Below are 55643 nucleotides of genomic sequence, written 5' to 3' on the forward strand. Positions count from 1 at the left end.
CTGCGGCGCGATCCGTCTTCCATGCTCATAGCGTCCACTCCTGCAAATCCAATAACCGCCGCGGCGCCAAAATCAGGCTGCGCGCAGGCGCTTCTCACGTTGAATGATTTCCGAGGCGAGCCGGAGATAGGCCTGGCTGCCGGTGCTCTTGAAATCGTAGAGCAGCACGGGCTTGCCATGCGACGGTGCTTCCGAGATGCGCACATTGCGCGGGATTACCGTGTCATAGACGGCATCGCCCATATGCGCGCGCACATCGGCCACCACCTGGCTGGCCAGATTGTTGCGGCTGTCGAACATGGTCAGCACGATGCCATGAATCGACAGTTCCGGGTTCAGCGCGTGCTTGACCTGGTCTACCGTCTGCAGCAGCTGGCTTAGACCCTCCAGCGCGAAGAACTCGCACTGCAGCGGCACCAGAATCGAATGTGCCGCTGACAGTGCATTGATGGTCAGCAGATTGAGCGAGGGCGGACAGTCGACCAGGACATAGGTGTAGTTTCGGACTCGAATCGATTCCGGCCGCTGCATGTGGCTAGCGATTGCCCGGCGCAACTTGAACGCCCGATCGGACCGGCCTGCGATTTCGAGCTCGACGCCGAGCAGATCCATCGTCGAGGGCGCCACTGACAAACGCGGCACCGCCGTCTCCATGACGATCTCGGCCAGCGAGGATTCGCCGACCAGCACGTCATAGGTCGAGCGCAACCGGCTCTTGCGGTCGATGCCCAGACCGGTTGAGGCGTTACCCTGCGGATCCAGGTCGACAATCAGCACTTCCTCCCCGATCGCGGCCAGCGCCGTGCCGAGGTTGATCGCCGTCGTCGTCTTGCCGACGCCACCCTTCTGGTTGGCCAGCGCAATGACGCGCGGCAAGGGTGGCAGCAGCGACGGCGGCGAAAACGTGTCGGCGTGGGACATGGACAGCCTCTTCGATGGAGCGCGCGATCAGACGGTCCGGCGCTCTGCCCGACAAATCTCGACGATCGAACTGCGATCATCGATCATGCTCTTGTGTCTTATCAGATCGAGGGACCAAGATTTAGAGGCTTCGGCCAGTTCCCCCTCGAAATCTTCACCTTTATGAAAGGTTCCTGTGGCACCGGCGGCCAGAACCGGCGCCGACAGATCGAGCAGCGCCGTCAACGAGGCGAGCGCGCGGGCGCTGATGCGCTCGACAGGCTCGTGCCATTGTTTCAGAACCGATTCGATCCGCCCTTCATGCACCACAGCCTTGGCGCCGGTCTCGCGAATCACCGTGCGGAGGAAGGCGCATTTGCGCTGATTCGCCTCGACGCAGTGGACCACGGCGCCCTCCTGATCAGCCAACAGGATGCCGGTGATCAGGCCCGGCAGGCCCGCGCCGCTGCCCAGATCCAGCCACTTGCGCGTATCGGGAAACATCGCCACCAACTGCGCGCAATCCGCGACATGCCGGGTCCAGATCTGGCCCAGTGTATTCGGCGAGACGAGATTCTGGGCGGGCTGCCATTTGCGCAGCAGCGTCACATAGCGCTCCAGCCGTTCCCGTGTTTCACGTGAAACGGGGAGAATGGCCTCGACGGCCGCGATCGTATCGGTCATGCAACGGTCCGGATGGCTTGAGGGCGACGACGCGCCGTGGTCAGAAGCAGCGCCAAGGCGGCAGGCGTCATGCCTTCGATACGCCCGGCCTGGCCAAGCGTGGCCGGGCGTACCAGGATCAAGCGCTGGCGCAATTCGTTCGAAAGCCCGTCAATGCTGGCGTAGTCGATATCGTCGAGCGCTACCGCCTCGTCGCGCTTGACGGATTCGATATCGTTTTGCTGCCGATTCAAATAGACGGCATATTTCGCGTCTGCCTCGATCTGGTCGAGGATGGCCGGCGCAAAGCTGCCGAGTTCCGGCCAGACCTGGACAAGCCGCGCCGCGTCAATATCCGGATAGGCCAGCAGCTCGAAGGCCGAGCGACGCACGCCGTCCTGATTGACCCCTAGCCCGACTTTCACCGCCTCATTTGGCGTCAGCTTGCGCTCGGCAAAAGCCTCACGTGCTTCGGACAGCTGTCCGAGCTTGGCCGTGAACGCCGCCTCACGCCGTGCGCCAACGGCGCCGAGCGCGAGGCCGAACGGCGTCAGGCGCTGATCGGCATTGTCGGCCCGCAGCGACAGCCGGTATTCGGCGCGCGAGGTGAACATGCGATAGGGTTCGGTGACGCCGCGCGTGATCAGATCGTCGATCATCACGCCGATATAGCTGTCAGAACGGCTGAAGCCGACGCCATCCTGGCCGCCGGCGCGGCGCGCCGCGTTCAGACCGGCGACGACACCCTGCGCTGCGGCCTCTTCATAGCCAGTGGTCCCGTTGATCTGGCCAGCCAGGAACAGGCCCTCGACCTTCTTGGTCTCGAGCGACGCGGTCAGCTCGCGCGGATCGACATGATCATATTCGATCGCATAGCCAGGACGCAGGATGACGGCATTTTCCAGACCGGGAATGGTGGCGATGAGAGCCTTCTGCACATCCTCGGGAAGCGAGGTGGAAATGCCATTTGGATAGATCGTCGGATCGTCGAGGCCTTCCGGCTCCAGAAAGATCTGGTGCGATTCGCGATCGGCAAAGCGGACGATCTTGTCCTCGATGCTCGGGCAGTAACGCGGACCGCGGCTTTCGATCTGGCCGGAATACATGGGCGAGCGATGCAGATTGGCGCGGATCACCTCGCGCGTCGCCTCGGTCGTCCGGGTGATGAAGCAATCGACCTGCTGCCGCTCGATCTTCGCCGTCAGCGTCGAGAACGGCTCGGGCTGGTCGTCGCCCGGCTGCCGCTCGAGGATAGAGAAGTTGATGGTGCGGCCATCCAGTCGCGCCGGCGTGCCGGTCTTCAACCGCGCCAGGCTGAAGGCGTGCCGCTCAAGCGCGGCGGAAAGCCCCATCGCCGGCTTTTCGCCAACCCGACCGGCCGGGATCTTGATCTCGCCAATATGAATCAGGCCGCGCAGGAAGGTGCCGGTGGTGATGACCACAGCGCCGCAGGGGATGCGGCGGCCATCGGCCAACACCACGCCGGCAATGCGGCCATCGATCACGGTCAGGTCGTCCGCCTCGCCTTCGACAACGGTAAGACCCGGCGTCGACGCGATCTCGGCCTGCATGGCTTCGCGATAGAGCTTGCGATCCGCTTGGGCGCGGGGCCCGCGCACCGCCGGACCCTTGCGCCGATTGAGCATGCGGAACTGGATGCCGCCGGCGTCGGCGACCCGGCCCATCAGCCCATCCAGCGCATCGACCTCGCGGACGAGATGACCCTTGCCGAGCCCGCCAATGGCCGGGTTGCAGGACATGACGCCGATGGTGTCGCGCGAATGGGTCACGAGGGCCGTGCGCGCGCCCAGCCGCGCCGAGGCGGCGGCCGCTTCGGTTCCCGCGTGTCCGCCGCCAATCACGACGACGTCAAAGCTCGCATCTGCTGCGGTGGTCATGCTTCCGATCCTGTTGATCGGGTCTTCGTAATCGCTCGCCGGAACCACGTCAAAGGCGAAAACTGTTTCACGTGGAACACGCCCCCGAAACGATCCTATTTACCGATGCAGAACTCAGCGAATATCACATCCAGCAGGTCCTCGACATCGACCTTGCCGGTGACACGCCCGAGCGCATCGGCCGCACTACGCAGCAGCTCCGCCTTGACCTCGACCGCCCGGTTGCCCTCCCGTGCCAGCTCCTGCAGGAAGCCTAGGGACTTAGCGATCCCCTCGCGTTGGCGCGAGCGGGTGATCAACGCCGTCGGCATCGGCCGGGCCAGATCGAGCGCCTCGCCAATCGCGCGGACAAGCGTATCCAATCCCAAGCCATCGCGCGCGGAAACGCGGATATCGGCTTCGCCCGAGACTCGTTTCGAGTCCGAATCGAGAAGGTCGATCTTGGTCCGGACCCGCAAAGAGGCAGCGCCCTCGGGAATCGTTTCGGTCCAGGAGTCGTTGTCGGAAAGCGCCAGGACCAGATCGGCCGTTCCCGCCCGACGCCGGGCCCGGGCAATGCCTTCACGCTCGACGACGCTTTCGGTCTCCCGCAATCCCGCGGTATCGACCAGCGTCACGGCATGCCCGGCGATATCCAGCGAGACCTCGATCAGGTCGCGCGTGGTGCCGGGCTCGGGCGTAACGATCGCCGCCTCGCGCCGGACGAGCGCATTCATCAAGCTTGACTTGCCGGCATTGGGCGGTCCGAGCAGCACGACCTCGAAGCCATCGCGCACGCGCTCGCCAAAATGCTGATCATCCAGATGGGCCGCCATTTCTCGGGCCACGCCGGCGGCTTCGCTCCAGGCAGGCGCCATTACATCGTCGGGCACGTCTTCCTCGTCGACAAAATCAAGCCCCGCTTCGATCAGCGCGCGGGCGCGGATCAACCGGTGGCGCCAATCCTCATAGAGCTTGCGTAGCCCACCTTCAGCCTGGCGAATGGCGAGACGACGCTGCATCTCGGTCTCGGCCGCGACCAGATCGGCCAATCCCTCGATCTCGGTCAGATCGGCGCGGCCATTCTCGAAGGCGCGACGGGTGAATTCCCCGGCCTCGGCATGACGGTAGCCCGGCAGGGACGCCAGCGCCTTCAGCACGCTGGCGATCACCGCGCGGCCGCCATGCACCTGCAGCTCCGCCACATCCTCGCCGGTAAAGCTCGCCGGCCCGGCGAAGAACAGAACGAGTCCGCGATCGAGGATTTCCGCCGTTTCCGGGGCGCGCAGCGTGCGCAAAGTCGCCATGCGCGGCGTCGGCACTTCGCCGATCAACGTTTCGAGTCCGAATCGAACACCTTTGCCGGACAGCCGGATCACGGCCACCCCCGAAGGGGCCGCCCCGCTGGACAGGGCGAAGATCGTGTCGTCGCGTTCGGAGCTCATTGCCAATCCAATCCGTTGCCCTAGGCGCGCTGCGTGCGCCGCCCTACCCTAGAAGCCCCGAAGCCTGGAAAGCCAGAGAGCCTCATGACCGAAAACCTGCTGCGCTTCGAGACCAGCCCCTATCTGCTGCAGCATCAGGACAATCCCGTGCACTGGCGCGGCTGGAACGCGGCCGCCTTGCAGGAAGCACGCGACCGCGATGTGCCGATCCTGCTGTCGATCGGCTATGCCGCCTGCCACTGGTGCCATGTCATGGCGCATGAATCGTTCGAGGATCCGGCGACGGCCGCGGTGATGAACCGTCTGTTCGTCAACATCAAGGTGGATCGCGAGGAGCGGCCGGATATCGACCAGATCTACATGGCGGCGCTGCATGCGCTGGGCGACCAGGGCGGCTGGCCGCTGACCATGTTCCTGACGCCGGACGGCAAGCCTATCTGGGGTGGCACCTACTTCCCGAAGACATCGCGCTATGGCCGCCCCGGCTTTACCGACGTGCTGACGCAGATCTCGGCCTTCTATGCCGACGACCGCGACGAGATCCTGGCCCAGGCCGACCGCATCGCCGCCCATCTGCAGCCGCGCCGGGAAAGCGCAGGGCCCGCGCTCGATCGGACATTGCTCGACGAGGCGGCGCGATCGATCCTGTCGATCATGGATCTGGAGCGCGGCGGCACGAAGGGCGCGCCGAAATTTCCCAACACCGCCGCTCTCGATTACCTGGCCCGCAGCGCGCATCGCACCGGCAATGGCAATTTCGCCCGCGCGGTCGACGCTGCCCTCCTCGGCATGAGCAATGGCGGCATTTTCGATCATGTCGGCGGCGGCTTCGCCCGCTACAGCACGGATGCCGACTGGCTGGTGCCGCATTTCGAGAAGATGCTTTCCGACAATGGCCTGCTGATCGAGCAGTTGAGCCTGCTCTTCGGCATTAGCGGCGCCGGCGCGATCTATCGCAGCCGGGTCGAGACGACGATCGGCTGGCTGCAGCGCGAGATGCAGACCACCGGCGGCGCGTTCTCGGCGAGCCTCGATGCCGACAGCGAGGGCCATGAAGGCCGGTTCTATGTCTGGAGCCGCAGCGAACTGGGCGAATTGCTGGGTCCGGAAGACGCCGCCTTCGTTGCTGACCACTATGACATCCGGCCGGAAGGCAATTGGGAAGGCGTTTCGATCCCGAATCGATTGCGCAGCCCCGAGCCGCTGGATGCCGCGCAGCAAGCGCGGGTGGACGAGCTACTCGGCCGCATGTTGGAACGGCGCGCAATCCGGGTCCGGCCGGGCCTCGACGACAAGATCCTGGTCGACTGGAACGGCTACGCCATAGCGGGCCTCGCCACGGCCGGCATGCTGATGCACCGGCCCGACTGGATCGATCTCGCGGCGCAGGCTTTTCGTTTCATAGCGGAATCGGTTTCGCGCGAGGGCCGGCTCGGCCATGCGGCGCGGCACGGGCAGATGGTTTTCCCCGGCTTCTCGTCCGACCTCGCCGCCATGGCCAAGGCCGCGATCGCGCTGCATCAGGCGACGCAGGATCCCGCCTGGCTCGACCCGGCGATCCGCTTCCTTGATCAGTTGGAGGCGCATCATGGCGACGGCGAGGGCGGCTATTTCTTCACAGCCGACGACGCCGAGGCGCTGATCCTGCGCAAGGCCGAGCGGATCGACGACGCAGCCCCCAATCCGCATGGCCTCGCCGTCGACAGCCTGGTACGGCTCTGGGCGCTGACCGGCGAGGATCGCTACCGCGACCGTGCCGACGCGGTTCTCGAGGCTGCTTCGCCCTTCATCAATCGCAACGTATTCGGAACGGCGAGCCTGCTCTCTGGCCTCGACCTTCGTCTCGCGGTGCGGACCATCGTGATCTTGACCTCGCCCAATGACGACGGCACAAGTCTCCGGCAAGCCGTGCTCGACCACTGGCGGCCGACCTTCGTGCTCGACGTCCGGCCCGAAGATCGCGCCCTGCCGGCGAGCCACCCGGCGCATGGCAAGACGGCGGCGGGCGGGAGGGCGACCGCCTATGTCTGTCGCGAAGGGAGCTGCTCGCTCCCGATCACCGAACCGGAGGCGCTGATCGCCCTACTCGGAGCGGATGGCTAACGGATGGTTACCGCGGGGCTAACAGCGCAAACGAAAATGGCCGGGCAAAGGCCCGGCCATTCTTGTGTCGAAGGCGCGCTCCGAAGAACCGCGAACCGATCGATCAGGTGTTCATCTGATCGAAGAAATCGGAGTTGTGTTTCGTCTGCTTGAGCTTGTCGAGCAGGAACTCGATCGCGTCGACCGTGCCCATCGGCATGAGGATGCGGCGCAGCACATACATCTTCTTGAGCACGTCCGGCGGAACCAGAAGTTCTTCCTTGCGCGTGCCCGACCGGGTGATGTCGATCGCCGGGAAGGTGCGCTTGTCGGCCACCTTGCGGTCCAGGATGATTTCCGAGTTACCGGTGCCCTTGAACTCTTCGAAGATGACTTCGTCCATGCGGCTGCCGGTATCGATCAGCGCCGTCGCGATGATGGTCAGCGAGCCGCCTTCCTCGATGTTGCGGGCCGCGCCGAAGAAGCGCTTCGGCCGCTGCAGCGCGTTGGCGTCGACACCACCGGTCAAGACCTTGCCGGAGGACGGCACGACGGTGTTGTAGGCGCGGCCGAGGCGCGTGATCGAATCCAGCAGAATGACGACGTCACGGCCATGTTCGACCAGGCGCTTGGCCTTCTCGATCACCATTTCGGCGACGGCGACGTGGCGGGTGGCCGGCTCGTCGAAGGTCGAGGAGATGACTTCGCCCTTCACCGAACGCTGCATGTCCGTCACTTCTTCCGGACGCTCATCGATCAGCAGGACGATAAGATAGCACTCGGGATGATTTTCGGCGATCGAATGGGCGATGTTCTGCAGGAACACCGTCTTACCCGTGCGCGGCGGCGCAGTGACGAGCGCGCGCTGGCCCTTGCCGAGCGGCGCGACCAGATCGATGATCCGGGGCGTCATGTCCTTGCCGTGCTGAACCTCGAGCTCCATCTTGAAGCGCTCGTTCGGGTAGAGCGGCGTCAGATTGTCGAAGTGAACCTTGTGGCGCGCCTTGTCGGGATCCTCGAAATTGATCGTCGAGACCTTGAGCAGGGCGAAATAGCGCTCGCCATCCTTGGGACTGCGGATATAGCCCTCGACCGTATCGCCGGTCCGCAGCGAAAAGCGGCGGATCTGCGAGGGAGAGACATAGATATCGTCGGGTCCGGCGAGATAATTGGCGTCGGGCGAGCGCAGGAAGCCGAAGCCGTCCTGCAGCACTTCGACAACGCCTTGCCCGACGATCTCGACGTCGTTGTCGGCCAGCTGCTTGAGGATCGCGAACATCAGCTCCTGCTTGCGCAGGGTGCTCGCATTCTCGACCTCAAGTTCCTCGGCGAAGGCCAGCAGCTCCGTCGGGGACTTCGCCTTGAGGTCCTGTAGTTTCATTTCACGCATGGGTTTTGTGAATCTCGTTGGGATTCAGGAAAGGATGGATCGAAGGGTATCGAAAAAGGGGATTGGCAGAACTTCAGCCTGGCGGGAGCTATGCCCGCCGGCGCGATGCTTCGGTCGTCCCTGGCAGGTCAACCGGCATCCGTCTGCTTCGACAAGATGGCGCACCATAATCGCTCGCCGGTTCCACGGCAAGCGGCAGAAACGTCGCAATTTCGCAGAAATCTAGAACGGCTTGACCACGACCAGGATGACGATCAGCACCATCAGCACCGTCGGAATCTCATTGGCGAGGCGATAGGCCCGCTCCGAACGGGTGTTCCGATCGGCGGCGAAGGCCTTGCGGCACGACGCAAGCCACATGTGGAAAGCCGACATGACGATGACAAGCACGAACTTCGCCATGAACCAGGGCTGCTGTTCCCAGCCGCCGAGCCGCACGATGGTGAGGCCCGTGATCCAGGTCAGGATCATCGCCGGATTCATGATCAGCCGCAGCAGCTTGGCTTCCATCACCTTGAACGTCTCGGACTTGTCGGAGCCGACCGCCGCGCCGGTGTGATAGACGAAAAGGCGCGGCAGATAGAAGATCCCCGCCATCCATGCAATCACCGAGATGACGTGCAGAGCCTTGATCCAGTCGTAATAGGCCATGTGCTTCCCCTGCCCTAGCGTCGCACGCGTTCAACGAGACGCTCGACATGCTCGATCGGCGTTTGTGGCACGATTCCGTGACCCAGATTGAAAATCAGTCGTCCGCCGCGCATCGCCTCGAGAATTTCATCGACGGCATCATCGAGCTGGGTTCCGCCGGCGACCAGGACCATCGGATCCAGATTGCCCTGGATGGCCGCGCGATCGGCGATTTCCTGCCGGACGGTTGCCAGAGGCACGGTCCAGTCGACTCCGACCGCGTTGACCCCCGTGGTTTCGACGAACGAGACGAGGCCGCGATCCGCGCCCTTGGGAAAACCGATGAAGCGCGCATCCGGGATTTCGGCGCGAACGCCGGCGACGATCCGGGCGATGGGTCCGGCCGACCAGCGCTCGAAGCCGGCCGGCGAAAGCACACGCGACCAGCTGTCGAAAATCTGCACCGCATCGGCGCCGGCGCGAAGCTGCGCCACCAGATAGACGATCGACGCCTGCACCAGCTTGTCGATCAGGCGATCCAGCGCCTGCGGGTCGCGTGCCGCCAGAAGACGAGAGGGCGCCTGATCCGGAGTCCCCTTGCCGGCAATCATATAGGTCGCAACCGTCCAGGGAGCCCCGCAGAAGCCGATCAGGGCCTTGTCGGGAGCGAGCTCACGGCGAACCGCGCTGACCGTCTCCAGCACAGGCGCCAATCGTTCGAGGACAGCGTTCGTCGTCAGCTGCTCGATATCCGCGACATCGATGGGATCCAGGCGCGGGCCCTCGCCTTCGACGAAGCGAACGTCTCGGCCGAGCGCATGCGGGATCACGAGAATGTCGGAGAACAGGATCGCCGCATCGAAGCCAAAGCGACGGATCGGCTGCAGCGTGACTTCCGTGGCCAGTTCCGGCGTGTAGCAGAGATCGAGGAAGGATCCGGCCTTGGTCCGCAGTGCGCGATATTCCGGCAGATAGCGTCCCGCTTGCCGCATCAGCCACATGGGCGGCTGGGCCATGGCTTCACCATCCAGCACGTGCAGCAAGCGCGCCTTCGTCATCAATCCCGTCGAACTGTTCTGCACCACCATCACCAAAGAAAGAGATCTATCTGTAGTTTCTTCTTCTTTTAGACGGTGGATTACCGTCATTCAGCGCTGTCCACAATGCGACCGAGACGCCGGCTGCAAACAGGTCCGATTCCAGCCGGCTGTGAATCCATTTGGGGAGCAAGCGCGATTGTTTCGCACTATCTCCTTGAGTCATTTTCGATTTTTTCGATGCCTACAATTTTCGCTATCTGGATTCGGCTGTTCATATGTCGTTAAGGTATTGGTTAATAACTTCTTAACGCGCAATTCCCTCGACAGCCCTGAATCTTTGTCCCCAGGCCCAGCCGCTGTTGATGATTTTCCGGCCATCGGGGACAAGACGGGCGTGCGAGACCGGACCGGGAGTTTATCCCCGTTCTGTCCACAGCCCTGGGGATGACAGTGTGAAGAACGAGGCCCGACACCTGCACCTTCATCTGATTTCAGATGCCACGGGCGAGACGTTGCTGACGGTCGGTAGGGCTGCTTCGGCCCAGTATCCCGGCGTGGAAGTGATTGAGCACATGCATTCCATGGTTCGCGCGCCGAAACAGATCGAAAGGCTGGTTGCTGAAATCGGTCAGGAACCCGGCATCGTTCTGTTCACGCTGGTGGACCGATCGATGGCGACCATGCTGGAGCAGGGCTGCCGCGACATCGGCGTGCCGTGCTTCTCCGTGCTCGATCCCGTGCTTCAGGTATTCCAGTCCTATCTCGGCGCCCCCAGCCAGGGCCGGGTCGGTGCGCAGCACTCGCTGGATGGCGATTATTTCCGCCGCATCGAGGCCCTCACCTTCACCATGATGCATGATGACGGCCAGTTGCCGGAGGATCTCGACCTCGCCGAGATCGTCATCATCGGCGTCAGCCGCACCTCGAAGACGCCGACAAGCATCTACCTGGCCAATCGCGGCGTGCGCACCGCCAACATTCCGATCGTTCCGGGCATCGGCCTGCCCGTCGAGCTGGAATCAGCTACCCGACCGCTGATCGTCGCCCTGGTGGCGACGCCGGACCGCATCGTGCAAATGCGCGAGAACCGCGTGCTTTCCAATTCGAGCTTTGGCGAGGACGATCCCTATGTCGACCGCGCCGCCGTTGCCAACGAGATCGCCGCGACGCGCAAGATCTGCGCCCGCAATGGCTGGCCGGTTATCGACGTGACGCGCCGGTCGATCGAGGAAACCGCCGCCGCCATTCTCGCTCTTCGCAGCAAGCAGGGTACTACCGGCAAGCTTGGCAAGGATGTCGCGGGCCGGGACGAGCCTGCGCGATGAAGCTGATCCTCGCTTCGACCAGCGCGACCCGCATCGCGCTGCTCCGCAATGCCGGTATCCCCTTCGATGCCGTTTCACCGGGCATCGATGAACGCGCGCTGGAGGCGCCGTTGCTGGCAGCCGGCGCATCGCCGACAGAGATCGCGCTGGCGCTGGCGCGCGCCAAGGCTTTGGCGATCGATGGCCCCGGCGCGCTCGTGCTGGGCGGTGACCAGGTTCTCGATCTCGATGGCGAGCGTTTCGTAAAGCCGGCCGATCGCGCCGACGCGGCGCGCCAGATCGCCAGGCTTGCCGGCAAGACGCACCGGTTGCGCACAGCCGTCGTTCTGGCTGCGGACGGCGAGATCATCTGGGAACTCGTCACCACGGCCAGCCTCACGATGCGGCCGCTCGATGAGGGGCAAATTGAGCGTTATCTCGACGCGGCCGGAGATTCGGCTCTGTGGTCCGTCGGCGCATATCTGCTCGAGGGTGTCGGAATCCAGTTGTTCTCCGCCATCGAGGGCGATTATTTCAGCATTCTCGGCCTGCCGCTGCTGCCGCTTCTCGAAATCCTGCGCCAGCGCGGCGTCCTTCCGTCCTGACGAGGCGCCATGACCCCTTCTTCGCTCCAGGCTTCTGCCGTGCCGACCGCCTGCGTCATCGGCTGGCCGGTCAAGCATTCGCGTTCGCCGATCATCCACCGCCATTGGCTCGCGGAGCTTGGCCTGACGGGCGATTATGTGCGCCATCCGGTCGAGCCGGAGCATGCCGCGGATTTCTTCGCGAATTTCGCCGGTGGTCCGTTCATCGGCTGCAACGTCACCGTCCCGCACAAGGAAGTGGCTTTCGCCTCGGTCGCGCATGCCGATGCCGTCGCCACTGCGTTGGGCGCGGTCAACACGGTGTGGCTCGAAGACGGCCGATTGATGGGCTCCAACACCGACGCCGAGGGCTTCATTGCCAATCTCGATCAGCTGGCGCCGGGCTTCGATGCCAATCCGGGCGCGGCGATCGTGCTGGGCGCGGGCGGTGCCGCCAGGGCCGTGATCTGGGCGCTGCAGGCGCGCGGCTTTGCGCCGATCCATGTCGTCAACCGCACTCGCGACCGCGCCGAGGCGATGGCCGAGCGTTTCGGCCCGGATATCCGGCCGGCCGACTGGGACGACCTCCCTGCCCTGCTGCCGCAAGCCGGATTGCTGGTGAACACCACCTCGCTCGGCATGGAAGGCCAGCCGCCGCTGAACATCGACCTCGCAGCCGCGCGCGATGACCTGCTCGTGACCGATATCGTCTACATCCCGCTCGAAACGCCGCTGCTGAAGGCGGCGCGGTCGCGCGGGCTCCAGACGGTCGACGGTCTCGGCATGCTGCTGCACCAGGCGGTTCCGGGCTTTGAACGCTGGTTCGGCCGCCGGCCGGTCGTCACGCCCGAGCTGCGCCGCCTGATCCTGGCCGATATGGGCATCGTCGAAGCGGGTGCGGCAGCGTGATTGTCATCGGCGTCACTGGATCGATCGGCATGGGCAAGTCGACCACGGCCCGGCTGTTCGCCGCGCATGGCGCGGTGCTGCATGACGCCGACGCCGTCGTGCATGCGCTCTATCGTGGCGCCGCCGTGCCGCGGGTCGCCGAACGGTTTCCCGATGCGATCCTGGACGACACGGTCGACCGCGGCAGGCTGTCGAACCTGCTTGCCGCCGATCCGAACGGCCTGGCGGCGCTGGAGGCGATCGTGCATCCGATGGTGCAGGCCGTCGAAGCGGAGCGGATGGAAGCGGCGCGTCGCGAGGGTCGAGCGATGTTCGTCGTCGACGTGCCGCTGCTGCTCGAAACCGGGGCCGAACGGCGCGTCGACGTGGTCGTCGTCGCCAGCGCCCCGGCCGAGATCCAGGCGGCGCGGGTGCTGGAGCGTCCCGGCATGACGCCGGCGCGGCTCGAGGCGATCCTTGCGCGGCAGATGCCGGATGCGGAAAAGCGGCGGCGCGCGCATTTCATCGTCGATACCGGCGGCAGCAAGGAAGCGGCGGCGCATGCCGTGGCCGACATCGTGCGGGCGCTGGCGGCGAAGGCCGCGACCTGACGTCTCCGGTCGCGAAATTCTTGCGCCGCCAGCCTGCACCGCGATAAAAGCGGAACGAACGGGAGCAGATCTTTGCGCGAAATCGTCTTCGATACGGAAACGACCGGACTCGAGCCCCTGAAGGGCGACCGGCTGGTGGAAATCGGCGCGGTCGAGCTGTTCAACCATCTGCCGACCGGCCGCCACTATCACGTCTACATCAATCCCGAACGCGCCATGCCGGACGAGGCGTTTCGCGTGCACGGGCTCTCGACTGAGTTTCTCGCCGACAAGCCGTTGTTCAGCGCCGTCGTCGACGAATTCCTCGACTTCATCGGCGACGCGACCCTGATCGCCCACAATGCCAATTTCGACATCGGCTTCCTGAACGCGGAGTTTGCCCGTCTCGGCAAGCCGCCGATCCCGCCGGACCGGGTGATCGACACGCTCGCCCTGGCGCGCCGCAAGCATCCCAAGGCCGCCAATACACTCGACGCGCTCTGCTCGCGCTACGGCGTCGATACCAGCTCCCGCACCGTGCATGGTGGTCTCATCGACTCCGTGCTGCTGGCCGATGTCTATCTCGAACTGATCGGCGGGCGGCAGCCGGATCTCGTGCTGGTCCCGGATACGGTCGCCGAGGTCAATGATGATGGCGGCTTGATCATCGTGGCGGCGCCGCAGCAGCGCCCGGTGCCGCGCTTGTTCCGCGTCACGCCGGAAGAGCAGGCCGCGCATCGCGCCTTCATCGGCAAGATGGGCGAGAGCGCGCTCTGGAACGCTTATCTGCCGCAAGAGGCCGAGCCGGCCTGAATTCGGCTCGCGAGCCAGCGCCCAATAAAAAAGCTCCTGAACTGCCGGTTCAGGAGCTTTTTTTCATGCAAGCGGTCGCGGAGGCGATCAGCTCGGACGCGAACCCTGCTGGGCGGCGGCCATTTCCATCAGGCGCTGACGGTAGAGCTGGGTGAAATCGACGGGATCGACCAGCAGCGGCGGGAAGCCGCCATTGCGGGTCATGTCGGCCAGGATCTGGCGCGCGAAGGGAAACAGCAGGCGCGGGCATTCGATCATCAGGATCGGCGCCAGGTTTTCCTGCGGCACGTTGGAGACGCGGAACACGCCGGCATAGACCAGCTCGGCGACGAACAGGGTCTGGTCACCGTCCGTGGCGCGGCCTTCCAGGCGCAGCTCGATCTCGTAGTCGTCGCCTTCCAGCGGATTGGCGCCGACATTGATGCCGATGTTGATCTGCGGCGCGGCGCGGCGCGGACCCAGCGAGCGCGGTGCGCCGGGGTTTTCGAAGGACAAATCCTTCACATATTGCAACAGGATCGAAAGGTTCGGCTGGGCGAGCTGACCCGCGCCGTTTTCGTTGTCATCGGCCATGAAGGCGGCTCCCCTGGAACAATCGGCCGAATGGCCTGATCTTAACAAGTGGGCTCGCTAACACTTCCGTCTCGGTGATACAAGCGGCTGTACCAAGCTCGTCGGAGACATGCGCGCGCCACGGATGGCATTGTGTCCTTGACGGACTTGGATCGACGCCCAACGATTACCACATTGGGTCTATGATCGCTCGAACGTGCGCAATCGGCCTCATGGACACCCCAGAATAGGACAGGACGCCTTCGGCATGAACGGCTTCGTCGATATCTATACGCTGATCTTCCTCGTCCTCGCGGTGGTGATCTTCTTCAAGCTGCGCGGCGTGCTCGGTCAGCGTACCGGCAATGAGCGTCCCCCCTTTGATCCGTTCACCCGCCGCAAGGCGGATGAGCCGGAAGCGGCGAATGATGGCAAGGTCGTCACCCTGCCCCGCCGCCCCAGTGAGGATGTCTCGGCCGCGACGATTGCCGCCCAGGATGTCGATCATCGCATCTCGGCCGTCGCGACCCCCGGTACGCCGCTTGCCGCCGCCGTCGGCGAGATCATGGCGGCGGATCGCAGCTTCGATCCGCAGCAGTTCATCGACGGCGCGCGCACCGCCTACGAGATGATTGTCACGTCCTTCGCCAAGGGCGACCAGAAGGCGCTGAAGCCGCTGCTCGGCCGTGAAGTGTTCGACGGCTTTTCCCACGCCATCACCGAGCGTGAATCGCGCGGCGAGACGGTCGAGTTCAACTTCGTCGGCTTTGAGAAGGTCGAGATGGTCGATGCGGCCCTGAAGGGCGGCAATGCCCAGGTCTCGGTCAAGTTTGTCTCCAAGCTGATCTCGGCGACGCGCGACAAGGCCGGCGAGATCGTCGACGGCGATCCCGTGCATATCGCCGATGTCACGGACATCTGGACCTTTGCGCGCGATGTCTCCTCCCGCGATCCGAACTGGTTGCTCGTCGCCACCGAAACCGTTGAATGACCGGGAAAATCGCTCGTGTCGACGGATGGAAACGCCCGGCCTGTGCCCGTGCCGTTTGGCGCGCTCGATGGCTGGCATGACGATGATCATGCCGAGGCCTGGCGCGCCTATCGTCTGAGCGCCCTCTACGCCGCCGAACACGAACCGAAGACCCGCGCGCTCGGCATAGACGGGGCCGCCCTCGCCCGCATCGCCCGGATCGCCGCCGCCATGCCGGCCGAACTTGGCCGCGACGAGGCCAGGGCGTTCTTCGAGACGCATTTCCAGCCGATGAAGGTTGTCGCCGAACCGGCGCGCGGCTTTTTCACGGGCTTCTACGAGCCGGAAGTCGCCGCGTCGCGAACCCGGACGGATGGCTTCACCGTGCCGCTGCTGGCGCCGCCGGCCGAACTGGTCGAAGTCGACGAGCACAATCCGCCACCCGGTCTTGAGCCCGGCATGCGTTTCGCGCGCCGGACGGGAAGCGGATTCGAACCGTTCTTCGACCGGGGCGAAATCGAGCGCGGCGCGCTCGCCGGGCGCGGGCTGGAACTCGCCTTTCTCGCGGATCGCGTCGATGCGCTGTTCGTCCACATCCAGGGTGCGGCGCGCCTGCGCCTGCCGGATGGCGAGATGCTGCGCGTTACCTACGCCGCGAAGTCGGGCCACGCCTATACGTCGGTCGGCAAGGTGCTGCTTGACCGGCAGGCGCTGCCCAAGGGCGGCGTCAGCATGCAGTCGATCCGTGCCTGGCTCGCTGATCACCCGGAACAGGCCTCCGAGGTGATCTGGCAGAACCGCTCCTACATCTTCTTCCGCGAAGCGGCGGTGCAGGATTCGGCGCTGGGTCCGATCGCCGCCGCCAAGGTGCCATTGACGGCCGGGCGCAGCCTTGCCGTCGACCGCACGCTGCACACGTTTCACGCGCCGGTCTGGATCGACACCGTGCTGCCGCAGGCCGAGGGGGGCGGTGCCTTCCGCCGCCTGATGATGGCGCAGGATACCGGCTCGGCCATTCTCGGTCCGGCGCGGGGGGATATCTTCTTCGGCTCGGGCGATGAAGCCGGCCGGATCGCGGGGCGCATGCAGGCTGCTGGCGGCTTTGTCGTCCTGGCGCCGCGGAGCGCTCCATGACGCGACGCAAGCGAAGCCTTTCCGGCGAGGAACGGACGCTCTGGGCCACCGTCGCCCGTACCGTCGCGCCGCTGCGGCCGGAAGACACCGTTCCGCCGCCTCCGCCGCCGGTGGTCGAGACGCCACCCTCTGTCTCCGTTGCTGCAAAAGGGACGGGGACGCCTGCCAAGTCCGGCAAGCTGGGCAAGGCCGTGCCGCCCCCGCCTCCGCCGCTGCACCCGATCGAGCGCCGCACGCTGACCCGTGTCGCGCGCGGCACCATCGAGATCGACGGCCGCATTGATCTGCATGGCCTCACTCAGCTCGACGCGCATGACCGGCTGCGGGGCTTCCTGCATGACGCCCAATCCCGCGGTTCCAAGCTGGTGATCGTGATTACCGGCAAGGGCAAGGTCGGCGCCGAGGATCCCTATGGCATGAACGAGCGCGGCATCCTGCGCCGTCGCGTACCGCAATGGCTGGCGGAGCCCGGTCTTCGCAACATCGTCATCGGCTTCGAGGAAGCACATCGTAGCCATGGCGGCGGCGGCGCGCTCTATGTCCGGATCCGCAAGAAGCGGACGGCGCACAAGGCGGGCGGGGCGTGACCCCGTTCGGCCAGCGTCTGCGCGCGATGCGCGACGAGCGCGGCCTGTCGCTGAAGACGATGGCCGAGGCTCTGGGTGTTTCCAGTTCCTATCTCTCGGCTCTCGAGCACGGGCGGCGCGGCAGTCCGAGCTGGTTCATGGTCCAGCGCATCATCGCCTATTTCAACGTGATCTGGGACGAGGCCGAGGAGCTTCAGCGGCTGGCCGAAACCTCGCATCCGCGCGTCATCGTCGACACGGCCGGCCTCGATCCGGCGGCGACCGAACTGGCGCATCTGCTGGCGGCGAAGATCGGCGGCCTCAGCGCCAAATCCCTGAGGGATCTCAAGAAAGCGGTTCGCGACGCGGCGGCGCGCGATCATGTCGACGGCGCCTGAGCGCCCGTCAGAGCAGCTTGCGCAGATCGTCGATCCGGTCGTTCACCAGCCAGCCATAGTAGTTTTCCTGCGGCATGGCGTTCTTGTTGCGCTTGCGCTCGGCGGCGAGCACGCGGGCGCGCACCTTGACGTCGCCGACATTGTACAGCGTCGAGGTGATGCCGGGATTGTTGGAAATGTCGACGCCGGCCGTGTCGCGATAGACATCGATCGACAGGCGGATGATCGCCGCCATGTAGTCGAGCGACATGTTGGGATCCATGATCGCCTGGTAGAGCTGCGGCGCGCGCTCCGCGTCGAGCAGCGGCAGGCCGCTCTTGCGGTGCACGATGTCGGTCACCGTCAGCGCGGTCAGCGGATTGATCTGGCCGAGGCCGAAGGTCTGGCCCGCATAGAGCGGCTGGAAGAAGACCTTCGAGAAGCGGTCGCGCGGGAACGACTTGCCGTCGACCTTCCTGCCGCGGAAATCCTTGTCCCAGACGTCTTCGCGGCAGGTCCACAGGTCATAGGCGGATTTGAACCCGTCACAGACGTCGAACTGCGGCCGGGACACGAATTGGCTGACGGATTCACCCTGGTAGCCAAAGGCGAGGTCGGTGGTGCCCAGATAGGCCAGCGCCTTGACGTAATAGGACTGGGCGCTGTCGAGGCCGCCGACATTGTAGGTGTGCTCGCCGACAATCGCGCCGATCAGGTGCACCGGGTCGACGCCATAGGTGGCGGCGGCGCGCTTGATCGACCGCATCAGGCTCTTGTCGCGCTTCAGCAGCGCATAGATGCGATTGTACTTGGCCTCGAAGCTCTCGCGCGTTTCGCCGGCGCGCTTGATCGAGCTCATGTCGATCGCCGGCTGTTCCTTCGACCGGTTGCCCGGCGGCACGGCGACGAGCGCCCAGGCGGGCAGGATCGTCGCAACGACGATGGAAGCAAGCAGGGCACTGCGCAGAAGACGCATGGGGGATCCGTCGCTCGGTCGAGGGAATGACCGCACCCCGTCACGGATCGGCCGATCCGCGCCTTATAGCATCGGAAAACCGGGCTCGAAAACGGCATCCCTGCCACACTGGCCGGATAATTCCCTTGGATGGCAAACCGGCCCCGCCGACGGTCAGGTCGACGGGGCCGGTCAGGCTTGTCGGGGCAGGGCGATCAGAGGATGTAGCGCGACAGGTCGATGTTGCGCGAGAGATCGCCGATATGCGCCTCGATATAGGCAGCGTCGATGGTCACCGTCTCGCCGGAGCGATCCGGGGCCGCGAAGCTGATGTCGTCGAGGATCCGCTCCATCACGGTCTGCAGCCGGCGCGCGCCGATATTCTCGACCGAGCTGTTGACCTCGACGGCGATGCGGGCGATCGCGTCGATGCCGTCCTCGGCGATGACCAGGTTGACGCCTTCGGTCTGCATCAGCGCGACATACTGCTTGATCAGGCTCGATTCCGGCTCCGTCAGGATCTGGCGGAAATCGGACTGGGTCAGGGCCTGAAGCTCGACGCGGATCGGCAGGCGGCCCTGCAATTCCGGCAGCAGGTCCGACGGCTTGGCGATGTGGAAGGCGCCGGACGCGATGAACAGGATGTGGTCCGTCTTCACCGGCCCGTATTTGGTCGCGACCGTCGTGCCCTCGATCAGCGGCAGCAGGTCGCGCTGCACGCCTTCGCGCGAGACATCGCCGGAGCGGCCCTCGCGGGCGCAGATCTTGTCGATCTCGTCCAGGAAGACGATGCCGTCATTCTCGACGACGCTGATCGCCTCGGCCGTCAGCGCGTCGTCGTCGAGAAGCTTGTCGGATTCCTCGTCGATCAGCACCTTGTAGCTGTCCTTTACCGTGACGCGACGCGTCTTGGTCTTGCCGCCAAAGGCCTTGCCGAGCATGTCGCCGATGTTCATCACGCCGATCGAGGCGCCGGGCATGCCGGGAACGTCGAACTGCGGCATGCCGCCCGACTGGTCGCGCACCTGGATCTCGATTTCCTTGTCGTCCAGCTCGTTGGCGCGCAGCTTCTTGCGGAAGCTTTCGCGCGTCGCGGGGCTGGCCGATTCACCGACGAGGGCGTTCAGCACGCGCTCCTCGGCCGAAAGGTGGGCCTTGGCCTCGACATCTTTGCGCTTTTTCTCGCGGGTCAGGCCGATGCCGATCTCGACAAGGTCGCGGATGATCTGCTCGACGTCGCGGCCGACATAGCCGACTTCGGTGAACTTGGTCGCCTCGACCTTGAGGAAGGGCGCGCCGGCGAGCTTGGCCAAGCGGCGCGAGATCTCCGTCTTGCCGACGCCGGTCGGCCCGATCATCAGGATGTTCTTCGGCAGAACCTCTTCGCGCATCGTGCCTTCGAGCTGCTGGCGGCGCCAGCGGTTGCGCAGGGCGATGGCGACGGCGCGCTTGGCGTCGTTCTGGCCAATGATGTAGCGGTCGAGCTCGGAGACGATCTCGCGGGGAGAGAAATTGGTCATGAGGTTTCCTGTCCGCCCTAGGCTGCGTCGAGCTGCTCGAGCGTGACACTGGTGTTGGTGTAGACGCAGATGTCGGCGGCGATCGCCATCGCCTTGCGGGCGATCTGTTCGGCGGTCAAATCGCTGTCCATCAGGGCGCGGGCGGCGGCGAGCGCGTAATTGCCGCCGGAACCGATGCCCATCACGCCGCCTTCCGGCTCCAGCACGTCGCCATTGCCGGTGAGAACCAGGCTGGTGGTCTTGTCGGCGACCAGCATCATCGCCTCGAGATGGCGCAGATAGCGGTCGGTGCGCCAGTCCTTGGCGAGTTCGACGCAGGCGCGCGTCAGTTGTCCGGGATATTGCTCAAGCTTGGCTTCCAGTCGCTCGAACAGGGTGAAGGCGTCGGCGGTCGAGCCGGCGAAACCGGCGATGACGCCGCCCTTGCCGAGCGGGCGAACCTTGCGGGCGGTGTGCTTGATCACCGTCTGGCCGAGCGATACCTGGCCGTCGCCGGCGATGACCACCTTGTCGCCCTTGCGAACGGTGATGATCGTCGTCCCGTGCCAAGCCGCATAGGGGCTGTCATTCTGGGAATGTGTCATGATCTGCTTTCGTGGCGGATCGCCTTGGTCCCTGAGGCCCCGCGGCGATCCCTGTTTGGCTAGAGCGTCATATGTAGGCGCGCCGCCCGGCGATGCAAAGGCTTGCTCAACCTTATGGCGTTACAAGGAAACGCCTGATAAAAGCCGGCTGTCCTGGGCTGAATTGGGCCGAGCGGGACTAAGAAGGAAAGCAGATATGCGTAGCGCCACGATCGAGCGCAAGACGAAGGAAACCGAGATCGCGGTGACGCTGGATCTCGACGGCACCGGCCGCGCCGACATCGCCACGGGCGTCGGTTTCTTCGACCATATGCTCGATCAGCTGGCCCGCCATGGCCTGATGGACCTGACCATCCGGTGCAAGGGCGACCTGCATATCGACCAGCATCACACGGTGGAGGATGTCGGCATCGCCATCGGCCAGGCGCTCAAGAAGGCGCTGGGCGAGATGCGCGGCATCACGCGCTATGCCGATACCCACCTCGCCATGGACGAGGCGCTGACCCGCTGCGCCATCGACGTTTCCGGCCGGCCGTATCTGGTCTGGAAGGTCGAGTTCTCGCGCGACAAGGTCGGCGATTTCGATACCGAGCTGTTCAAGGAATTCTTCCAGGCTTTCGCCCAGAACGCCGGCATCACGCTGCACATCGAAAATCTCTATGGTGACAACAACCACCATATTGCCGAGACCTGCTTCAAGGCGGTCGCGCGGACGCTTCGGGTGGCCGCGTCGATCGACCCGCGCCAGGCCGATCGCGTGCCGTCGACTAAGGGCAAGCTGGGCGACTGAGAGGGCGTCATGACGACCTATACCGTTCACGCACCGCCTGTTTCCGCGACCGGCGGAGCGAGCGAGGCCGACCGGATGATCTTCGTCAAGGACGGCTTCTGCTGGCCCGCCTTGATCATCCCGGTGATCTGGATGCTGTATCGTCGCATGTGGATCGTGCTCTGCTTCTATGCCCTGTTCGCGGTCGCGATCGAACTTGCCGGCCGCTTTCTCGGCGCGCCGACGGCGACCGCGCTCGGCATTCTCGGCGCGCTCTATCTCGGCGTCGAAGGCAACACGTTGCGGCGCTGGACGCTGGCGCGGCGCGGCTTTGCCGAGCGCGCCGTCGTCGACGGCCGTTCGATCGCGGAGGCGGAGATCCGCTTCTTCCATCGTCCGGCAGGCGCGCCGGACGACGCTGATCAGGTCACTGCCGGCGCGGCCGCGGGCCCTGCCGCACGCCCTAGTTTTTCGACCGACATTGTCGGCCTCTTTCCGACCCCGGGAACGACCCGATGACCATTGCCATCATTGACTACGGCGCCGGCAATCTTCGCTCGGCCGCCAAGGCGCTGGAGCTTGCCGCTTCGCGCAACGGCTCGACGGCCCCCGTCGTCGTCACCGCCGATCCGGAGGTCGTTGCCAAGGCCGATCACATCGTGCTGCCCGGCGACGGCGCCTTTGCGGATTGCCGCACCAGCCTCGACAGCGTCGACGGCATGATCGAGGCGATCAACGAGGCGATCGACGCGCAGGGCCGGCCTTTCCTTGGCATATGCGTCGGCATGCAGCTGCTCGCCACGCGCGGCATCGAATATGGCGTGACCAAGGGCCTTGGCCGCATCCAGGGCGAGGTCCGCCGCATCGAGCCGAGCGATCCGCGCCTGAAGATCCCGCATATGGGCTGGAACACGCTCAATGCCTCCGGTCCGCACCCGCTGCTCGACGGCATCGCGCTGGGCGATGATGGTTGGCACGCCTATTTCCTGCATGGCTACCAGTTCTATGCCGAGCACGCCGGCGACGTCGTGGCGACGGCCGATTATGGCGGCCCGATCACCGCGATCGTCACCACCGGCAACATCGCCGGCACGCAGTTTCATCCCGAGAAGAGCCAGAAGCTCGGTCTCGCCCTTCTCGCCAACTTCCTGAAGTGGAAGCCCTGATGATCCTTTTCCCGGCCATCGATTTGAAGGACGGCGCCTGTGTCCGCCTGAAGCTCGGCGACATGGAGCAGGCGACGGTGTTCAACACCGATCCCGCCGCCCAGGCGCATGAATTCGAGACGCAGGGTTTTGAATATCTGCACGTCGTCGACCTGAACGGTGCCTTTGCCGGCCAGCCGGTCAATGGCGCGGCGGTCGAGGCGATCCTCAAGGCCGTCAAGATGCCGGTCCAGCTCGGCGGCGGCATCCGAGACCGTGCCGGTGTCGAAGCCTGGCTCGACAAGGGCATTGCCCGCGTCATTCTCGGCACCATCGCGGTGCGAGATCCCGACCTCGTCCGCGAGGCCTGCAAGGCCCATCCGGGCCACGTCGCCGTCGGCATCGACGCGCGCGGCGGCAAGGTCGCCGTCGAGGGCTGGGCCGAGACCTCCGAGCTCACCACCATCGAACTGGCGCGCCGGTTCGAGGATGCCGGCGTCGCGGCCATCGTCTTCACCGACATCGATCGCGACGGCGTGCTCAAGGGCCTCAACATCGAATCGACCCTGGCGCTCGCCCGTGCCGTCGAGATCCCGGTCATCGCCTCCGGCGGCCTAGCCTCGCTCGACGACGTGAAGCGCCTGCTGCAGCCCGATTGCGCCATCCTCGAAGGCGCAATCTCCGGCCGCGCGCTCTATGATGGCCGGCTCGACCCGGCCGAGGCGCTGAAGCTGATCCGCGAAGCGCGGGAGAATGCCTGATGCTGAAGACCCGCATCATTCCCTGCCTCGACGTGCATGACGGCCGAGTCGTCAAGGGCGTGCAGTTCGTCGACCTGATCGACGCCGGCGATCCCGTCGAGGCGGCAAAAGCCTATGACGCGGCCGGCGCCGACGAACTCTGCTTCCTCGACATCACGGCGACGCATGAAAACCGCGGCACCATCCTCGATGTCGTGGCGCGTACGGCCGAAGCCTGCTTCATGCCGGTGACCGTCGGCGGCGGCGTCCGTGCGGTGGAAGACATCCGCGCCCTGATGCTGGCCGGCGCCGACAAGGTGGCGATCAACTCCGCCGCCGTGACGGACCGCATGATCGTCGCCCGCGCGGCGGAAAAGTTCGGCGCCCAGGCGATCGTCGTCGCCATCGACGCCAAGCAGACCAAGCGGCGCGGCATGAGCGGCGATCATCACGACCGCTGGGAGATCTTCACCCATGGCGGCCGCAAGGCGACGGGCATCGACGCGATCGAATATGCGATCGAGGTCGCGGCGCTCGGCGCCGGCGAGATCCTTCTGACCTCGATGGACCGCGACGGCACGCGCGACGGCTTCGACCTCGCGCTCACCCGCGCCATCGCCGATGCGGTGCCTATCCCGGTGATCGCGTCGGGCGGCGTCGGCGCGCTCGATCATTTCGTCGATGGCGTGATCGAGGGCCATGCCAGCGCGGTGCTGGCGGCATCCGTGTTCCACTTCGGCCAGTTCACCATTGGCGAGGTCAAGACCCATATGGCGGCGGCTGGCATTCCCGTCCGGCTCGACGGCTGAGGAGGGCAGGGCATGTCCGATTTCACGCTTTCCGATCTCGCCGCCATCGTCCGCGATCGCGCCCATTCCGGCGATCCCGGCTCCTACACGGCCAAGCTGGTGGCCAAGGGGCCGTCGCGCTGTGCCAAGAAGTTCGGCGAGGAGGCGGTCGAGGCCGTTATCGCCGCGACCGAGCGCAACCCGGCCGAACTGACGGCGGAGGCGGCCGACGTGCTCTATCATCTGCTGGTCATGCTGGAAGCCTCCGCCGTGCCGCTCGACGCGGTCATGGCGGAGCTCGAAGGCCGCACCCGGCAGACCGGGCTGCAGGAAAAGGCGTCGCGGCCGGCGGAGTGATCCTCGGCCCGGGAGAATGACCATGGACAAGTCCGCGCGGATCGAGCACGCCCCGCATCGCATCTTCGGCCGCAAGGAATGGGCAAGCCTCCGGGCCGACATGCCGCTTACCTTGACCGAGGACGACCTTTCCCGCCTGCGCAGCCTGAACGACCCGATCTCGATCGACGAGGTCGTGACGATCTACCTGCCGCTGTCGCGCCTGCTCAGCCTCTATGTCGCCGCGACCCAGGGCCTCTACAACGCGACCCGCACCTTCCTCGGCGCCAATGAAGGCAAGACGCCCTTCATCATCGGCATTGGCGGCTCGGTCGCCGTCGGCAAGTCGACCACGGCGCGCGTGCTGAAGGCGCTGCTCGCCCGCTGGACCAACACGCCGAAGGTCGACCTGATCACCACGGACGGCTTCCTCTATCCCAACGCCGTGCTCGAGCGCGAAGGGCTGATGGAGCGCAAGGGCTTCCCCGAGAGCTACGACCTGCCGGCGCTGCTCGCCTTCCTGTCCGACATCAAGGCGGGCCTCGGCAGCGTCTCCGCGCCGGTCTATTCGCATCTGGTCTACGACATCGTGCCGAGCGAGCGGATCACCATCGACCGCCCCGACATCCTGATCGTCGAGGGCATCAACGTCCTGCAGGCGCCGCGCCTGCCGCGCGACGGCACGGCGGTGCCCTTCGTCTCCGACTTCTTCGATTTCTCGATCTATATCGATGCCGACGAGGCGGATATCCGGCGCTGGTATGTCGAGCGGTTCCAGCGCCTGCGCGAGACCGCCTTCCGCGACCCCAATTCCTACTTCCATCGCTATGCGATGGTGCCGGACGACGAGGCGCTGGCGATCGCCGAGCGGCTGTGGTCGCGCATCAACCGGGTCAATCTCGACGAGAACATCCGCCCGACCCGGCCGCGCGCAGATCTTATCCTCAGCAAAGGGGAAAGTCATTTGATCGAGCAGGTCGCGCTGCGCCGTCTTTGAGGCGTTTGCTGGGTTTCCGGCAGGTTCGATTGCCACTCGTTCGCAGTTGCGAAGATAGCCGTTGAAGCGTCCTCGAGGCGGTGCTAATGCGCCGAAACCGCCGATATGCCGAGGACGATCATGCCGAAATGGAACGACAGGATAACGCTTGTCGCGCTCAGCTCGATCGTCATCGCGCTGGTCGTGATGGCGCTGAAATATGCCGCCTATCTGCAGACGGGGAGCGTCGCGCTCTATTCCGACGCGCTGGAGAGCATCGTCAATCTGGCGACCGCCGTGGCGGCGTTCTGGGCCATCCGCGTCAGCCACAAGCCGGCCGACAGCGATCACCAGTTCGGCCATCACAAGGCCGAGTATTTCTCCGCCGTGCTGGAAGGCGTCCTGATCGTCGTCGCCGCCCTTCTGATCCTGCGCGAGGCCTGGATCAGCTATGAGGCGCAGCACGCGCTGGAAAATCCCGGCCTCGGCCTGACGATCAACCTGATCGCGACCGCCATCAACGGCGCCTGGGCGATGTATCTGTTCCGCTTCGGCCGCCGCCGCCGCTCCCCCGCCTTCATCGCCGAAGCCTGGCACCTGACCAGCGACGTCATCAGTTCGATCGGCGTGTTCTGCGGCCTCGTGCTAGTGGCGTTGACGGGCTGGATCGTGCTCGATCCGCTGCTGGCGGTGATCGTCGCCATCAACATCCTCTGGTCGGGCTGGCGCGTCATCCGCGATTCGGTTGGCGGCCTCATGGATCATGCCGTCTCCAGCGAGGTGGAAAGCGAAATCCGCGGCATCATCTCGACCGAGGCGACGGGCGCCATCGAGGTGCATGACCTCCGGACCCGCAATGCCGGCCGCGTTATCTTCATCGAATTCCACCTCGTGGTTCCGGGTTCGATGACGGTCGCCGCCGGCCACGTCATCTGCGACCGCATCGAGGCGGCGCTCAACCAGGCGATCCAGGGATCGGAAGTGCTGATCCATGTCGAACCCGAGGCAGAGGCGCTGCATCACGGCGTGATTGTCCTCTAGCAGCGCTTTAGAGTCGTTCTGCCGGCGTCGTGACCGATGGCAGGCTGGCGCAGCGCTTGATTTTCTGCCCTAAACTCATGATATCGGGCCTACCTTTGGTTCTGATCAAAAGAGAGTTCGCCATGTCTGACGATACCCAGCCCGTATCCCCCACCGAAGCAGCCGCTGAAGCGGCAGCCGCGGCCGTGGACGGCGACGTCGCGGCGGCTCGTATTGCGGCGCTCGAAGCCGAATCGGCCGAGTTGAAGGATCGCGTGCTGCGAACCATTGCCGAGATGGAAAACCTTCGCCGCCGCACCGAGCGCGAAGTCGCTGATGCGCGCCAATATGCGATCGCCGCTTTCGCCCGCGACATGCTGACCGCCGGCGACAATCTCGCCCGCGCGATCGAGGCGGTGCCGGACGAAGCCCGCAGCAGCAGCGAGGCGCTGAACCTGCTCATCGACGGCGTCGAGATGACCGAGCGCGATCTGGTCAACTCGCTGGAGAAGCACGGCGTCCGCAAGCTCGATCCGCTCGGCCAGAAGTTCGATCCGCACATGCACCAGGCGGTGTTCGAGATCCCGACCACCGAGCAGCCGGCCGGCACCGTTATGCAGGTCATGCAGTCCGGCTACGTGATCGGCGATCGCGTGCTGCGTCCGGCCATGGTCGGCGTCGCCAAGGGCGCGCCGAAGCCGAAGGAAGTGAAGACCGAAGCGGACGATTCGACGCCGCGTTCGACCTAAGGCGGGGGAGGCTGTGGACGCTGCCCTGCTCTACAGCCTCGACCTTATCGGGGTTTTCGTCTTCGCCGTCACGGGGGCGCTCGCCGCCTCCAGGCGGCAGCTCGATCTCGTCGGCTTCGTCTTCCTCGCCGCCATGACCGGCGTCGGGGGCGGCACGATCCGGGACGTGATCCTGGGCGCGACCCCGGTCTTCTGGATCACCCAGCCCGCGCCGGTCGTGCTCTGTGCCCTGACCGGCGTCATCGTCTTCTTCCTGGCGCCCTTCGTCGAGTACCGCTACCGGCTGCTGCTCTGGGCCGACGCGATCGGCATAGCCGGCTATTGCGTCATGGGCGCGGCCCGGGCGCTCAACGCCGGGGCCAGCCCGTTCGGCGCGGTGGTGATGGGCGTCGTCACCGCCACCTTCGGCGGCATCATCCGCGATATCGTCACCGGCGAGCCATCCGTGCTGCTGCGCAGGGAAATCTACGTCACGGCGACGGTGGTCGGCGCCGCCCTGTTCGTGCTGGCGAGCCATTTCGGCCTGCCGTTCTGGCCGGCGGCCTTCCTCGGCGCAATCTGCGCCTTCATCGTGCGCGCCGGCGCGCTGATCTTCGGCTGGACGCTGCCGACTTACCGCTCGCGCGCCGGGCGGGCCTTCCCGCCGCGCTAGAGCCTTGTGGGATCGCGTTTTCTTCACGCGACCCGGTACCCACTTCGCTCGAAAACGCTCTAGGCCGCGTAGCGGGTCGCGTCGACGCCGTAGTGGTTGACATAGCGCTCGTTGATCGAGGCCACGGGCAGCACGATCAGTACATCCGTCGTGCCGAACTGGCGATCGACCACGGCGCCGTCGCCGATATAGGCGCCAAGGCGCAGATAGCCCTTGATCAGCGGCGGCAGCGTCTTCAGCGCCGCCTTCATGTCGATCGCCCCTTCCGGCAGCCGGTCCATCGCGACACGACGATGCGGCAGCGCGCTCACCGACCATTCGGCCGGCGCGCGGGCATTGTGGTGCAGGAAGGAGAGGGGCAGCGCCAGGGCGTCGGGATTGGTGCCTTCGAGCGACGCGCAGCCGACCATCACATCGATGCCATGGCTGCGGACATAGCTCCAGATGCCGTGCCAGAGCAGTTCGACCGTGCGCTTGGTGCGATAGGGCTTCAGCACGCAGGAGCGGCCAAGCTCGAGGAAATTCAGCGCGGCGTGGCGCTCTAGCAGCGGGCCGAGGTCGAACTCGTTGGCCGAATAGAATCCGGTATGCCGGCTTGCCACTTCCTGGCGCAGCAGCCGGTAGGTGCCGACGATGGCGGCTTCGCCAGCGGCTGTGCGCGTATCATGGTCGATGACGAGGAGGTGGTCGCAAATCCGGTCGAAGCCGTCGCGATCGCGGCGCGAAAGCTGCGCCTGCACGTCGGGAATGGCCGACATTTCCTCGTAAAAGACCTTGTAGCGCAGCTTCTGCGCCTTTTTCACCTCGCGCGGGGTGACGGCGAGCCGGACTTCCAGCGCTCCGATTCGTCCGAGCGACTCAGGTAGGGGCAGGGCGGGGCGAAGGGCTTTCGGCATCGGAAGTCTTATACCGCCGAATACGCGCTGCGATAGTGCCGGCAAAGCAATGATCGCCGCCGATACACGCTGGACCTGCTGCGACGCTGCGTTCACGCGCTTCACCATCACACCGTTCTCCTGCTCCGCCCGACCCTCTCATGCCGAGATCGCGAGCTACGGGGCGAGGAAATCACATCTCTCCGACAGTTTGGTGACGAAGCTCTTCCGCGGATCGTCCTGCGCCGTTGCCGCTTCGCCGGCAAAGCGCGTCCTGAGGCCTGCCACTCAGACGGTCGACACATCCCCAGACGGCTCGGGTCGTCCGGACGCATGCTCCGCCTAGGATCATGGGACTGTTTGGAGGAGGGGGGCGGGTCGATCCGTCGATCCTCACGAGCCAGCCCACTGCCGATGCGCGTCCGTCCCGGCGCCCCGCCGAAGATGGCGGCTGGTCCCGATCTATCCTTCTCCCCAGCCATCCATTCACTCGATGAGCCGTTCAGGCCGCCGCCAGGATGCGATCGCCGGCGACGCGGTAGCGCAGCGCCTCGGCGAGGTGCAGGCGGCCGACGGTCTCGGCGCCGTCGAGATCGGCGATGGTGCGCGCCACCTTGAGCACGCGGTGATAGCCGCGCGCGGACAGCTTGAGCGCGGCGGCTGCGTCGCCGAGCAGCTTGATACCGGCCTCGTCGGGCGTGGCGATCGTCTCGATCAGCGAACTGGCGCATTGGGCGTTGGTGCGGATGTCGTCGACGCCGAGCGCCTCGAACCGTTCCGCCTGCAGCGCGCGCGCTGCCGCCACCCGCTCGGCCACGGTAGCGCTGCTCTCGGACGGGGCCGTGCCGATCAGATCGCTGGCGGTCACCGCCGGCACCTCGATGCGCATGTCGATGCGGTCGAGGAAGGGCCCGGAAAGCCGCGCCTGGTAGTCGGCGGCGCAACGCGGGCCGCGCTTGCAGCTCATGCCCGGTTCCCCCGCCATGCCGCATCGGCAGGGATTCATGGCCGCGATCAGCTGGAAACGCGAGGGATAGCGGATGCGGTGGTTGGCGCGGGCGATCAGCACCTCGCCGGCTTCGAGCGGTTGGCGCAGCGAATCGAGCACCTGGGGCGTGAATTCCGGCAGCTCGTCCAGAAAGAGAATGCCGTGATGGGCAAGCGACGCCTCGCCCGGCCGGGCGCGCAGGCCGCCGCCGACCATCGCGGCCATCGAGGCGGAGTGATGCGGCGCGCGAAACGGCCGGCGATCGGTCAGCTTGCCGCCGGAAAGCTCGCCGCCGATCGAGGCGATCATCGAGACTTCCAGCAGTTCCTTGGGCGAGAGCGGCGGCAGGATCGAGGGCAGGCGGCTCGCCAGCATCGACTTGCCGGCGCCGGGCGGTCCGGCCATCAGCAGGTTGTGGCCGCCGGCGGCGGCGATTTCCAGCGCGCGGCGGGCGCTTTCCTGGCCACGCACATCGGCGAGATCGGGGAGGGGGGCGCCGTCGCGCTGCAGCGCCGGCGTCGGCCGGGTCAGCACCTGCGTGCCCTTGAAGTGGTTGGCGATGGCGATCAGGCTGCGCGGCGCGAGGATCTCCATGTCACCGCCGGCCCAGGCTGCCTCCGGCCCGCATGCGGCCGGGCAGATCAGCCCGCGCCCCATGGCGTTGGCGCCGATTGCCGCCGGCAGGACACCCGCCACGGTGGCGATGGTGCCGTCCAGAGCCAGTTCGCCGAGCACAACGAAATCGGTCAGTTGGTCCCCCGGCAGCGCGCCGAGCCCGGCCATCAGGCCGAGCGCGATCGGGAGGTCGTAATGGCTGCCCTCCTTGGGCAGATCGGCCGGCGCCAGGTTGATGATGATCCGCTTCGGCGGCAGGGCGAGGCCGGAGGCATGCAGCGCGGCCCGCACCCGCTCCCGGCTCTCCGCCACCGCCTTGTCCGGCAGGCCGACGATGATGATGCCAGGGAAGCCAGGCGCGATCTGCACCTGGACGTCGACCGGAACCGCCTCGATGCCCTGAAAAGCCACCGTCGTGACATGCGCGACCATGCCCGCTCTCCCTTTGACGATGACGTTACGTCAATCTCGGGGAGAGTCAAGAACAGGTCGTGAACATCCGCCGCGAAGCGCAGATCCTGTTAGCGCCCTGTTAACCCTAGCGCTTGGATTCGACCGCGTCCCAGACCAGCGCGGCGATGTCGGCGCCGCCGAACCGCTTTACCTCGCGGATGCCGGTCGGCGAGGTCACGTTGATCTCAGTCAGGTAGTCGCCGATGACATCGATGCCGACGAAGACGAAGCCGCGCTTCTTCAGGTCCGGCCCGATCGCCTCGCAGATCTCGCGGTCGCGCCGGGTCAGCTCGATCGGCTCGGGGCGGCCGCCGACATGCATGTTGGAGCGCGACTCGCCATCCGCCGGCACCCGGTTGATCGCGCCGACCGCGACGCCGTCGACCAGGATGATGCGCTTGTCGCCGGCCCGCACCGCCGGCAGGTAGCGCTGCACGACATAGGGTTCGCCGCGATAGGCGGCGGCAAAGATTTCCAGCAGCGAGGCGAGGTTCTGGTCGCCCTCCGACAGGCGGAACACGCCGGCGCCGCCATTGCCGAACAGCGGCTTGATGATGATGTCGCCATGCTCCTGGCGGAAGCGGCGGATCTCTTCGGGATCGCGCGAGATCAGCGTCGGCGGCATCAGCTTGGGATATTCGGTGACGAAGATCTTTTCCGGCGCGTTGCGCACCTCGGCGGGGTCGTTGACCACCAGCGTCTTCGGATGGATGCGCTCGAGCAGGTGCGTCGTCGTGATGTAGCCCATGTCGAAGGGCGGATCCTGGCGCAGGAACACCACGTCCAGGGTCGAAAGGTCCGTACGCTCCGCCTCGCCGAGCGAGAAATGGTCGCCCGGCACGTCGCGGACGGTGACCGCCTCGATCGCTGCCTCGACCCGGCCGTCATTCAGCGACAGCCGGTCGGGCGTGTAGTGATAGAGCTTGTGGCCGCGTCGCTGGCCTTCCAGCATCAGGGCGAAGGTGGAATCGCCACGGATATTGATCTTGGCGATGTGGTCCATCTGGACGGCGACGGAAAGCGACATATAGGCCCCCAATGCGGAATAGGCCTCTTATGTCGTGTGGCGGGGCCGAATGGCAATGCCGCTGTCAGCGATCCCTTGCAAAAGCATCTACGATGTGGCGCGGCAGCCGGCGTGGCAGGACGGCGACGATGTCGAAACGGAGCGTCAGCTGGGCCGCCTGGGGGTTCCGGGCGACGAAACTTTCTGCCGCCCGGATGAGCCGGTCGCGCGCAGCGGGCGGGATCGCCAGGATCGCGGCGTCCTGCGTCCGGCGCGCCTTGACCTCGACGAAGACCAGCGTCCGCCCGCGCTGCATGACGAGGTCGATCTCGCCGAGCGGGCTGCGGAAGCGCCGTGCGATCGTGCGATAGCCCTTCAGGTTGAGGTAAAGGGCTGCGACCGTTTCGGCGAAACGGCCATGGCGTTCGGAGGCGCGGCGGTCAGGCCGCGCCATCGTCGTCGGAGTCCGGTTCGCCGTCGTCCTCGTCTTCCTCGTCGCCGGCCGCTTCCGCCTTCAGCTCCAGCGCGCGCTGGTAGAGGTCGCGCTTCGGCATGCCGGTGGCGGTGGCGGCCAGCGCCGCCGCTTCCTTCAACGGATGGTTTTCCAGGAGCCGGGCGAGCAGCGAGTCGACTTCCTCGGCTTCGGGCTCGCTGGCGACCGGCGGGCCGATCAGGATCACGATCTCGCCCTTGGGCGATGGCTCGTTGCCAAAGGCTTCGGCCAGCGATCCCAGCGTTCCGCGCCGGATTGTTTCAAAGGTCTTGGTCAGTTCGCGCGCCACGACGGCCGGGCGGTCGGCGCCCAGCGTTTCCGCCATGTCGGCGAGAGAATCCGCCGTCCGGTGCGGCGATTCATAGAAGATCAGCGTCGCCGGCACCTCGGCCAGCGCCGCGAGCCGCTTCTTGCGGCCGACGGTGCGGTTGGGCAGGAAGCCCGCGAACAGGAAGGTGTCGGTGGGCAGCGCCGCCGCGACCAGGGCGGTGAGCAGCGCCGAGGCGCCGGGGATCGGGACGACGCGGTGGCCGGCCCCCAGCACGTCGCCGACCAGCCGGAAGCCCGGATCGGAAACCAGCGGCGTGCCGGCGTCGCTCACCAGCGCGATCGTCTTGCCGGCGGCGAGCGCCGCCAGCAGTTTCGGCCGCTGCCGGTCGGCATTGTGCTCGTGATAGGCGAACAGCTCGGTCTCGATGCCGTAATGGCGGGTCAGCACGCGGGTGACGCGCGTATCCTCGCAGGCGATCACATCGGCGGCGGCGAGCGTCGCCAGCGCGCGGAGCGTGATGTCGCGCAGATTGCCGATCGGCGTCGAGACGATATAGAGGCCGGGCTCGATCGCCGGCGCGCGCAGGCGCTGGCCGTCGATCTGATAGCCGGCCTGGCTCTCGCCGCCGGCGCTGTCCGGATGGACCGGTCTCGCGGGAGCGCTCATGACTCGCCCGCGCCGACGTTGTGGAGATGTGACACCAGACCTGAATTCACCGAAACCGCCGCTCTTTGCCGCTGAACAACCATGGGCTTTCCAGTACAGTTACATCTTGCGATTGAACAGGAGAAGGCGTGTGGGTTGGTTCCGTTCCGAACGGCTGGATGCGGGCAAGGCGGGGGCGTTCGCTTCCTGCGTCGCCGCGCTCGGCCTGCTCGCCGCCTGCGCCTCGACCGTGGGAGGGCCGGGCGTGGGCGCCAGCCTGGCGCCGGCGGCGACGGGCGCCACTCCCGCCCATGGCGAGACGCTCGGCAAGGGCACGGTGCGCGTCGCGCTGCTGGTGCCGGCTTCGGCCACCGGCAATGCCGGAGTCATCGCCGCCAATCTGAAGAATGCCGCCGATCTGGCGCTGCGCGAATTCCAGGGCGGCGCCAATCTGCAGATCCTGGTCAAGGATGACCGCGGCACGCCGGAAGGCGCGCGCGAGGCGGCGACCGAGGCGATCTCGCAGGGTGCCGAACTGATCATCGGGCCGCTCTTCGCCCAGTCCGTCGCGGCGGCGGCCTCCGTCGCAAGGCCGGCCGGCGTGCCGATCGTCGCCTTCTCGACCGATACCAACATCGCCGCCCGCAACGTCTATCTGCTGAGCTTCCTGCCGCAGTCGGATGCCGACCGGATCATCAGCTATGCCGCCTCGCAGGGAAAACGCTCCATCGCGGCGCTGCTGCCCGACAATGGCTATGGCACGGTGATGGAGGCGGCCGTCCAGCGCGCCGCCACCGCCAATGGCGCGCGCATCATCACGATCGAGCGCTACGGCCTCGACCGGGTCGCCATGCAGCAGAAGGCGGAAGCGATCGCGGCGGTGGTCCAGAGCGGCCAGGTCGACGCCGTCTTCATGCCGGACGCCGGCGACGCCGCGCCCTTCCTGGCGCAGATCTTCTCCGCCCGTGGCATCCGGCCCGGGCAGGTCAAGTTCCTGGGCTCGGGCCAGTGGGACGATCCGCGCATCGCCGCCGAGCCGACGCTTCGCGGCGGCTGGTATCCGGCGCCGGACCGCGCCGGCTATGCCGCCTTCGCGGTGCGTTACCAGGGCGTGTTCGGCGCGCCGCCGCTGCGCACCGCTTCCCTCGGCTATGACGCGACCAGCCTCGCCGCCGGGCTTGCCGCCCGCTATGGCGACAAGCGCTTCACGGCCGATACGCTGGCGAACCCGAACGGCTTCATCGGCGTCGACGGCGCCTTCCGTTTCCTCCCCGACGGCACCAACCAGCGCCAGCTGGCCGTCTACGAGCTTGGCGGCGGCACCCCGGTGATGATCGACCGCGCCCCGCAGACCTTTGCCCGCACGGGGACGTAGGGGGGGGCGGCCGTGATCGTGGGTGGCCTATGTTCGAAAACCGCCTGGTGAGGGTTCGCTAGCACGGCTTCCAAGCTTCTGATCCTTCGAGCTGACCACCCGCTCCACCATCATCCTGAGGCGCTTCGCGTCAGCGAAGCCTCGAAGGAGGGTCCAGCGGGGCTCCATCTTGCAGGCCTTCGAGATCGGACCGGCGTTTCCTGGCCTCTCCTTCGAGGCCCGGCTTCGCCGGGCACCTCAGGATGATGGTCGCGGAGAATGCTAGGGGAGCCATTCGCTCGGCGGGTGGTGGCTTGGAGGGATGCTAAGGAAGCAAAACTCTCACCCCACCCTCTCCCGCAAGCGGGCGAGGGCTTTGGGCGGGTGCTCCCTCTTCACCTCTCCCATGGGGAGAGGTCGACGGCTGCAGGCCGGCGGGTGAGGGGATCAGGCCTTACAGGTGAGATCGCAACCCCTCACCCGGACCTTCGGTCCGACCTCTCCCTGTGGGAGAGGTGAACGCAGCAGCTCAGGCCGCCAGGTCGGCGACCACGGCGTCCAGCACGAACGAGCCGGACCGGGTGGCGCGGATGCGGTTTTCGTCGATCTGCTCGACCATGCCATGCTCGATCAGGTCCGCCAGCCGGCGCGGGTCGAGCGTGCGGCCGGCGATCGCCTTGTAGCGGCGCAGGTCGATGCCCTCGGTCAGGCGAAGCCCCATCAGCAGCATCTCGTCGCCGGATTCCTCAGGGGTCAGGATGTCGTCGGTCTCGATGCCGTCGCCCCAGGATTCGACCCGGCCGAGCCAGGTTTCGGGCAGCAGCGTCGTTGCGGTGGCGTGGCGCTGGCCATCGATGACCAGGCGGCCATGCGCGCCCGGACCGATGCCCGCATATTCGCCATAGCGCCAATAGACGAGATTGTGCCGGCATTCGCCGCCGGGAACCGCGTGGTTGGAGATCTCATAGGCCGGCCGGCCATGCTTGTCGCAGACCTCCTGCGTGATCTCGAACAGGGTGGCGGCGGTATCCTCGTCGGGAATGGCGAGCTTGCCGGCCTGGTATAGCTTCTCGAACATCGTGCCGGGCTCGATGGTGAGCTGGTAGAGCGACATGTGGTCGGAAGCGCGTTCCAGCGCCTGCATCAGTTCGGCCCGCCACAAGTCCGGCGTCTGGCCCGGACGCGCGTAGATCAGGTCAAAGGACAGGCGTGGAAACGTGGCGCGGGCGATGTCGATGGCGCGCATCGCCTCCTCGACATTGTGCACCCGGCCGAGCGCCCTCAAGTCCGTGTCGTTCAGCGCCTGCACGCCGAGCGAGACGCGGTTGACGCCGGCGGCGCGATAGCCGCGGAAACGCTCCGCCTCGACGCTGGAAGGGTTGGCCTCCATCGAGATCTCGGCATCCGGTGCGACGTTCCATGCCGCGCCGATAGCCTCGAGAATGGTGCCGACCGTCTTCGGGTCCATCAGCGACGGCGTGCCGCCGCCGAGGAAGATCGAATCGACCGTCTTGCCCGGCGACTTGGCGGCCATCGTCTTGATCTCGGTGACGAACGCCTTGGCGAACCGCTCCTGATCGACCCCCTGGTGGCGGACATGCGAGTTGAAGTCGCAATAGGGGCACTTGGCTGCGCAGAACGGCCAATGCACATAGACGCCAAATCCGGGTTCGATCGGGGGGGCCATGGATGTCAGGCCCCGAGCTCGGCTTCGGCGAACTTCGCGAAGGCGCGCGCCCGGTGCGACAGCGCATCGGTCCGGCCGGCCGACCAGCCATGCTTTTCGTCCGCCGCCATCTCGCCGAAGGTGCGCTCATGGCCTTCCGGCAGGAAGGCGGGATCGTAGCCGAAGCCGAGTTCGCCGCGCGGCGGCCAGACCAGCGTGCCTTCGATCTCGCCGCGGTAATAGCGCGTTGTGCCATCCGGGAAGGCGAGGCAGAGCACGGCGACGAAGCGGCCGGTGCGGCTCTCCGGCGTGGTGGCGCCGGCCTGCTGCAGCTTCTCCTCGACATTGCGCATGGCGCGGGCGAAATCGCCGTCTGGTGCTGCCCAATCGGCGGAATAGACGCCGGGATCGCCGCCGATCGCATCGACGCAGAGGCCGGAATCGTCCGAGAGCGCCGGGAAACCCGAGGCTAGCGCGGCGGCATGCGCCTTGATCGCGGCGTTTTCCTCGAACGTCGTGCCGGTCTCGTCCGGCACCGGGAGGCCAAGTTCGCCGGCCGAGACGACCTTGAGCCCGAACGGCGCCATCAGGCCGGCGAATTCGCGCAACTTGCCGCCATTATGCGAGGCGAGCACGAGCGTGTCGCCGGAGGTCAGGCGGTGGGAAATGGCGTTCATCCGGAAATGGCCAGCTTCTGCAGTTCGACCAGGTCGACGATGCCGTTCTTGGCAAGCGTCAGCATCGCGGTCAGTTCGGCTTCGTTGAAGGGCTTGCCTTCGGCGGTGCCCTGGATCTCGACGATGCCGCCGGTGCCGGTCATGACGAAGTTCGCATCCGTCTCGGCTTCCGAATCCTCGGCGTAATCGAGGTCGAGCACCGGGGTGCCGCGATACATGCCGACCGAGACGGCGGCGACGTGGTCGCGGATCACCTTCGGGCCGACCATGTCGCGCGACTTCATCCAGGCGACGCAATCATACAGCGCCACCCAGGCGCCGGTGACCGAGGCCGTGCGGGTGCCGCCATCGGCCTGCAGCACGTCGCAGTCGATGGTGATCTGCTTTTCGCCGAGATGGACGAGATCGACGACGGCGCGCAGCGAGCGGCCGATCAGGCGCTGGATTTCCTGTGTCCGGCCGGACTGCTTGCCGGTCGCGGCCTCGCGGCGCATGCGATCGCCCGTCGAGCGCGGCAGCATGCCGTATTCGGCGGTAACCCAGCCCTTGCCGGAACCGCGCAGCCAGGATGGCGGCTTGTCCTCGAGGCTGGCGGTGCAAAGCACGTGCGTGTCGCCGAACTTGACCAGGCAAGAGCCCTCCGCGTGCTTGGCAACGCCGCGTTCAAGCGTTACCGCACGCAGGGCGTCCGCGGCGCGTTTCGAAGGTCGCATGGGATATTCCTGGCTGTTTCGTTGGTCCGCTTGTACAGGTCGGTGGCTCAAAACGTAAAGCCCTGCTTGAACCGGGCGTCGAAATCGACACTTAATCAAAGAGATCGAAGCTTTCGAAGAGAGGATCCAGCGTCTTGCCCGCCGACCGCACGGCCACCGAGACGGCATCGTCGGCGCTTTCCGCGCTCGATCAGCGCTCGCGCGAAATCTTCAAGCGCATTGTCGACAGCTATCTGGAGACGGGAGAGCCGCTCGGCTCGCGCAATCTCGCCCGCATCCTGCCCATGGCGCTGTCGCCCGCCTCCGTCCGCAACGTCATGGCTGATCTCGAAGGCCTGGGCCTGATCTATGCGCCGCACACCTCGGCCGGACGGCTGCCGACGGAAAGCGGGCTGCGCCTGTTCGTCGACGCGATGCTGGAGGTCGGCGACCTGACCTCGGACGAGCGTCGCGACATTGAAAGCCGGGTCGCCGGCGGCGGCGCCAGCCGAACGGTCGATGGCGTCCTGAGCGAGGCCGGGCGCATGCTCTCCGGCCTGTCGCGCGGCGCCGGGGTCGTGCTGGCCTCCAAGAGCGACCAGCGGCTGAAGCACATCGAGTTCGTCCGCCTGGAGCCGACCAAGGCGCTGGTCGTGCTGGTCGGGGAGGATGGCTCGGTCGAGAACCGGCTGATCGACCTCGACCCCGGCACGACGCCGTCGAGCCTGGTTGAGGCCGCCAACTATCTCAACACGCATCTGCGCGGCCGCAGCCTGGCCGAGGCCCGCGCCGAGCTGAACCAGCGGCAGCAGCAGGTCCGCGCCGAGCTTGACCAGCTGACCGCGCGCCTGATCGATGCGGGGCTCGCGAGCTGGGTCGAGGCGACCGGCATTCGGCCGGATACGCTGATCGTCCGTGGCCAGGCCAATCTGCTCGAGGATGTGCGCGCCGCCGAGGATCTCGAGCGCATCCGCCTGCTGTTCGACGATATCGAGACGCAGCGCGAGCTGGTGCATCTCTTGGGCAGCGCCGAGGCAGGCGACGGCGTCCGCATCTTCATCGGTTCGGAAAACAAGCTGTTCTCACTGTCCGGCTCGTCGCTGGTGGTATCGCCTTACCGCGATTCCGAGAGCCGCGTCGTCGGCGTGCTGGGGGTGATCGGGCCGACCCGGCTCAACTATGCGCGCATCGTGCCGATGGTCGATTACACGGCGAAGCTGGTTGGCCGGCTGATCGGCTGAGCGCGACCGTGTGGCGTCTGTACAGCGCCGCGGCGAGCCGATATGAGAACGCTTCAAAGATAGATGGAGACGAGAACATGGCGACGGGTACCGACAAACTGGTCACGGTTTTCGGCGGCTCTGGCTTCATCGGCCGTCATGTGGTGCGCGCGCTGGCGAAGCGCGGCTGGCGCATCCGTGTCGCGGTGCGTCGCCCGGATCTCGCCGGCCATCTGCAGCCGCTCGGCTCCGTCGGCCAGATCATGCCGGTGCAGGCCAATCTGCGCTATCGCTGGTCGGTCGACCGCGCGGTCGAGGGCGCCGATGCCGTCGTCAACCTGGTCGGCGTGCTGAACGAGAGCGGCCGCCAGAACTTCTCCGTCCTGCATAATTTCGGTGCCCGCGCCGTGGCCGAGGCGGCCCGCGCCGCCGGCATCAAGACGCTGGTGCACCAGTCGGCGCTCGGCGCCGATGCGAATTCGGAATCGCTCTATGCCCGCACCAAGGCGCTGGGCGAGGCGGCCGTGCTCGAAACCGTGCCGGAAGCTGTCATCCTGCGTCCCTCGATCGTGTTCGGGCCGGAAGACCAGTTCTTCAACCGCTTCGGCGACATGGCCCGCATCTCGCCCTTCCTGCCGCTGATCGGCGGCGGCGCGACCAAGCTGCAGCCGGTTTTCGTCGGCGATGTCGCGGAGGCGATCGCGCGCGCCGTCGAGGGCCAGCTCGCGGGCGGCACCGTCTATGAACTCGGCGGGCCGGAAGTGAAGACCTTCCGCCAGTGCCTGGAACTGCTGCTGACCGAGATCGAGCGTTCGCCGCTGCTGGTCCCGGTGCCGTGGACGCTCGCGCATTACGGCGCGTCGGTCGCGCAGTGGCTGCCCAAGCCGCTCCTGACCGTCGACCAGGTTCGCCTGCTGAAGCAGGATAATGTCGTCTCGCCCGCCGCCGAGGCGGAAGGCCGCACGCTGGACGGCATCGGCATTCATCCGAGCAATCTGCTCACCGTGCTGCCGTCCTACCTGCAGCGCTTCAAGCCGCATGGCCAGTTCGACCACAAGCGCACGGCCTGATCGACCGCTTAATTCCCGATATGAAAAAGGCCCGCTTCCGGCGACGGAGGCGGGCCTTTTCTATTCTGGAGGTCGGCGATCAGCCCAAGGTCAGCACGGCGGCGAGACCGATCGCGCCGATGATGATCCGCCAATAGGCGAAGGGTGCAAAACCGCGCTGGCTGACGAAATCGAGCAGTCGCCGCACCACGAACACGCCGGCGATGAAGGCGGCGATGAAGCCGACGATGATGTTCCAGGCGCCGGCCGTCGTGATCTGGTCGTGCGTCTTGTAGAGATCATAGGCGAAGGCGCCGGCCATGGTCGGCATGGCGAGGAAGAACGAGAACTCCGCCGCGGCGCGCTTGTCGCTGCCGAACAGCATGGCGGCGACGACTGACGAACCCGAGCGCGAGACGCCGGGGATCATCGCCAGGCACTGCGCCACGCCGATACCGAAATACATGCCGAGCGAGAAATCCATCGCGTCGTGATAGCGGGGCCTCAGATCGAGGCGGTCGACGATCAGCAGGATGAAGCCGCCGACGATCAGCATGATGCAGATCAGCATCGGGCTTTCGAACAGCACCTGCTTGATGAAGCCATGCGCCGCGGCGCCGATGACGGCGGCGGGCAGGAAGGCGAGCAGGATGCCGAGCACGAAGCGGCGGGTGCGCGGGTCGGACGGAATGTCGCGCAGGATCTTGAGCAGCCGGCCGAAATAGACCGTCAGGATTGCCAGGATGGCGCCGAGCTGGATCAGCACCTCGAAGGCGCGCCCGGGACTATCAAAGCCGAGGAAATGCCCCGCCAGCAGCAGGTGTCCTGTCGAGGAGACGGGGATGAATTCGGTAAGGCCCTCGATCAAGCCGAGGACAAGCGCATCCAGCAAACCTGGGATATCCATCATCGCTCCTGCGAATGCCGTTGAAGGTCGAAACCGGCGAATCGGCTTGATACTCGCCACAATCGCGGCCTATATGCGGGCGCTGGAGCCGTTCTCGCAACTGCACTCACCGCCGCAGAATCGCTTCGATTTGTCAGCCCCCGACCTGCGTAACGATGTCCCTTCTGCACCATCATCCCTTTTCCGCCGCTTCGCGTTATGCCCGACTGGTCCTGTCGGAATATGACGAAGCCGTCGAATTCGTCGAAGAGAAGCCTTGGGTCCGAAATGCGGCCCTTCTGGCTCTGAACCCGGCTGGAATCCTGCCGGTTTTCATCGATGACAACGAGACGGTCGTGGCTGGTGGATCGGTGATCACCGAATATCTGGTCGAGACCAAGGGCGCCCGCATGGGCGAGGTCCGGCTGATGCCGGAACATGCCGCCGACCGCGCCGAAGTGCGCCGCCTGGTCGAGTGGTTTTCCGGCAAGCTGCATGGCGAAGTGACGAACTATCTCGTCACCGAGAAGGTCTACAAGCGGCAGATGCGGCAGGGCGAAGGCAATACCTCGCCCGATCCGGCCGCGATCCGTGCGGCCCGTGCCAATGTCCGCTATCATATCCAGTATATCGGCTATCTGGCGGCACGGCGGAACTGGCTGGCGGGACGCGAACTGACGCTGGCCGATTTCGCGGCGGCGGCCGAAATCTCCTGCATCGACTATCTCGGCGAGGTGCCATGGGAGGCGGACGAGGCGGCGAAGGCGTGGTACGCGCGGGTGAAGTCGCGGCCGTCGTTCCGGCCGCTGCTGAACGACGTGGTGCGGGGGGTGCCCCCGGCGCCGCACTACGTCGACCTGGACTTCTGACCTCCGATCCCCTGACGCCAAAGCAGCTCGCTGCCGAGAAGGCGCGGCTGATCGCCGATGCGCTGGCCGAGGGCTTCAGCGTCGTCCGCGTCACCGGGCCGGACGCCATCCCGCTCGCGCCGGAACGCCTGCACGCCTTCCTGAGGGACGGCCACCACGGCTCGATGGCCTGGATGGAGGAGACGGCGGCACGCCGCGCCGATCCGACGGTTCTCTGGCCCGATGTCCGCACCGTCATCATGCTCGGCCTGAATTATGGCCCGGAAGACGATCCGCGCGCTCTGCTCGAGGCGCGCGATCGCGGCAACATCTCCGTCTATGCCCGAAACCGCGACTATCACGATATCATCAAGGGCAAGCTGAAGCAGGTCGCCGGCCGGCTCGCCTCGCGCACGGGCGCGGAGGTCAAGGTCTTCGTCGATACGGCGCCGGTGATGGAGAAGCCGCTCGGCGAGGCGGCCGGCCTCGGCTGGCAGGGCAAGCACACCAATCTCGTCTCGCGCGAATTCGGCTCCTGGCTTTTCCTGGGCTCGATCTTCACGGCGCTGGAGCTGCCCGTCGATCCGCCCGAGACGGACCACTGCGGCAAGTGCCGCGCCTGCCTCGACGCCTGCCCGACAAACGCGTTTCCCTCGCCCTACCGGATCGATGCGCGGCGCTGCATTTCCTATCTGACGATCGAGAATGCCGGGCCGATCCCGCGCGAGTTCCGCGTCGCCATGGGCAACCGCATCTATGGCTGCGACGATTGCCTGGCCGCCTGTCCCTGGAACAAGTTCGCCAAGGCCGCTTCGGAAATGAAGCTGAAGGCGCGGCCGGAATATGAGGGGCCGAGGCTCGCGGATCTCGTGGCGCTCGACGACGCGGCCTTCCGGGCGTTCTTTTCCGGCTCGCCGGTCAAGCGCATCGGGCGCGACCGCTTCGTGCGCAATGTGCTGGTGGCGATCGGCAATTCCGGCGAGGCGGGCCTGCTGCCGGCGGTACGGACGCTGCTGGACGATCCGGCCCCGGTCGTCCGGGGCGCCGCCGTCTGGGCGTTTTCACGCCTGGCCGCGGCCGAGTTCGAGGCGTCCCGCTTGGCCGCGATGGCGGCGGAAACGGACGAGAGCGTGCGGGCCGAATGGGCCTATCCGTCGGCCAGCTGAAGATGGCGGGAAGAAAAGCGCGGCCATAAAACAAGCAAGACCCTCACCCAACCCTCTCCCGCGAGCGGGCGAGGGCTATGGGCCGGCGACTCTCCGGGAGACGGTGCCCTTTAAGCGCAGGCAGACTGATCGGGTGCAGGCGGCCCCCTCTACCGCTTGCGGGAGAGGGCTGGGGTGAGGGGCTTGCTGGGACTTCCCTTTCGGCTTCACCAACCGGTGTCGCCTTCGACCCTCAAAGGGCCCCGTCGGCGGCCGGATTTCGCGCATGCGTTCCAGCCGCCGGCTGATTGGCTCAGCCCTTGAGGACCTTCTTCTCGGCAACGGTGGTGTCGGCGTTCAGGCGGTAGACGATCGGCACGCCGGTCTCGAGCTCGCGTTCGAGGATCTCGGCCGGCGTCAGGCCTTCCAGCGCCATGATCAGGGCGCGCAGCGAATTGCCATGCGCGGCCACGATCACCTTTTCGCCGCGCATCACCGGCGGCAGGATGTTGAATATGTAATAGGGCCAGACGCGCGCGCCGGTGTCCTTGAGCGACTCGCCGCCGGGCGGCGGCACGTCATAGGAACGGCGCCAGATCTTGACCTGGTCCTCGCCCCATTTGGCGCGGGCGTCGTCCTTGTTGAGGCCGGAGAGATCGCCATAGTCGCGCTCGTTCAGCGCGAGGTCGCGGATCGTCGGCAGGTCGGGCTGGCCGAGCTCGCCGAGAATGAGCTTCAGCGTGTTCTGGGCGCGGCTGAGCTCGGAGGTGAAGGCGAGGCCGAAGGAGAGGTCGAGCGCCTTCAGGCGCTTGCCGGCGGCGGTCGCCTCGGCGATGCCCTGTTCCGTCAGTTCGGGGTCGCGCCAGCCGGTGAAGAGGTTCTTCAGGTTCCAGTCACTCTGGCCATGGCGCACGAGCACGAGAAGGCGATCCATACGGAAGGCTCCTTTTGGGGTCAGTCGGTGAAGCCGAGCACGTCGGCCATGGAATAGCGGCCGGGCTTGCGGCCATGGGCCCATAGCGCCGCCTTGATGGCGCCACGGGCGAAAAGGGCGCGGTCCGACGCGTGATGCGACAGCGTGATCATCTCGCCCTCGCCGGCGAGCATCACGGAATGGTCGCCGATGACGCTGCCGCCGCGCAAGGCGGCAAAGCCGATCGCGCCACGCGGGCGCGGGCCGGTGATGCCGTCGCGCACGCGGACGGCGTGCTCGGCGAGGTCGATCTCGCGCCCCTCGGCGGCGGCCTGGCCGAGCAGCAACGCGGTGCCGGACGGCGCATCGACCTTGTGGCGGTGGTGCATCTCGAGCACCTCGATGTCGAAATCCTCGTCCAGCGCGCGCGCGGCCTGGCGCACCAGCTGGGCGAGCAGGTTGACGCCGAGGCTCATATTGCCGGATTGCACGATGGCGGCATGGCGGGCGGCCGCGTCGATGGCGGCGTGGTCCTCGGCCGACAGGCCGGTGGTGCCGATGACATGGACGATGCGGGCCTGGGCGGCGATTTCGGCAAAGCCCAGCGTCGCGGCGGGCGAGGTGAAGTCGAGCACGCCCTGCGCCTGGGCGAAGACCGGTAGCGGATCGTCGGAGATGGCGATGCCGAGCGCCGGCAGGCCGGCGACGACGCCCGCATCCTGGCCGACAAAGGGCGAACCCTCGCGTTCGATGGCGCCGGCGACGGTGACGCCCTCGGTCTCGGTGACGAGACGGATCAGCGTCCGACCCATGCGGCCGGCGGCACCGACGATGACGAGACCCATATCGGTCATGGCGAGTTTCCCCCGGTTGGTGAGCGCATATAGCAGGCCGGTGGCCGATGCGGGAGACTAGATCGCCGAGGCGACCTCGATTTCGGAGAGAATGGCCTTGGCGGCGGCGCGCGGATCGGCGGCTTCCAGGATCGGGCGGGCGACCACAAGGTGGTCGGCGCCGGCGCGAATGGCGGCGGCGGGCGTCGCGATCCGCTTCTGGTCGCCGACGATCGATCCGGCCGGGCGAATGCCGGGCGTGACGATCGCCATGCCGGCGCCGACGACGGCGCGCATGGCGCCGGCCTCCTCCGGCGAGCAGACGATGCCGTTCATGCCGGCGGCGCGGGCGTCGGCGGCGCGGCGCGCCACCAGTTCCGCCGGGCCCACGGCATAGCCGGCGGCGGCGAGGTCGCTCTCATCCATCGAGGTCAGCACCGTCACCGCGAGCAGGCGCAGGTCGCTATCGCCCTTGCCCTGGACGGCCGCACGCATCGCCTTGGGATAGGCGTGGATGGTGCAGAAATGCATGCCGAGCTTGGCGATGTTCTGCACGGCGTGCTCGACCGTGTTGTCGATGTCGAGCAGCTTAACGTCGAGGAACACCTTCTTGCCCTGGTCGACCAGCCGCTCGGCAAAGGTCAGGCCGCCGGCGAAGCAGAGCTGCAGGCCGACCTTGTAGAAGGTCACGGTATCGCCAAGGGTCGCGACCATCTCCTGTGCCGCGTCCACGGTGGGGACGTCGAGGCCGACGATCAGGCGGTCGCGAATATCGAGCAGGGGCATGGGTCGGGCCTTCTGGTTCCGCCGCGCTTCCGGCGGCGTGTCGGGATCAATTCGCGCGGCAACGTCCGGTTGGCAAGTCTCGGATCCACGTCACGCTGCGCACGTTCGCGCGACGCGGAAGCCGCGGGGCGGCTCGGGCAGGGGGCAGGGCGTCCAGGGCGGGCAAACGGATGTCGCGGGATCAGTGGGTGCGCCGATAGACCCAGACGCGGGCGGGCGGCACGTTCTTCATCACCCAGCCGGTATGCGAGGTGGAGAACAGGTCCGGATCGGGCGGGATGGGGGAGTTCAGTCCGTAGGAGAACTGGATGAAGGGCTGGCCCGGCTGCAGGCGGGCGAAGGCGGCGCTGATCAGCGCGCTGCGGCGGTTTGGCGGCTGGGTCAAAAGCGGCAGGCTGGAGATCACCGCGCCGACCGGGCCATCGACGCAGCCGGCGAGCGACTCGTCGAAGGCATAGGCGTCGCCCTGGATGATCCGCACGCCCTGGAACCGCTTTTCCAAGAGCCGGCAGAAATCGGCGCTGTATTCGATCGAGGTGATCCGATCGGCGGCCACGCCCCGTTCCAGCAGCGCCTTGGTGACGACCCCGGTGCCGGGCCCGAGCTCGATGATGGGCAGGGTGTTCTCGGGATCGATGAAGCTCGCCATCAGCTTGGTCAGCGCCTTGCCGGAAGGACTGACCGCGCCCATGGACAGGGGCTTGCCCATCCAGCTCCGAAAGAAGCGGACTTCGTCCGCCACAAGCGCCTTGAACTTCCGCTTCTGGATTGAGGACATTCAGCACCCGAATCGTTGATGAGCGGACTATGCGCGAGAGTTCGCGGCAATCCTGTGGCACTCTATCGCGTCAGGTGCCGCCAAAGAAGTCTCGGATCCGGGCAAAGAATCCGGCTGATTCGGGATTGGTCTCTTCCGACGATGCCTTCTCGAACTCCTCCAGCAGCTCGCGCTGCCGGCGTGACAGGTTCCGCGGCGTCTCGACGACGACCTGGATGTACATGTCGCCCATCTGGCTGGAGCGCAGAACGGGCATGCCCTTGCTCTTCAGGCGGAACTGCTTGCCGGTCTGGGTGCCGTCCGGAACCTTGACCCGGGTCTTGCCGCCATCGACGGTCGGCACGTCGAACTGGCCGCCCAGGGCCGCCGTGGTCAGCGAAATCGGCACGCGACAGAAGATGTCGGCGCCTTCGCGCTGGAACAGGCTGTGCGGCTTGACCGACAGGAACAGGTAGAGATCGCCGGTCGGGCCGCCGCGCAGGCCGGCCTCGCCCTCGCCGGACAGGCGGATGCGGGTGCCGTCCTCGATGCCGGCCGGGATGTTGACGGAGAGCGTGCGCTCCTGCGTCTTGCGGCCGGAACCGGCGCATTTGTCGCAGGGGTCGGAGATGATCTCGCCGCGGCCCTGGCAGGTCGGACAGGTGCGCTCGATCGAGAAGAAGCCCTGCGCCGCACGGACGCGGCCATGGCCCTCGCAGGTCGTGCAGACCTTGGGGTGCGAGCCCGGCTTGGCGCCGGTGCCGTTACAGGCGTCGCAGGCGACCTTGGTCGGGACATGCACTTCCGCGGTCTTGCCGGAGAAGGCTTCCTCGAGCGTGATTTCCATGTTGTAGCGCAGGTCGGCGCCGCGCTCGCGGCCGCCGGAACGCTGGCCACCGCCGCCGCGACGTCCGCCGCCCATGAACTCGCCGAAGATGTCGTCGAAGATATCGGACATGGACGAGGAGAAATCGCCGGAGAAGCCCGGACCACCGCCGCCGCCATTCTCGAACGCGGCATGGCCGAAACGATCATAGGCCGCGCGCTTCTGCGGGTCCTTGAGCATCTCGTAGGCTTCGTTGATTTCCTTGAACTTGGCCTCGGCGGTGTGATCGCCCGGGTTCTTGTCCGGGTGATACTGCATCGCGAGCTTGCGGAAGGCGACCTTCAGGCCCTTGTCGTCGCAATCGCGCGCGACGCCCAGCAACTCATAATAATCGACTTTTGCCATGGTGCCCGTGGTGCAAACGAGTCGGAACTCAAATTCGGAGCCGAAACTCAAGGGTGGACGGCACAAGCGGGGGCCGTGCCTGGATAGGATAGAGGCCCGGCGCGCTGCGCCGGGCCTCCTGGTTCATGCGAGACGCGTGATTAGGACGACTTCTTGGTGTCGTCCACTTCCTCGAAGTCGGCGTCGACGACGTCGTCGGAGCCGGTCGCTTCGGGGTTGCCTTCGCTCTTCTGGCTCTCGGCGTCGGCATACATCGCCTCGCCGAGCTTCATCGAAGCCTGGGCAAGCGTATTGGTCTTCTGCTGGATCGCTTCCGGATCGTCGCCCTCGAGCGCGGTCTTCAGATCGGCGATGGCCGTCTCGATCGTCGACTTGTCGGCAGCCGAGATCTTGGAGCCGTATTCGCCGAGCGACTTCTCAGTCGAATGGACCAGCGCTTCGCCCTGGTTTTTCGCCTCGACGACAGCGCGACGCTTCTTGTCTTCGGCTGCGTGGCTCTCGGCGTCCTTGACCATCTGCTCGATGTCGGCGTCGGAAAGACCGCCCGAGGCCTGGATGCGGATCTGCTGCTCCTTGCCCGTGCCCTTGTCCTTGGCCGACACGTTGACGATGCCGTTGGCGTCGATGTCGAAGGTGACCTCGATCTGCGGCACGCCGCGCGGCGCCGGCGGCAGGCCGACCAGGTCGAACTGGCCGAGCATCTTGTTGTCGGCGGCCATTTCGCGCTCGCCCTGGAAGACGCGGATGGTCACGGCGGACTGGGAATCCTCAGCCGTCGAGAACACCTGGCTCTTCTTCGTCGGGATCGTCGTGTTGCGTTCGATCAGGCGCGTGAACACGCCGCCCAGCGTCTCGATGCCGAGCGAAAGCGGGGTCACGTCGAGCAGCAGAACGTCCTTGACGTCGCCCTGCAGCACGCCGGCCTGGATCGCGGCGCCCATGGCGACGACTTCATCCGGGTTGACGCCCTTGTGCGGGTCCTTCCCGAAGAACTGCTTCACGATCTCCTGGATCTTGGGCATGCGGGTCATGCCGCCGACCAGGACCACTTCGTCGATCTCGGCTGCCGAAAGGCCGGCATCCTTGAGCGCCGCCTTGCAGGGCGCCACGGTGCGCTGCACCAGATCGTCGACCAGCGCTTCGAACTTCGAGCGGGTCAGCTTGATCGCAAGGTGCTTCGGACCCTTGGCGTCGGCCGTGATGAAGGGCAGGTTGATTTCGGTCTGTTGCGCCGAGGAAAGCTCGATCTTGGCCTTCTCCGCGGCTTCCTTCAGGCGCTGCAGCGCCAGCTTGTCGCCGCGCAGGTCGATGCCCTGCTCGCGCTTGAACTCGTCGGCGAGGTAGCCGACCAGGCGCATGTCGAAGTCTTCACCGCCGAGGAACGTGTCGCCATTGGTCGACTTCACCTCGAAGACGCCGTCGCCGATCTCGAGAATCGAGATGTCGAACGTGCCGCCGCCAAGGTCATAGACCGCGATCGTCTTGCCGTCGTTCTTGTCGAGGCCGTAGGCCAGCGCTGCCGCCGTCGGCTCGTTGATGATGCGCAGCACTTCGAGGCCGGCGATCTTGCCGGCGTCCTTGGTGGCCTGGCGCTGGGCGTCGTTGAAGTAGGCGGGAACCGTGATGACGGCCTGCTCGACCGGCGTGCCGAGGAAGGCTTCGGCGGTTTCCTTCATCTTCATCAGGATGAAGGCGGAGATCTGCGCCGGCGAGTACTTCTCGCCGTCGACTTCGACCCACGCGTCGCCGTTTGGTCCCTTGACGATGTTGTAGGGGACGAGGTGCTTGTCCTTCTCGACCATCGGGTCGTCATAGCGGCGACCGATCAGTCGCTTCACCGCGAAGAAGGTATGTTCGGGATTGGTGACCGCCTGGCGCTTCGCCGGCTGGCCAACCAGTTTCTCGCCGTCATCCGTGAACGCGACCATGGACGGCGTCGTGCGCGCGCCTTCTGCGTTCTCGATGACCTTGGGCGTCTTGCCGTCCATGACGGCGAGGCAGGAATTCGTCGTTCCGAGGTCGATGCCGATGACCTTAGCCATATTCTCTCTCCTTTTGGCGGGCCGTGCGGACCCTCTTCGAGGCTTCCGCCGTGCCGGGCAGGTGCCCGTACGGCCCCCATGAACACTGTGATTTGCGCGGTATCGGCAAAGCATGCCGGCCTACGCAGGTTCTGCGCGTATATAAGAAGATGCCTAAACCGCCGCAAGGCGGCTCTCATTGCGATTGAGGCCCATCTTTCGTTCCAGAGGTACATTCTCCAGCAATGGTCACAAGTGAGCGGCATACGCCGCCTTTGCAAGGGTTCCGGCTCGTGCCGGGAAGGTTCGATCGTTCCGCCCAGGAAGCCCTGCGCGACGCGATCCGGGCCATCGTCGTCGCCGCCCCGCTCTACCGGCCGAGCATGCCGCGAACCGGCAAGCCGTTTTCGGTGCGGATGACCAATTGCGGCGTCCTCGGCTGGGTCTCAGACCAGACCGGCTACCGTTACCAGCCGACCCATCCGGTGACGGGCGAGCCCTGGCCCGCCATCCCGCCGATGCTGCTCGACCTCTGGCGGGAACTGGCCGATTATCCCGAACCGCCGGAAGCCTGCCTGATCAATTTCTACGATGCGGACGCCCGTCTAGGTCTCCACCAGGATGCCGACGAAGAAGAGTTCGCGGCCCCCGTGCTCTCCGTCTCGCTCGGCGACACCTGCCTGTTCCGCATCGGCGGAACCAGGCGAAGCGATCCGACCCGGTCGATCCGTCTCGCTTCCGGAGATGTGGTGCTGCTCGGCGGCGAGGCAAGGCTCGCCTTTCATGGCGTCGACCGGATCTATCCCGCCACCTCGACGTTGCTTGCACAAGGCGGGAGAATCAATCTGACGTTGCGCCGCATCACGAAACCGGCCAGCGCTATTCCCGCTTCGGGATTTCTTCGTTAACTAAGGCCGTCAAACGTTCTTGCGCCAATAAAGGAAACGTCTTGCCTGATTCAAACAGCGTCCTGATCGTCACGGATATCCAGAACGACTTTCTGCCGGGCGGTGCCCTGGCAGTGACGGACGGCGACGCGATCCTCCCGCTGGTCAACGACCTGGCCCGGCGCTTCAAGAATGTCGTGATCACGCAGGATTGGCATACAGCCGGCCATATCTCGTTTGCCTCGGCCCATGCCGGCCGCAAGCCCTTCGAGACGATCAGCCTGCGCTACGGCCCGCAGGTGCTCTGGCCGGACCATTGCATCCAGGGCACGCAGGGCGCGGCGCTCGCCTCGGGCCTCGATATTCCCCATGCCCAGCTGATCCTGCGCAAGGGCTACCACGCCCATGCCGACAGCTATTCGGCCTTCTTCGAGGCCGACCGCAAGACGCCGACCGGCCTCACCGGCTATCTGTTCGAGCGCAGCATCGAGGAAGTCTTCGTGGTCGGTCTTGCCACCGATTTCTGCGTGTCCTGGACGGCGCAGGATGCGCGCGCCCATGGCTTCAAGACGACGGTGATCGAGGATGCCTGCCGGGCCATCGACACCGAGGGGTCGCTCGCCGAGGCGATCGCCGTGATGGACCGCGCCGGCGTGCGCCGGGTCCGCTCGGAAGCCCTCGCGGCCTGACACGAAAACGGCGCAGAAACCCTCAGGCCTCCGCGCCGCTTGGACTATCCTCGATGATGAGGTTCAGCCGCCGACATTGAAGGCGGCGAGCGCCGCCATATTGACGATGTCGCTGTCGCGCGCGCTGAGCGACAGGATCTGCACCGGCTTGTCGAGGCCGACCAGCAGCGGGCCGATCACCGTGGCGCCGCCCAGTTCCTGCAGCATCTTGGTCGAGATCGAGGCCGAGTGGAACGCCGGCATCACCAGCACATTCGCCGGTCCCGAAAGGCGGCAGAACGGATAGGCCGCCATCGCCTTCGGGTTCAGCGCCACATCGGCCGCCATCTCGCCATCGAACTCGAAGCTGACGCGGCGCTTCTCCAGGATCTGCACCGCCTCGCGCACATGGCGCGAGCGTTCGCTCTCCGGCTGGCCGAATGTCGAATAGGCGAGCATCGCGACACGCGGCTCGTAGCCGAGCCGCTTGGCAACGCCGGCTGCCTCGACGGCGATGTCGGCCAGTTCCTCGCCCGAGGGCATGTCGTGCACGGCGGTGTCGGCGACGACGACGGTGCGACCGCGCACCAGCGTGATCGACACGCCGATGACCCGGTGGCCGGGCTTGGTGTCGATGACCTTGCGGACATCGCTGAGCACGGTCGAATAGTTGCGCGTCACGCCCGAGACCATCGCGTCCGCATCGCCGAGCGCCACCATGGTGGCGCCGAAATAATTGCGATCGGTGTTGATCAGGCGCTGGCTGTCGCGGTGCAGATAGCCCTGCCGCTGCAGGCGGGCGTAGAGGAAGTCGATATAGGCAGGATTGCGCTTGGAGAGCCGCGCATTGTGGATCTCCATGCCGGGGACCAGGTCGATGCCGGCATTCGCCGCCGTCTCGCGGATGATGTCCTCGCGGCCGATCAGGATCGCCGTGCCCAGCTCCTGGGCGACGAAGCTGGCGGCGGCGCGGATCACCTGCTCCTCCTCGCCCTCGGCGAAGACGACGCGCTTCGGATTGCGGCGGACGCGTTCGTAGATGCGCGCCAGCGTGCCGACGATCGGGTCGCGGCGGGCCGACAGCTCGATCTTATAGGCCGCCATGTCCTCGATCGGCTTGCGCGCGACGCCGGTATCCATCGCCGCCTGGGCGACAGCCGCCGGGATCTCCGACAGCAGGCGCGGATCGAACGGCACCGGGATGATGTAATGCGGCCCGAAGCGGGGACGCACGCCCTGATAGGCGGCGGCGACCTCGTCCGGCACGTCCTTGCGGGCGAGCGCGGCCAGCGCCTGCGCCGCGGCGATCTTCATCTCTTCGTTGATCGTGGTGGCGCGCACGTCGAGCGCGCCGCGGAAGATGTAGGGGAAGCCGAGGACGTTGTTGACCTGGTTGGGATAGTCCGAGCGGCCAGTGGCGATGATGACGTCGTCGCGGACCTCGGCCGCTTCCTCCGGCGTGATCTCCGGATCGGGATTGGCCATCGCGAAGATGATTGGCCGCGGCGCCATGGCGCGCACCATGTCGGCGGTCAGCGCACCCTTGGCCGAGACGCCGAAGAAGATGTCGGCGCCCTGCATCGCGTCTTCCAGCGTGCGGGCATCGGTCGGCGAGGCATGCGCCGTCTTCCACTGGTTCATGCCCTCGGTGCGGCCCTGGTAGACGACGCCTTTGGTGTCGCAGAGCAGCACGTTTTCCGACGGCATGCCCATGGCCTTGACCAGCTCGATGCAGGCGATGCCGGCAGCGCCGGCGCCGTTGCAGACCAGCTTGGTCGTCTTAATGTCGCGGCCGGTCAGGTGCAGCGCGTTGATCATGCCGGCGGCGGCGATGATCGCCGTGCCATGCTGGTCGTCATGGAAGACCGGGATGTCCATCAGCTCGCGCAGGCGGCTTTCGATGATGAAGCAGTCCGGCGCCTTGATGTCTTCGAGGTTGATGCCGCCGAAGGACGGGCCGAGATAGCGCACGGAATTGACGAAGGCGTCGACGTCCTCGGTATCGATCTCGAGATCGATCGAATCGACGTCGGCGAAGCGCTTGAACAGCACCGCCTTGCCTTCCATCACCGGCTTCGAGGCGAGCGGGCCCAGATTGCCGAGGCCGAGGATGGCGGTGCCGTTGGAGATGACGGCGACCATGTTGCCGCGCGTCGTGTAGTCGAACGCCTTGGAGGGATCCGCGGCGATGGCGTGCACCGGTACGGCGACGCCGGGCGAATAGGCGAGCGACAGGTCGCGCTGGGTCGCCATCGGCTTGGTCGGCGTGATTTCCAGCTTGCCGGGCCGCCCTTGGGCGTGGAAGTCCAGCGCCTCCTTGTCGGTCAGCACAGGGCCGCTCTTGGCGGGGCGTTTGGTTTCGGTCATGGAGAGGGCTCGGCGTCAGGCGTTTCCGGGGCGGACGGCATTCGCCGTCTCAAAAATGCGGATGCGGACGATATCACCGGTTTCTGTGATCTCAAGCATGCCGATCGCGGTCGCGAGGGTGAAACACCTTCAACGTTTTGCTAGCGTCGCGCCATGCTTGATCCCCGCTCCGCCCCCGACGCCGCCGCGCTCCGTCCCACGCCGATGATGGAGCAGTTCCTCGAGATCAAGGAAGCCAACCCCGGCAGCCTGCTTTTCTACCGGATGGGCGACTTCTACGAGATGTTCTTCGAGGATGCGGAGATCGCCTCCCGGGCGCTCGGCATCACCTTGACCAAGCGCGGCAAGCATCTTGGCGACGACATCCCGATGTGCGGCGTGCCGGTCCATGCCGCCAATGACTATCTGCAGAAGCTGATCTCGCTGGGACATCGGGTCGCGGTCTGCGAACAGCAGGAAGATCCGGCCGAGGCGAAGAAGCGGCCCGGCAAATCGGTGGTCAAGCGCGGCGTCGTCCGTCTGGTGACGCCGGGCACGCTGACCGAGGACACGCTGCTCGACGCCGGCCGCAACAACTATCTCGCCGCGGTGGCGCGGCTGCGCGGCGCGGCGGCGGATGGCAGCGACCGCTTCTCTATCGCCTGGATCGACATCTCGACCGGCGATTTCCGCCTGGCCGAGACCGACCAGCTGCGGCTTTCCGCCGATATCGCCCGCGTCGATCCGCGTGAGCTCCTGGTGCCCGACAGCTTCTTCGCCGATGACACGCTCGGCCCCTTCGTGCGCGAGCTTGCCGTCGCCGTGACGCCGCTGCCCGGCGCTTTCTTCGATGGTGCGACCGCAGGCGCCCGCCTCGCCGCCTATTTCGGCGTCAACACGCTGGACGGCCTTGGCTCCTTCTCCCGCGTCGAGCTTTCGGCGGCGGCGGCGGCGCTCGCCTATGTCGAGAAGACGCAGATCGGCGAGCGGCCGCCGCTGTCGCGCCCGGTGCGCGAGAGCGACGGCGCGGTGATGCTGATCGACGCCGCCACCCGCGCCAATCTCGAGCTGGTGCGCACGCTGTCGGGCGAGCGGCGCGGCAGCCTGCTCGCGGCGATCGACCGCACCGTGACGGGCGCCGGATCGCGGCTCTTGGCCGAGCGGCTGTCCAGCCCCTCGACCGACCCTGATCTGATCGAGCGACGGCTCGACGCGCTCGACTACATGCTGAAGCTCGGCCGTCGCCGGGGCGTGATCCGAGAGGCGCTGGGCGCCAGCCCCGATCTCGCCCGCGCCCTGTCGCGCCTGTCGCTCAATCGCGGCGGCCCGCGCGATCTCGCCGGCATCCGCTTCTCGCTCGATGCCGCGGCGCGCCTGGCCGAGGTGCTTGGCGAGGCCGATGCGGCGCTGCCGGAGGAACTCGTCGCCGCCCGCGCCGCGCTGGTCGGCGCGCCGCACGATCTCGCCGCCGAACTGGCGGGCGCGCTGGCCGACGAACTGCCGCTGTTGAAGCGCGATGGCGGCTTCGTCCGTCCGGGCTATGACGCCGATCTCGACACGACGCGGGCGCTGCGCGACGAAAGCCGCCAGGTGATCGCCGGGCTGCAGGCGACCTATTCGGCCGAGACCGACATCAAGGCGCTGAAGATCAAGCACAACAACGTGCTCGGCTACTTCATCGAGGTGCCGCAGCAATATGGCGAGCGGCTGCTCGGCGCCGATTATGCCGGCCGCTACATCCATCGCCAGACCATGGCCGGCGCCATGCGCTTCATTACCACGGAGCTCGCCGACCTGGAGGCGAAGATCGCTTCCGCCGGCGACCGGGCGCTGGCGATCGAGCAGGCGACTTTTGACGCGCTGCTGGCGCATGTCGTCGGCGTCTCGGACGCGCTGAAGGCGGTGGCCGCGGCGCTGGCGGTGATCGACGTGACGGCGGCGCTGGCGACGCTCGCCGAGACCGACAACTACGCCCGGCCGGTGGTCGATCACTCGCTCGCCTTCTCGATCCAGGGTGGCCGCCATCCGGTGGTCGAGCAGGCGCTGAAGCGCGAGGGCAGCGTTGCCTTCGTCGCCAATGGTTGCGAACTCGGCGCGCGCAAGGAAGGCAAGCCCGGCCGGATCTGGCTGATCACCGGTCCGAACATGGCCGGTAAGTCGACCTTCCTGCGCCAGAACGGCCTGATCGCCATCCTGGCCCAGATCGGCTCCTATGTGCCGGCGGACAGCGCCCATATCGGCATCGTCGACCGGCTGTTCAGCCGCGTCGGCGCGGCCGA

Annotated in this window: 56 protein-coding genes (2 of these 56 cut by a window edge); 28 read left to right on the plus strand and 28 right to left on the minus strand. The window is 66.2% G+C overall.

Translation table 11 applies throughout. From position 1 onward, the window contains the following. From ABIE08_RS17140 to mnmE, 5 genes are all read right to left on the minus strand, one after another. Positions 1 to 29: the start of a ParB/RepB/Spo0J family partition protein gene (locus ABIE08_RS17140; RefSeq protein WP_354552930.1), read on the minus strand. It extends 856 nt beyond the left edge of the window; only the first 29 of its 885 coding nucleotides appear in the window; its start codon is at positions 27 to 29; its stop codon lies off the left edge, out of view. 43 nt (positions 30 to 72) lie between these two features. After that, entirely contained in the window at positions 73 to 921 is an 849-nt protein-coding gene (locus ABIE08_RS17145; RefSeq protein WP_354552931.1) for a ParA family protein, read from the minus strand. Positions 922 to 948: 27 nt separating this feature from the next. Further along, a complete protein-coding gene (gene rsmG / locus ABIE08_RS17150) occupies positions 949 to 1584 on the minus strand; it encodes a 16S rRNA (guanine(527)-N(7))-methyltransferase RsmG (protein WP_354552933.1) in 636 nt (211 codons plus the stop codon). Beyond that, complete coding sequence (gene mnmG, locus ABIE08_RS17155) at positions 1581 to 3461, minus strand: tRNA uridine-5-carboxymethylaminomethyl(34) synthesis enzyme MnmG (protein ID WP_354552935.1); 1881 nt, start codon at positions 3459 to 3461, stop codon at positions 1581 to 1583. The genes rsmG and mnmG overlap by 4 nt, the downstream gene beginning before the upstream one ends. 95 nt (positions 3462 to 3556) lie before the next feature. Beyond that, positions 3557 to 4885 carry a tRNA uridine-5-carboxymethylaminomethyl(34) synthesis GTPase MnmE gene (gene mnmE / locus ABIE08_RS17160; RefSeq protein ID WP_354552937.1) on the minus strand — a complete coding sequence of 443 codons (1329 nt, stop codon included), beginning with the start codon at positions 4883 to 4885 and terminating at the stop codon, positions 3557 to 3559. A gap of 84 nt (positions 4886 to 4969) precedes the next feature. Between mnmE and ABIE08_RS17165 the strand changes: the two genes are divergently transcribed. Continuing rightward, positions 4970 to 6988: a thioredoxin domain-containing protein gene (locus ABIE08_RS17165; RefSeq protein WP_354552938.1), complete on the plus strand. Its 2019-nt coding sequence runs from the start codon at positions 4970 to 4972 to the stop codon at positions 6986 to 6988. Positions 6989 to 7091: 103 nt separating this feature from the next. On the opposite strand, the gene rho is transcribed toward ABIE08_RS17165, so the two are convergent. From rho to hemE, 3 genes are all read right to left on the minus strand, one after another. Continuing rightward, positions 7092 to 8357, minus strand: coding sequence for a transcription termination factor Rho (gene rho, locus ABIE08_RS17170; RefSeq protein WP_354552940.1), 1266 nt, complete (start codon positions 8355 to 8357; stop codon positions 7092 to 7094). Between the two features lie 222 nt (positions 8358 to 8579). Continuing rightward, positions 8580 to 9008, minus strand: coding sequence for a protoporphyrinogen oxidase HemJ (hemJ, locus tag ABIE08_RS17175; RefSeq protein ID WP_354552942.1), 429 nt, complete (start codon positions 9006 to 9008; stop codon positions 8580 to 8582). Positions 9009 to 9022: 14 nt separating this feature from the next. Next, positions 9023 to 10045 carry a uroporphyrinogen decarboxylase gene (hemE, locus tag ABIE08_RS17180; RefSeq protein ID WP_354552944.1) on the minus strand — a complete coding sequence of 341 codons (1023 nt, stop codon included), beginning with the start codon at positions 10043 to 10045 and terminating at the stop codon, positions 9023 to 9025. 434 nt (positions 10046 to 10479) lie between these two features. On the opposite strand from hemE, the gene ABIE08_RS17185 reads away from it, so the two are divergent. The 5 genes from ABIE08_RS17185 to dnaQ all read left to right on the plus strand — a co-directional run bounded on the left by ABIE08_RS17185 (position 10480) and on the right by dnaQ (position 14206). Next, positions 10480 to 11352 carry a pyruvate, water dikinase regulatory protein gene (locus ABIE08_RS17185; RefSeq protein ID WP_354552946.1) on the plus strand — a complete coding sequence of 291 codons (873 nt, stop codon included), beginning with the start codon at positions 10480 to 10482 and terminating at the stop codon, positions 11350 to 11352. Continuing rightward, positions 11349 to 11936: a Maf family protein gene (locus ABIE08_RS17190; protein ID WP_354552947.1), complete on the plus strand. Its 588-nt coding sequence runs from the start codon at positions 11349 to 11351 to the stop codon at positions 11934 to 11936. The genes ABIE08_RS17185 and ABIE08_RS17190 overlap by 4 nt, the downstream gene beginning before the upstream one ends. 9 nt (positions 11937 to 11945) lie before the next feature. Beyond that, positions 11946 to 12824, plus strand: coding sequence for a shikimate dehydrogenase (locus ABIE08_RS17195; protein ID WP_354552949.1), 879 nt, complete (start codon positions 11946 to 11948; stop codon positions 12822 to 12824). After that, positions 12821 to 13414: a dephospho-CoA kinase gene (gene coaE, locus ABIE08_RS17200; protein ID WP_354552951.1), complete on the plus strand. Its 594-nt coding sequence runs from the start codon at positions 12821 to 12823 to the stop codon at positions 13412 to 13414. The genes ABIE08_RS17195 and coaE overlap by 4 nt, the downstream gene beginning before the upstream one ends. 72 nt (positions 13415 to 13486) lie before the next feature. Beyond that, positions 13487 to 14206 (plus strand): DNA polymerase III subunit epsilon, encoded by a 720-nt coding sequence (dnaQ, locus tag ABIE08_RS17205; protein ID WP_354552952.1) that lies wholly within the window; start codon positions 13487 to 13489, stop codon positions 14204 to 14206. A gap of 87 nt (positions 14207 to 14293) precedes the next feature. On the opposite strand, the gene secB is transcribed toward dnaQ, so the two are convergent. Then, positions 14294 to 14779, minus strand: a complete 486-nt coding sequence (gene secB / locus ABIE08_RS17210) for a protein-export chaperone SecB (RefSeq protein WP_266333873.1) — start codon at positions 14777 to 14779, stop codon at positions 14294 to 14296. 247 nt (positions 14780 to 15026) lie between these two features. Between secB and ABIE08_RS17215 the strand changes: the two genes are divergently transcribed. The 4 genes from ABIE08_RS17215 to ABIE08_RS17230 are packed head-to-tail and all read left to right on the plus strand — an operon-like array spanning position 15027 to position 17826. Beyond that, positions 15027 to 15749, plus strand: a complete 723-nt coding sequence (locus tag ABIE08_RS17215) for a Tim44/TimA family putative adaptor protein (RefSeq protein ID WP_354552954.1) — start codon at positions 15027 to 15029, stop codon at positions 15747 to 15749. A gap of 15 nt (positions 15750 to 15764) precedes the next feature. After that, a complete protein-coding gene (mltA, locus tag ABIE08_RS17220; RefSeq protein ID WP_354552956.1) occupies positions 15765 to 16862 on the plus strand; it encodes a murein transglycosylase A in 1098 nt (365 codons plus the stop codon). Beyond that, positions 16859 to 17449 (plus strand): Smr/MutS family protein, encoded by a 591-nt coding sequence (locus ABIE08_RS17225; protein ID WP_354552958.1) that lies wholly within the window; start codon positions 16859 to 16861, stop codon positions 17447 to 17449. The genes mltA and ABIE08_RS17225 overlap by 4 nt, the downstream gene beginning before the upstream one ends. Then, positions 17446 to 17826: a helix-turn-helix domain-containing protein gene (locus tag ABIE08_RS17230; RefSeq protein ID WP_354552960.1), complete on the plus strand. Its 381-nt coding sequence runs from the start codon at positions 17446 to 17448 to the stop codon at positions 17824 to 17826. Before ABIE08_RS17225 ends, ABIE08_RS17230 begins: the two co-directional genes overlap by 4 nt. A gap of 7 nt (positions 17827 to 17833) precedes the next feature. Here the strand turns inward: ABIE08_RS17230 and ABIE08_RS17235 are convergent, their stop codons facing one another. The 3 genes from ABIE08_RS17235 to hslV form a co-directional block, all read right to left on the minus strand. Continuing rightward, positions 17834 to 18781 (minus strand): DUF1402 family protein, encoded by a 948-nt coding sequence (locus ABIE08_RS17235; RefSeq protein WP_354552962.1) that lies wholly within the window; start codon positions 18779 to 18781, stop codon positions 17834 to 17836. A 194-nt stretch (positions 18782 to 18975) separates the two neighbouring features. Next, positions 18976 to 20280, minus strand: a complete 1305-nt coding sequence (hslU, locus tag ABIE08_RS17240) for an ATP-dependent protease ATPase subunit HslU (RefSeq protein ID WP_354552963.1) — start codon at positions 20278 to 20280, stop codon at positions 18976 to 18978. A 17-nt stretch (positions 20281 to 20297) separates the two neighbouring features. After that, positions 20298 to 20864 (minus strand): ATP-dependent protease subunit HslV, encoded by a 567-nt coding sequence (hslV, locus tag ABIE08_RS17245; RefSeq protein ID WP_354552965.1) that lies wholly within the window; start codon positions 20862 to 20864, stop codon positions 20298 to 20300. 196 nt (positions 20865 to 21060) lie between these two features. Between hslV and hisB the strand changes: the two genes are divergently transcribed. The 10 genes from hisB to ABIE08_RS17295 all read left to right on the plus strand — a co-directional run bounded on the left by hisB (position 21061) and on the right by ABIE08_RS17295 (position 28039). After that, positions 21061 to 21654, plus strand: coding sequence for an imidazoleglycerol-phosphate dehydratase HisB (gene hisB, locus ABIE08_RS17250; RefSeq protein WP_266346186.1), 594 nt, complete (start codon positions 21061 to 21063; stop codon positions 21652 to 21654). Between the two features lie 9 nt (positions 21655 to 21663). Next, entirely contained in the window at positions 21664 to 22152 is a 489-nt protein-coding gene (locus ABIE08_RS17255; protein ID WP_354552967.1) for a DUF2628 domain-containing protein, read from the plus strand. Continuing rightward, positions 22149 to 22799 (plus strand): imidazole glycerol phosphate synthase subunit HisH, encoded by a 651-nt coding sequence (gene hisH / locus ABIE08_RS17260; RefSeq protein ID WP_354552969.1) that lies wholly within the window; start codon positions 22149 to 22151, stop codon positions 22797 to 22799. Before ABIE08_RS17255 ends, hisH begins: the two co-directional genes overlap by 4 nt. Then, positions 22799 to 23539, plus strand: coding sequence for a 1-(5-phosphoribosyl)-5-[(5-phosphoribosylamino)methylideneamino]imidazole-4-carboxamide isomerase (gene hisA / locus ABIE08_RS17265; RefSeq protein ID WP_354552971.1), 741 nt, complete (start codon positions 22799 to 22801; stop codon positions 23537 to 23539). Before hisH ends, hisA begins: the two co-directional genes overlap by 1 nt. Further along, positions 23539 to 24327 (plus strand): imidazole glycerol phosphate synthase subunit HisF, encoded by a 789-nt coding sequence (hisF, locus tag ABIE08_RS17270; RefSeq protein WP_354552972.1) that lies wholly within the window; start codon positions 23539 to 23541, stop codon positions 24325 to 24327. Before hisA ends, hisF begins: the two co-directional genes overlap by 1 nt. Before the next feature lie 12 nt (positions 24328 to 24339). After that, on the plus strand, positions 24340 to 24663 hold the full coding sequence (locus ABIE08_RS17275) for a phosphoribosyl-ATP diphosphatase (RefSeq protein WP_354552974.1): 324 nt from the start codon (positions 24340 to 24342) through the stop codon (positions 24661 to 24663). Positions 24664 to 24685: 22 nt separating this feature from the next. Next, the gene (gene coaA, locus ABIE08_RS17280) at positions 24686 to 25639 is read left to right on the plus strand and encodes a type I pantothenate kinase (protein WP_354552976.1); all 954 of its coding nucleotides are present in this window, start codon (positions 24686 to 24688) and stop codon (positions 25637 to 25639) included. Positions 25640 to 25759: 120 nt separating this feature from the next. Then, complete coding sequence (locus tag ABIE08_RS17285) at positions 25760 to 26659, plus strand: cation diffusion facilitator family transporter (protein ID WP_354552978.1); 900 nt, start codon at positions 25760 to 25762, stop codon at positions 26657 to 26659. A gap of 122 nt (positions 26660 to 26781) precedes the next feature. After that, complete coding sequence (gene grpE, locus ABIE08_RS17290; protein ID WP_354552979.1) at positions 26782 to 27387, plus strand: nucleotide exchange factor GrpE; 606 nt, start codon at positions 26782 to 26784, stop codon at positions 27385 to 27387. A 13-nt stretch (positions 27388 to 27400) separates the two neighbouring features. Then, positions 27401 to 28039 carry a trimeric intracellular cation channel family protein gene (locus ABIE08_RS17295; RefSeq protein ID WP_354552981.1) on the plus strand — a complete coding sequence of 213 codons (639 nt, stop codon included), beginning with the start codon at positions 27401 to 27403 and terminating at the stop codon, positions 28037 to 28039. A gap of 59 nt (positions 28040 to 28098) precedes the next feature. Here the strand turns inward: ABIE08_RS17295 and ABIE08_RS17300 are convergent, their stop codons facing one another. The 5 genes from ABIE08_RS17300 to rsmI all read right to left on the minus strand — a co-directional run bounded on the left by ABIE08_RS17300 (position 28099) and on the right by rsmI (position 33406). Continuing rightward, entirely contained in the window at positions 28099 to 28935 is an 837-nt protein-coding gene (locus ABIE08_RS17300) for a GNAT family N-acetyltransferase (RefSeq protein WP_354552983.1), read from the minus strand. A gap of 481 nt (positions 28936 to 29416) precedes the next feature. Then, positions 29417 to 30949 (minus strand): YifB family Mg chelatase-like AAA ATPase, encoded by a 1533-nt coding sequence (locus tag ABIE08_RS17305; protein ID WP_354552985.1) that lies wholly within the window; start codon positions 30947 to 30949, stop codon positions 29417 to 29419. Between the two features lie 106 nt (positions 30950 to 31055). After that, a complete protein-coding gene (gene gshB, locus ABIE08_RS17310; protein WP_354552987.1) occupies positions 31056 to 31997 on the minus strand; it encodes a glutathione synthase in 942 nt (313 codons plus the stop codon). A 64-nt stretch (positions 31998 to 32061) separates the two neighbouring features. Continuing rightward, a complete protein-coding gene (locus tag ABIE08_RS17315; RefSeq protein ID WP_354552988.1) occupies positions 32062 to 32430 on the minus strand; it encodes a YraN family protein in 369 nt (122 codons plus the stop codon). After that, a complete protein-coding gene (rsmI, locus tag ABIE08_RS17320; RefSeq protein ID WP_354552990.1) occupies positions 32417 to 33406 on the minus strand; it encodes a 16S rRNA (cytidine(1402)-2'-O)-methyltransferase in 990 nt (329 codons plus the stop codon). The genes ABIE08_RS17315 and rsmI overlap by 14 nt, the downstream gene beginning before the upstream one ends. A gap of 130 nt (positions 33407 to 33536) precedes the next feature. On the opposite strand from rsmI, the gene ABIE08_RS17325 reads away from it, so the two are divergent. Further along, positions 33537 to 34760: a penicillin-binding protein activator gene (locus tag ABIE08_RS17325; protein WP_354552992.1), complete on the plus strand. Its 1224-nt coding sequence runs from the start codon at positions 33537 to 33539 to the stop codon at positions 34758 to 34760. Between the two features lie 508 nt (positions 34761 to 35268). On the opposite strand, the gene hemW is transcribed toward ABIE08_RS17325, so the two are convergent. From hemW to rph, 3 genes are read right to left on the minus strand one after another with little or no spacing between them, the layout of a single operon-like run. Beyond that, positions 35269 to 36426, minus strand: coding sequence for a radical SAM family heme chaperone HemW (gene hemW, locus ABIE08_RS17330; protein ID WP_354552994.1), 1158 nt, complete (start codon positions 36424 to 36426; stop codon positions 35269 to 35271). Between the two features lie 5 nt (positions 36427 to 36431). Next, positions 36432 to 37082, minus strand: a complete 651-nt coding sequence (locus ABIE08_RS17335) for a non-canonical purine NTP pyrophosphatase (protein WP_354552996.1) — start codon at positions 37080 to 37082, stop codon at positions 36432 to 36434. Further along, positions 37079 to 37795 carry a ribonuclease PH gene (gene rph / locus ABIE08_RS17340; protein WP_266333829.1) on the minus strand — a complete coding sequence of 239 codons (717 nt, stop codon included), beginning with the start codon at positions 37793 to 37795 and terminating at the stop codon, positions 37079 to 37081. Before rph ends, ABIE08_RS17335 begins: the two co-directional genes overlap by 4 nt. 134 nt (positions 37796 to 37929) lie before the next feature. Here rph and hrcA point away from each other — a divergent pair, with 134 nt between their 5' ends. Next, positions 37930 to 39015 carry a heat-inducible transcriptional repressor HrcA gene (gene hrcA, locus ABIE08_RS17345; RefSeq protein ID WP_354552998.1) on the plus strand — a complete coding sequence of 362 codons (1086 nt, stop codon included), beginning with the start codon at positions 37930 to 37932 and terminating at the stop codon, positions 39013 to 39015. 77 nt (positions 39016 to 39092) lie between these two features. Then, complete coding sequence (locus ABIE08_RS17350; RefSeq protein ID WP_354553000.1) at positions 39093 to 40064, plus strand: complex I NDUFA9 subunit family protein; 972 nt, start codon at positions 39093 to 39095, stop codon at positions 40062 to 40064. Between the two features lie 79 nt (positions 40065 to 40143). On the opposite strand, the gene ABIE08_RS17355 is transcribed toward ABIE08_RS17350, so the two are convergent. Continuing rightward, complete coding sequence (locus tag ABIE08_RS17355) at positions 40144 to 40950, minus strand: undecaprenyl-diphosphate phosphatase (RefSeq protein WP_354553002.1); 807 nt, start codon at positions 40948 to 40950, stop codon at positions 40144 to 40146. 155 nt (positions 40951 to 41105) lie between these two features. On the opposite strand from ABIE08_RS17355, the gene ABIE08_RS17360 reads away from it, so the two are divergent. Together ABIE08_RS17360 and queG are read left to right on the plus strand one after the other, a co-directional pair. Then, on the plus strand, positions 41106 to 41798 hold the full coding sequence (locus ABIE08_RS17360) for a glutathione S-transferase family protein (protein WP_354553004.1): 693 nt from the start codon (positions 41106 to 41108) through the stop codon (positions 41796 to 41798). Further along, positions 41696 to 42943, plus strand: a complete 1248-nt coding sequence (queG, locus tag ABIE08_RS17365; protein ID WP_354553006.1) for a tRNA epoxyqueuosine(34) reductase QueG — start codon at positions 41696 to 41698, stop codon at positions 42941 to 42943. The genes ABIE08_RS17360 and queG overlap by 103 nt, the downstream gene beginning before the upstream one ends. 292 nt (positions 42944 to 43235) lie before the next feature. On the opposite strand, the gene ABIE08_RS17370 is transcribed toward queG, so the two are convergent. From ABIE08_RS17370 to dnaK, 6 genes are all read right to left on the minus strand, one after another. Then, positions 43236 to 43856: a 2,3-bisphosphoglycerate-dependent phosphoglycerate mutase gene (locus ABIE08_RS17370; RefSeq protein ID WP_354553007.1), complete on the minus strand. Its 621-nt coding sequence runs from the start codon at positions 43854 to 43856 to the stop codon at positions 43236 to 43238. A gap of 20 nt (positions 43857 to 43876) precedes the next feature. Further along, the gene (gene dapB, locus ABIE08_RS17375; protein ID WP_354553009.1) at positions 43877 to 44689 is read right to left on the minus strand and encodes a 4-hydroxy-tetrahydrodipicolinate reductase; all 813 of its coding nucleotides are present in this window, start codon (positions 44687 to 44689) and stop codon (positions 43877 to 43879) included. 57 nt (positions 44690 to 44746) lie between these two features. Beyond that, the gene (gene pyrF / locus ABIE08_RS17380) at positions 44747 to 45454 is read right to left on the minus strand and encodes an orotidine-5'-phosphate decarboxylase (protein WP_266333813.1); all 708 of its coding nucleotides are present in this window, start codon (positions 45452 to 45454) and stop codon (positions 44747 to 44749) included. 181 nt (positions 45455 to 45635) lie between these two features. Continuing rightward, positions 45636 to 46232 (minus strand): class I SAM-dependent methyltransferase, encoded by a 597-nt coding sequence (locus ABIE08_RS17385; protein WP_354553011.1) that lies wholly within the window; start codon positions 46230 to 46232, stop codon positions 45636 to 45638. 70 nt (positions 46233 to 46302) lie between these two features. Further along, positions 46303 to 47442: a molecular chaperone DnaJ gene (dnaJ, locus tag ABIE08_RS17390; RefSeq protein ID WP_354553013.1), complete on the minus strand. Its 1140-nt coding sequence runs from the start codon at positions 47440 to 47442 to the stop codon at positions 46303 to 46305. A gap of 140 nt (positions 47443 to 47582) precedes the next feature. Further along, positions 47583 to 49484, minus strand: coding sequence for a molecular chaperone DnaK (dnaK, locus tag ABIE08_RS17395; RefSeq protein WP_354553014.1), 1902 nt, complete (start codon positions 49482 to 49484; stop codon positions 47583 to 47585). Between the two features lie 224 nt (positions 49485 to 49708). Here dnaK and ABIE08_RS17400 point away from each other — a divergent pair, with 224 nt between their 5' ends. Next, positions 49709 to 50371 carry an alpha-ketoglutarate-dependent dioxygenase AlkB family protein gene (locus ABIE08_RS17400; protein ID WP_354553016.1) on the plus strand — a complete coding sequence of 221 codons (663 nt, stop codon included), beginning with the start codon at positions 49709 to 49711 and terminating at the stop codon, positions 50369 to 50371. Then, positions 50359 to 51039, plus strand: a complete 681-nt coding sequence (pncA, locus tag ABIE08_RS17405; protein WP_354553596.1) for a bifunctional nicotinamidase/pyrazinamidase — start codon at positions 50359 to 50361, stop codon at positions 51037 to 51039. The genes ABIE08_RS17400 and pncA overlap by 13 nt, the downstream gene beginning before the upstream one ends. A 63-nt stretch (positions 51040 to 51102) precedes the next feature. On the opposite strand, the gene ABIE08_RS17410 is transcribed toward pncA, so the two are convergent. After that, positions 51103 to 53385, minus strand: a complete 2283-nt coding sequence (locus tag ABIE08_RS17410; protein WP_354553018.1) for an NADP-dependent malic enzyme — start codon at positions 53383 to 53385, stop codon at positions 51103 to 51105. Positions 53386 to 53538: 153 nt separating this feature from the next. On the opposite strand from ABIE08_RS17410, the gene mutS reads away from it, so the two are divergent. Beyond that, on the plus strand, positions 53539 to 55643 hold the 5' portion of the coding sequence (gene mutS, locus ABIE08_RS17415; RefSeq protein WP_354553020.1) for a DNA mismatch repair protein MutS. 610 nt of this gene lie beyond the right edge of the window; only the first 2105 of its 2715 coding nucleotides appear in the window; its start codon is at positions 53539 to 53541; its stop codon lies off the right edge, out of view.

The organism is Kaistia defluvii (assembly GCF_040548815.1).
GTDB lineage: Bacteria > Pseudomonadota > Alphaproteobacteria > Rhizobiales > Kaistiaceae > Kaistia > Kaistia defluvii_A.

Bases quoted from the DNA above. Each gene is read 5' to 3' on its own strand.
- ABIE08_RS17305 (WP_354552985.1), bottom strand. From the start codon at position 30,949: ATGGTCGCGCATGTCACGACGGTGGCTTTTCAGGGCATCGAGGCGGTT.
- hisH (WP_354552969.1), top strand. From the start codon at position 22,149: ATGACCATTGCCATCATTGACTACGGCGCCGGCAATCTTCGCTCGGCC.
- mnmG (WP_354552935.1), bottom strand. From the start codon at position 3,461: ATGACCACCGCAGCAGATGCGAGCTTTGACGTCGTCGTGATTGGCGGC.
- ABIE08_RS17410 (WP_354553018.1), bottom strand. From the start codon at position 53,385: ATGACCGAAACCAAACGCCCCGCCAAGAGCGGCCCTGTGCTGACCGAC.
- hemW (WP_354552994.1), bottom strand. From the start codon at position 36,426: ATGGCCCCCCCGATCGAACCCGGATTTGGCGTCTATGTGCATTGGCCG.
- gshB (WP_354552987.1), bottom strand. From the start codon at position 31,997: ATGTCGCTTTCCGTCGCCGTCCAGATGGACCACATCGCCAAGATCAAT.
- hisF (WP_354552972.1), top strand. From the start codon at position 23,539: ATGCTGAAGACCCGCATCATTCCCTGCCTCGACGTGCATGACGGCCGA.
- ABIE08_RS17195 (WP_354552949.1), top strand. From the start codon at position 11,946: ATGACCCCTTCTTCGCTCCAGGCTTCTGCCGTGCCGACCGCCTGCGTC.
- coaA (WP_354552976.1), top strand. From the start codon at position 24,686: ATGGACAAGTCCGCGCGGATCGAGCACGCCCCGCATCGCATCTTCGGC.
- ABIE08_RS17190 (WP_354552947.1), top strand. From the start codon at position 11,349: ATGAAGCTGATCCTCGCTTCGACCAGCGCGACCCGCATCGCGCTGCTC.
- ABIE08_RS17335 (WP_354552996.1), bottom strand. From the start codon at position 37,082: ATGAACGCCATTTCCCACCGCCTGACCTCCGGCGACACGCTCGTGCTC.
- ABIE08_RS17300 (WP_354552983.1), bottom strand. From the start codon at position 28,935: ATGCCGAAAGCCCTTCGCCCCGCCCTGCCCCTACCTGAGTCGCTCGGA.
- pyrF (WP_266333813.1), bottom strand. From the start codon at position 45,454: ATGCCCCTGCTCGATATTCGCGACCGCCTGATCGTCGGCCTCGACGTC.
- rsmG (WP_354552933.1), bottom strand. From the start codon at position 1,584: ATGACCGATACGATCGCGGCCGTCGAGGCCATTCTCCCCGTTTCACGT.
- hslV (WP_354552965.1), bottom strand. From the start codon at position 20,864: ATGACACATTCCCAGAATGACAGCCCCTATGCGGCTTGGCACGGGACG.
- ABIE08_RS17355 (WP_354553002.1), bottom strand. From the start codon at position 40,950: ATGGATATCCCAGGTTTGCTGGATGCGCTTGTCCTCGGCTTGATCGAG.
- ABIE08_RS17285 (WP_354552978.1), top strand. From the start codon at position 25,760: ATGCCGAAATGGAACGACAGGATAACGCTTGTCGCGCTCAGCTCGATC.
- mnmE (WP_354552937.1), bottom strand. From the start codon at position 4,885: ATGAGCTCCGAACGCGACGACACGATCTTCGCCCTGTCCAGCGGGGCG.
- ABIE08_RS17235 (WP_354552962.1), bottom strand. From the start codon at position 18,781: ATGCGTCTTCTGCGCAGTGCCCTGCTTGCTTCCATCGTCGTTGCGACG.
- ABIE08_RS17215 (WP_354552954.1), top strand. From the start codon at position 15,027: ATGAACGGCTTCGTCGATATCTATACGCTGATCTTCCTCGTCCTCGCG.
- ABIE08_RS17255 (WP_354552967.1), top strand. From the start codon at position 21,664: ATGACGACCTATACCGTTCACGCACCGCCTGTTTCCGCGACCGGCGGA.
- hemE (WP_354552944.1), bottom strand. From the start codon at position 10,045: ATGACGAAGGCGCGCTTGCTGCACGTGCTGGATGGTGAAGCCATGGCC.
- grpE (WP_354552979.1), top strand. From the start codon at position 26,782: ATGTCTGACGATACCCAGCCCGTATCCCCCACCGAAGCAGCCGCTGAA.
- dnaJ (WP_354553013.1), bottom strand. From the start codon at position 47,442: ATGGCAAAAGTCGATTATTATGAGTTGCTGGGCGTCGCGCGCGATTGC.
- rsmI (WP_354552990.1), bottom strand. From the start codon at position 33,406: ATGAGCGCTCCCGCGAGACCGGTCCATCCGGACAGCGCCGGCGGCGAG.
- dnaK (WP_354553014.1), bottom strand. From the start codon at position 49,484: ATGGCTAAGGTCATCGGCATCGACCTCGGAACGACGAATTCCTGCCTC.
- hemJ (WP_354552942.1), bottom strand. From the start codon at position 9,008: ATGGCCTATTACGACTGGATCAAGGCTCTGCACGTCATCTCGGTGATT.
- dapB (WP_354553009.1), bottom strand. From the start codon at position 44,689: ATGACCGATATGGGTCTCGTCATCGTCGGTGCCGCCGGCCGCATGGGT.
- hslU (WP_354552963.1), bottom strand. From the start codon at position 20,280: ATGACCAATTTCTCTCCCCGCGAGATCGTCTCCGAGCTCGACCGCTAC.
- ABIE08_RS17275 (WP_354552974.1), top strand. From the start codon at position 24,340: ATGTCCGATTTCACGCTTTCCGATCTCGCCGCCATCGTCCGCGATCGC.
- ABIE08_RS17315 (WP_354552988.1), bottom strand. From the start codon at position 32,430: ATGGCGCGGCCTGACCGCCGCGCCTCCGAACGCCATGGCCGTTTCGCC.
- ABIE08_RS17370 (WP_354553007.1), bottom strand. From the start codon at position 43,856: ATGGATCGCCTTCTCGTGCTCGTGCGCCATGGCCAGAGTGACTGGAAC.
- ABIE08_RS17360 (WP_354553004.1), top strand. From the start codon at position 41,106: ATGTCCCTTCTGCACCATCATCCCTTTTCCGCCGCTTCGCGTTATGCC.
- hisB (WP_266346186.1), top strand. From the start codon at position 21,061: ATGCGTAGCGCCACGATCGAGCGCAAGACGAAGGAAACCGAGATCGCG.
- rph (WP_266333829.1), bottom strand. From the start codon at position 37,795: ATGCGACCTTCGAAACGCGCCGCGGACGCCCTGCGTGCGGTAACGCTT.
- ABIE08_RS17145 (WP_354552931.1), bottom strand. From the start codon at position 921: ATGTCCCACGCCGACACGTTTTCGCCGCCGTCGCTGCTGCCACCCTTG.
- ABIE08_RS17385 (WP_354553011.1), bottom strand. From the start codon at position 46,232: ATGTCCTCAATCCAGAAGCGGAAGTTCAAGGCGCTTGTGGCGGACGAA.
- rho (WP_354552940.1), bottom strand. From the start codon at position 8,357: ATGCGTGAAATGAAACTACAGGACCTCAAGGCGAAGTCCCCGACGGAG.
- ABIE08_RS17400 (WP_354553016.1), top strand. From the start codon at position 49,709: ATGGTCACAAGTGAGCGGCATACGCCGCCTTTGCAAGGGTTCCGGCTC.
- ABIE08_RS17165 (WP_354552938.1), top strand. From the start codon at position 4,970: ATGACCGAAAACCTGCTGCGCTTCGAGACCAGCCCCTATCTGCTGCAG.
- secB (WP_266333873.1), bottom strand. From the start codon at position 14,779: ATGGCCGATGACAACGAAAACGGCGCGGGTCAGCTCGCCCAGCCGAAC.
- ABIE08_RS17350 (WP_354553000.1), top strand. From the start codon at position 39,093: ATGGCGACGGGTACCGACAAACTGGTCACGGTTTTCGGCGGCTCTGGC.
- ABIE08_RS17225 (WP_354552958.1), top strand. From the start codon at position 16,859: ATGACGCGACGCAAGCGAAGCCTTTCCGGCGAGGAACGGACGCTCTGG.
- hisA (WP_354552971.1), top strand. From the start codon at position 22,799: ATGATCCTTTTCCCGGCCATCGATTTGAAGGACGGCGCCTGTGTCCGC.